The 56,220-nt window shown below is 63.6% G+C and carries 53 protein-coding genes and 1 riboswitch (2 of these 54 only partly in view); of the genes, 31 read left to right on the top strand and 22 right to left on the bottom strand.

The genetic code is table 11. The features are described from left to right. Nucleotides 1-803, bottom strand: the 5' portion of a protein-coding gene (locus tag AC3EML_RS23800; RefSeq protein ID WP_352521993.1) for an acetyltransferase domain-containing protein. It extends 208 nt beyond the left edge of the window; 803 of the gene's 1,011 nt are visible here — the first part of the coding sequence; its start codon is at nt 801-803; its stop codon lies off the left edge, out of view. A gap of 233 nt (nt 804-1,036) precedes the next feature. Between AC3EML_RS23800 and AC3EML_RS23795 the strand changes: the two genes are divergently transcribed. Next, nucleotides 1,037-2,236, top strand: a complete 1,200-nt coding sequence (locus tag AC3EML_RS23795) for an MFS transporter (protein WP_352521992.1) — start codon at nt 1,037-1,039, stop codon at nt 2,234-2,236. 7 nt (nt 2,237-2,243) lie between these two features. On the opposite strand, the gene AC3EML_RS23790 is transcribed toward AC3EML_RS23795, so the two are convergent. Next, complete coding sequence (locus AC3EML_RS23790; protein WP_352519648.1) at nt 2,244-3,419, bottom strand: aromatic ring-hydroxylating oxygenase subunit alpha; 1,176 nt, start codon at nt 3,417-3,419, stop codon at nt 2,244-2,246. A 134-nt stretch (nt 3,420-3,553) separates the two neighbouring features. Between AC3EML_RS23790 and AC3EML_RS23785 the strand changes: the two genes are divergently transcribed. From AC3EML_RS23785 to cobO, 5 genes are all read left to right on the top strand, one after another. Next, nucleotides 3,554-4,246: a gamma-glutamylcyclotransferase gene (locus tag AC3EML_RS23785; RefSeq protein WP_352521991.1), complete on the top strand. Its 693-nt coding sequence runs from the start codon at nt 3,554-3,556 to the stop codon at nt 4,244-4,246. Between the two features lie 67 nt (nt 4,247-4,313). Beyond that, nucleotides 4,314-4,508: riboswitch (cobalamin riboswitch) on the top strand. 36 nt (nt 4,509-4,544) lie between these two features. Next, nucleotides 4,545-4,724 carry a CbtB domain-containing protein gene (locus AC3EML_RS23780; protein WP_023670784.1) on the top strand — a complete coding sequence of 60 codons (180 nt, stop codon included), beginning with the start codon at nt 4,545-4,547 and terminating at the stop codon, nt 4,722-4,724. 15 nt (nt 4,725-4,739) lie between these two features. After that, complete coding sequence (locus tag AC3EML_RS23775; RefSeq protein ID WP_023670783.1) at nt 4,740-5,543, top strand: CbtA family protein; 804 nt, start codon at nt 4,740-4,742, stop codon at nt 5,541-5,543. After that, nucleotides 5,536-6,048, top strand: coding sequence for a bifunctional adenosylcobinamide kinase/adenosylcobinamide-phosphate guanylyltransferase (gene cobU / locus AC3EML_RS23770; RefSeq protein ID WP_023710812.1), 513 nt, complete (start codon nt 5,536-5,538; stop codon nt 6,046-6,048). The genes AC3EML_RS23775 and cobU overlap by 8 nt, the downstream gene beginning before the upstream one ends. Before the next feature lies 1 nt (nt 6,049). Continuing rightward, nucleotides 6,050-6,664: a cob(I)yrinic acid a,c-diamide adenosyltransferase gene (gene cobO, locus AC3EML_RS23765; RefSeq protein WP_023830515.1), complete on the top strand. Its 615-nt coding sequence runs from the start codon at nt 6,050-6,052 to the stop codon at nt 6,662-6,664. Between the two features lie 134 nt (nt 6,665-6,798). Here the strand turns inward: cobO and cbiB are convergent, their stop codons facing one another. Next, nucleotides 6,799-7,776: an adenosylcobinamide-phosphate synthase CbiB gene (gene cbiB, locus AC3EML_RS23760; protein ID WP_352497870.1), complete on the bottom strand. Its 978-nt coding sequence runs from the start codon at nt 7,774-7,776 to the stop codon at nt 6,799-6,801. Between cbiB and cobD the strand changes: the two genes are divergently transcribed. After that, nucleotides 7,775-8,830 (top strand): threonine-phosphate decarboxylase CobD, encoded by a 1,056-nt coding sequence (gene cobD, locus AC3EML_RS23755; RefSeq protein ID WP_023733790.1) that lies wholly within the window; start codon nt 7,775-7,777, stop codon nt 8,828-8,830. The genes cbiB and cobD overlap by 2 nt on opposite strands. Then, complete coding sequence (locus AC3EML_RS23750) at nt 8,827-9,336, top strand: tyrosine phosphatase family protein (RefSeq protein ID WP_023690280.1); 510 nt, start codon at nt 8,827-8,829, stop codon at nt 9,334-9,336. The genes cobD and AC3EML_RS23750 overlap by 4 nt, the downstream gene beginning before the upstream one ends. 9 nt (nt 9,337-9,345) lie before the next feature. Here the strand turns inward: AC3EML_RS23750 and AC3EML_RS23745 are convergent, their stop codons facing one another. Beyond that, nucleotides 9,346-10,149, bottom strand: a complete 804-nt coding sequence (locus AC3EML_RS23745; RefSeq protein WP_352520552.1) for a creatininase family protein — start codon at nt 10,147-10,149, stop codon at nt 9,346-9,348. 53 nt (nt 10,150-10,202) lie between these two features. Beyond that, nucleotides 10,203-10,586: a RidA family protein gene (locus AC3EML_RS23740; RefSeq protein ID WP_352520551.1), complete on the bottom strand. Its 384-nt coding sequence runs from the start codon at nt 10,584-10,586 to the stop codon at nt 10,203-10,205. Nucleotides 10,587-10,841: 255 nt separating this feature from the next. Between AC3EML_RS23740 and AC3EML_RS23735 the strand changes: the two genes are divergently transcribed. The 7 genes from AC3EML_RS23735 to AC3EML_RS23705 all read left to right on the top strand — a co-directional run bounded on the left by AC3EML_RS23735 (nt 10,842) and on the right by AC3EML_RS23705 (nt 17,859). After that, the gene (locus AC3EML_RS23735; protein ID WP_023670774.1) at nt 10,842-11,846 is read left to right on the top strand and encodes an ABC transporter substrate-binding protein; all 1,005 of its coding nucleotides are present in this window, start codon (nt 10,842-10,844) and stop codon (nt 11,844-11,846) included. A gap of 2 nt (nt 11,847-11,848) precedes the next feature. After that, entirely contained in the window at nt 11,849-12,673 is an 825-nt protein-coding gene (locus AC3EML_RS23730) for an ABC transporter ATP-binding protein (RefSeq protein WP_023706113.1), read from the top strand. After that, nucleotides 12,660-13,511: an ABC transporter permease gene (locus AC3EML_RS23725; protein WP_023670772.1), complete on the top strand. Its 852-nt coding sequence runs from the start codon at nt 12,660-12,662 to the stop codon at nt 13,509-13,511. Before AC3EML_RS23730 ends, AC3EML_RS23725 begins: the two co-directional genes overlap by 14 nt. Before the next feature lie 194 nt (nt 13,512-13,705). Continuing rightward, on the top strand, nt 13,706-15,007 hold the full coding sequence (locus tag AC3EML_RS23720; protein ID WP_352520550.1) for a cytosine deaminase: 1,302 nt from the start codon (nt 13,706-13,708) through the stop codon (nt 15,005-15,007). Beyond that, entirely contained in the window at nt 15,007-16,410 is a 1,404-nt protein-coding gene (locus AC3EML_RS23715; protein ID WP_352520571.1) for an FAD-binding oxidoreductase, read from the top strand. Before AC3EML_RS23720 ends, AC3EML_RS23715 begins: the two co-directional genes overlap by 1 nt. Before the next feature lie 286 nt (nt 16,411-16,696). Beyond that, nucleotides 16,697-17,278 carry an NAD(P)H-dependent oxidoreductase gene (locus tag AC3EML_RS23710; RefSeq protein WP_352446012.1) on the top strand — a complete coding sequence of 194 codons (582 nt, stop codon included), beginning with the start codon at nt 16,697-16,699 and terminating at the stop codon, nt 17,276-17,278. Then, nucleotides 17,278-17,859 (top strand): NAD(P)H-dependent oxidoreductase, encoded by a 582-nt coding sequence (locus tag AC3EML_RS23705; RefSeq protein ID WP_023688083.1) that lies wholly within the window; start codon nt 17,278-17,280, stop codon nt 17,857-17,859. The genes AC3EML_RS23710 and AC3EML_RS23705 overlap by 1 nt, the downstream gene beginning before the upstream one ends. Before the next feature lie 169 nt (nt 17,860-18,028). Here the strand turns inward: AC3EML_RS23705 and AC3EML_RS23700 are convergent, their stop codons facing one another. From AC3EML_RS23700 to AC3EML_RS23680, 5 genes are all read right to left on the bottom strand, one after another. After that, on the bottom strand, nt 18,029-20,476 hold the full coding sequence (locus tag AC3EML_RS23700) for a GcvT family protein (protein ID WP_352520549.1): 2,448 nt from the start codon (nt 20,474-20,476) through the stop codon (nt 18,029-18,031). After that, nucleotides 20,473-21,654, bottom strand: a complete 1,182-nt coding sequence (locus AC3EML_RS23695) for a pyridoxal phosphate-dependent aminotransferase (protein ID WP_023706109.1) — start codon at nt 21,652-21,654, stop codon at nt 20,473-20,475. The genes AC3EML_RS23700 and AC3EML_RS23695 overlap by 4 nt, the downstream gene beginning before the upstream one ends. Further along, on the bottom strand, nt 21,654-22,553 hold the full coding sequence (locus tag AC3EML_RS23690) for a homocysteine S-methyltransferase family protein (RefSeq protein WP_352520548.1): 900 nt from the start codon (nt 22,551-22,553) through the stop codon (nt 21,654-21,656). Before AC3EML_RS23690 ends, AC3EML_RS23695 begins: the two co-directional genes overlap by 1 nt. Next, nucleotides 22,550-25,003, bottom strand: a complete 2,454-nt coding sequence (locus AC3EML_RS23685; RefSeq protein WP_352520547.1) for a GcvT family protein — start codon at nt 25,001-25,003, stop codon at nt 22,550-22,552. The genes AC3EML_RS23690 and AC3EML_RS23685 overlap by 4 nt, the downstream gene beginning before the upstream one ends. 95 nt (nt 25,004-25,098) lie before the next feature. After that, entirely contained in the window at nt 25,099-25,641 is a 543-nt protein-coding gene (locus tag AC3EML_RS23680) for a helix-turn-helix domain-containing protein (RefSeq protein WP_352520570.1), read from the bottom strand. A gap of 283 nt (nt 25,642-25,924) precedes the next feature. Here AC3EML_RS23680 and AC3EML_RS23675 point away from each other — a divergent pair, with 283 nt between their 5' ends. Continuing rightward, nucleotides 25,925-26,629 carry a nitroreductase gene (locus AC3EML_RS23675; RefSeq protein ID WP_023698305.1) on the top strand — a complete coding sequence of 235 codons (705 nt, stop codon included), beginning with the start codon at nt 25,925-25,927 and terminating at the stop codon, nt 26,627-26,629. An 18-nt stretch (nt 26,630-26,647) separates the two neighbouring features. Here AC3EML_RS23675 and AC3EML_RS23670 read toward each other — a convergent pair whose 3' ends face one another. From AC3EML_RS23670 to AC3EML_RS23645, 6 genes are all read right to left on the bottom strand, one after another. After that, complete coding sequence (locus tag AC3EML_RS23670; RefSeq protein WP_352520546.1) at nt 26,648-27,433, bottom strand: MFS transporter; 786 nt, start codon at nt 27,431-27,433, stop codon at nt 26,648-26,650. Beyond that, the gene (locus AC3EML_RS23665; protein WP_352520545.1) at nt 27,363-28,091 is read right to left on the bottom strand and encodes an MFS transporter; all 729 of its coding nucleotides are present in this window, start codon (nt 28,089-28,091) and stop codon (nt 27,363-27,365) included. Before AC3EML_RS23665 ends, AC3EML_RS23670 begins: the two co-directional genes overlap by 71 nt. Before the next feature lie 153 nt (nt 28,092-28,244). Beyond that, nucleotides 28,245-28,862: a sarcosine oxidase subunit gamma gene (locus AC3EML_RS23660; RefSeq protein WP_352520544.1), complete on the bottom strand. Its 618-nt coding sequence runs from the start codon at nt 28,860-28,862 to the stop codon at nt 28,245-28,247. Continuing rightward, nucleotides 28,855-31,866 (bottom strand): sarcosine oxidase subunit alpha, encoded by a 3,012-nt coding sequence (locus tag AC3EML_RS23655; protein ID WP_352520543.1) that lies wholly within the window; start codon nt 31,864-31,866, stop codon nt 28,855-28,857. The genes AC3EML_RS23660 and AC3EML_RS23655 overlap by 8 nt, the downstream gene beginning before the upstream one ends. Then, a complete protein-coding gene (locus AC3EML_RS23650) occupies nt 31,863-32,159 on the bottom strand; it encodes a sarcosine oxidase subunit delta (protein WP_023670367.1) in 297 nt (98 codons plus the stop codon). The genes AC3EML_RS23655 and AC3EML_RS23650 overlap by 4 nt, the downstream gene beginning before the upstream one ends. Nucleotides 32,160-32,170: 11 nt before the next feature. Then, complete coding sequence (locus AC3EML_RS23645; protein ID WP_023670368.1) at nt 32,171-33,430, bottom strand: sarcosine oxidase subunit beta family protein; 1,260 nt, start codon at nt 33,428-33,430, stop codon at nt 32,171-32,173. A gap of 319 nt (nt 33,431-33,749) precedes the next feature. Between AC3EML_RS23645 and AC3EML_RS23640 the strand changes: the two genes are divergently transcribed. From AC3EML_RS23640 to AC3EML_RS23575, 14 genes are all read left to right on the top strand, one after another. Continuing rightward, the gene (locus tag AC3EML_RS23640) at nt 33,750-36,239 is read left to right on the top strand and encodes a mechanosensitive ion channel family protein (protein WP_352520542.1); all 2,490 of its coding nucleotides are present in this window, start codon (nt 33,750-33,752) and stop codon (nt 36,237-36,239) included. Nucleotides 36,240-36,384: 145 nt separating this feature from the next. Beyond that, nucleotides 36,385-36,648, top strand: coding sequence for a hypothetical protein (locus AC3EML_RS23635; RefSeq protein WP_023670370.1), 264 nt, complete (start codon nt 36,385-36,387; stop codon nt 36,646-36,648). A 205-nt stretch (nt 36,649-36,853) separates the two neighbouring features. After that, the gene (locus tag AC3EML_RS23630; protein WP_023699267.1) at nt 36,854-38,287 is read left to right on the top strand and encodes a UbiA family prenyltransferase; all 1,434 of its coding nucleotides are present in this window, start codon (nt 36,854-36,856) and stop codon (nt 38,285-38,287) included. A gap of 3 nt (nt 38,288-38,290) precedes the next feature. After that, nucleotides 38,291-39,643, top strand: coding sequence for an FAD-binding oxidoreductase (locus AC3EML_RS23625; protein WP_023733774.1), 1,353 nt, complete (start codon nt 38,291-38,293; stop codon nt 39,641-39,643). A gap of 124 nt (nt 39,644-39,767) precedes the next feature. Beyond that, nucleotides 39,768-40,211 (top strand): EamA family transporter, encoded by a 444-nt coding sequence (locus AC3EML_RS23620; RefSeq protein ID WP_023699265.1) that lies wholly within the window; start codon nt 39,768-39,770, stop codon nt 40,209-40,211. After that, nucleotides 40,208-41,215, top strand: coding sequence for an NAD-dependent epimerase/dehydratase family protein (locus AC3EML_RS23615; protein ID WP_023741596.1), 1,008 nt, complete (start codon nt 40,208-40,210; stop codon nt 41,213-41,215). The genes AC3EML_RS23620 and AC3EML_RS23615 overlap by 4 nt, the downstream gene beginning before the upstream one ends. A 67-nt stretch (nt 41,216-41,282) precedes the next feature. Next, complete coding sequence (locus AC3EML_RS23610) at nt 41,283-42,713, top strand: aspartate aminotransferase family protein (protein ID WP_352520569.1); 1,431 nt, start codon at nt 41,283-41,285, stop codon at nt 42,711-42,713. A 33-nt stretch (nt 42,714-42,746) separates the two neighbouring features. Next, nucleotides 42,747-43,982 carry a hypothetical protein gene (locus AC3EML_RS23605; protein ID WP_352520541.1) on the top strand — a complete coding sequence of 412 codons (1,236 nt, stop codon included), beginning with the start codon at nt 42,747-42,749 and terminating at the stop codon, nt 43,980-43,982. Next, on the top strand, nt 43,979-44,734 hold the full coding sequence (locus AC3EML_RS23600) for an FkbM family methyltransferase (protein ID WP_023741594.1): 756 nt from the start codon (nt 43,979-43,981) through the stop codon (nt 44,732-44,734). Before AC3EML_RS23605 ends, AC3EML_RS23600 begins: the two co-directional genes overlap by 4 nt. 154 nt (nt 44,735-44,888) lie before the next feature. Continuing rightward, complete coding sequence (locus AC3EML_RS23595) at nt 44,889-47,450, top strand: GcvT family protein (protein WP_352520540.1); 2,562 nt, start codon at nt 44,889-44,891, stop codon at nt 47,448-47,450. A gap of 90 nt (nt 47,451-47,540) precedes the next feature. Beyond that, nucleotides 47,541-48,386, top strand: a complete 846-nt coding sequence (locus AC3EML_RS23590; protein WP_023691008.1) for a DUF1194 domain-containing protein — start codon at nt 47,541-47,543, stop codon at nt 48,384-48,386. 99 nt (nt 48,387-48,485) lie between these two features. After that, complete coding sequence (locus tag AC3EML_RS23585; RefSeq protein ID WP_023670382.1) at nt 48,486-49,436, top strand: ABC transporter substrate-binding protein; 951 nt, start codon at nt 48,486-48,488, stop codon at nt 49,434-49,436. 105 nt (nt 49,437-49,541) lie between these two features. Next, nucleotides 49,542-50,315, top strand: a complete 774-nt coding sequence (locus AC3EML_RS23580; RefSeq protein WP_023670383.1) for an ABC transporter permease — start codon at nt 49,542-49,544, stop codon at nt 50,313-50,315. Beyond that, entirely contained in the window at nt 50,312-51,109 is a 798-nt protein-coding gene (locus tag AC3EML_RS23575; protein WP_352520539.1) for an ABC transporter ATP-binding protein, read from the top strand. Before AC3EML_RS23580 ends, AC3EML_RS23575 begins: the two co-directional genes overlap by 4 nt. A 12-nt stretch (nt 51,110-51,121) precedes the next feature. Here AC3EML_RS23575 and AC3EML_RS23570 read toward each other — a convergent pair whose 3' ends face one another. From AC3EML_RS23570 to AC3EML_RS23560, 3 genes are all read right to left on the bottom strand, one after another. Continuing rightward, a complete protein-coding gene (locus tag AC3EML_RS23570) occupies nt 51,122-52,060 on the bottom strand; it encodes a GlxA family transcriptional regulator (RefSeq protein WP_348524244.1) in 939 nt (312 codons plus the stop codon). 349 nt (nt 52,061-52,409) lie between these two features. Then, nucleotides 52,410-52,544, bottom strand: a complete 135-nt coding sequence (locus AC3EML_RS23565) for a hypothetical protein (RefSeq protein WP_023681787.1) — start codon at nt 52,542-52,544, stop codon at nt 52,410-52,412. Nucleotides 52,545-52,907: 363 nt separating this feature from the next. Continuing rightward, complete coding sequence (locus AC3EML_RS23560; protein WP_023681786.1) at nt 52,908-53,093, bottom strand: hypothetical protein; 186 nt, start codon at nt 53,091-53,093, stop codon at nt 52,908-52,910. 202 nt (nt 53,094-53,295) lie between these two features. Here AC3EML_RS23560 and AC3EML_RS23555 point away from each other — a divergent pair, with 202 nt between their 5' ends. Next, on the top strand, nt 53,296-54,195 hold the full coding sequence (locus AC3EML_RS23555) for a LysR substrate-binding domain-containing protein (RefSeq protein ID WP_023670389.1): 900 nt from the start codon (nt 53,296-53,298) through the stop codon (nt 54,193-54,195). Nucleotides 54,196-54,319: 124 nt separating this feature from the next. Here AC3EML_RS23555 and AC3EML_RS23550 read toward each other — a convergent pair whose 3' ends face one another. The 3 genes from AC3EML_RS23550 to AC3EML_RS23540 all read right to left on the bottom strand — a co-directional run. Further along, nucleotides 54,320-55,285, bottom strand: coding sequence for an alpha/beta hydrolase (locus tag AC3EML_RS23550; protein ID WP_352520538.1), 966 nt, complete (start codon nt 55,283-55,285; stop codon nt 54,320-54,322). A 250-nt stretch (nt 55,286-55,535) separates the two neighbouring features. Then, a complete protein-coding gene (locus tag AC3EML_RS23545) occupies nt 55,536-55,703 on the bottom strand; it encodes a hypothetical protein (protein WP_023670392.1) in 168 nt (55 codons plus the stop codon). Nucleotides 55,704-55,889: 186 nt separating this feature from the next. Then, on the bottom strand, nt 55,890-56,220 hold the final stretch of the coding sequence (locus AC3EML_RS23540) for an ASKHA domain-containing protein (RefSeq protein WP_352520537.1). 1,739 nt of this gene lie beyond the right edge of the window; 331 of the gene's 2,070 nt are visible here — the last part of the coding sequence; the start codon falls outside the window, past its right edge; its stop codon occupies nt 55,890-55,892.

Here is a 56,220-nt window from a genome sequence, read left to right as displayed (position 1 = left end):
CATTCCTTGAGGAAGACCACTTCCCGTGTCTCGACCGGCGCCGGCGCGATCTGCGAGAACAGCCAGACGCAGCCGAACAGCAGCGGCTGGTGAATCAGGTAGAAAGCCAGGCTGTGGCGGCCGATGAAGGTGAGCGGCCTGGTCCAGCTTCCCGATCCCAGCGTGGCCAGCCGCGCCAGCAGGCCGGTGGTGGACGCAAACTTTGCCGCGGCGATGCCGAGAAGCACGGCGCCGAACCAGGGAAACAGCGGCACGTAATCGTTGGAGCGCGGGTTGATCGCCGACAGGCCGACCCACCACAGCGCCGGATGATCGAAGGCTTCGGATCGGAAATAGATCGGCCCGGCGATCACCACCGCCGCCACGACAAGCGTCAGCAAGGACGGCAGCCGCAAGAACAAAAGGCCGAGCAGGCTGGCCAGCGCGATCTCGTGCAGGATGCCGAAGAAGATGAAGCTGTCCGGCGTGATGAAGTACGTGACCGCCGATATAGCGGCGGCCGCGACGGCGACCATGGCAAAGCGTTTCCAGAAGCCGGTCCAGCGGATCTGCCTGCCATGCGCGAGAAACAGGCTGACGCCGACCAGGAACAGGAAGGTCGAGGCGATGCAGCGCGCATAGATCTTCCACCAGCCGACGGCGGTGAGGCCGGGATCGGTGTAGTGGAAATTTTCGAGATCCCAGGTGAAGTGGTAGCTCGCCATGGCGATCAGCGCGATGCCGCGTACGACATCGATGGCGACGATGCGCTTCGGTTGATCTCGCTTCAGTTGATCTCCAGGGGGTGCGGTATGGATGCTCATGGTCTCGCGATCTGATTCAGCCCCAAAGACGACTATCACGGTTGCACCGGACAAAAGAAGGCCGCCCTCTACGCTCCGGGTCGCGCCGTGCGGCTGCATCGGGCGGCGCTTTAGGCCAGAGCCGGAAAGCCTTTGGCCGAATTCGCTTTTTGCCGGGAAGGGGTCGGTTTCCTGTTACCGGCGGAGGAAGCGCCAGCGCAGATTTGACGCCGCGAGTCTGATTTGGGGATCAAATGTCCACCCATGTGCGCCATCCGATCTGGCTTCCGGCCCTGCGTCCGGCGGATGCCCGCACCTTTGCCTCGCTCTATGCGGTCGAATCCTTCGCCCGCGCCACGGTATCGAGCGTCATCCCGATCCAGGCTTATGAGATTCTGCACAACGAGCAGATCGTCTCGATCCTCTACACCATCGTGGCGCTGCTCGGCCTGTCGATGACCTTGTTCATGCCGATGTTGATCCGCAGGTTTGCCCGGCGCTGGGTCTATACCGCCGGCGCCTGCCTGCTGGCGATAGGCTCTCTGTTCTTCGTCACCCACACGCTTGCCGGGCAACTGACAGGCATGCTGTGCCGCGTCATGGGGGCGAGCGCCCTGTCGATCACGCTCAACCTCTACATCATGGACCACATCCGCAAGACCGATTTCATGCAGGCCGAATCGCTGCGCATGGCGTGGTCGATGCTGGCCTGGACCGGCGGGCCGACACTCGGCATCTTCCTCTACACACGCTACGGCATCTATGCCGCGCATGGCGCGGTCGCGGTGTTTGCGTTGGCCTTGCTGGCGCTGTTCTGGACCTACAGGATGGGCGACAACCGGTCGATCCGGCCGGGCAAGACACGGCCGGCCAATCCGCTGGCCAATATCGGCCGCTTCGTAGCACAACCCAGGCTCAGGCTGGCCTGGCTGATCGCCTTCGGCCGCTCCTGCTTCTGGACGACGTTCTTCGTCTACGGGCCGCTGTTCATGGTGATTACCGGCGAGGGCAAGCTTGCCGGCGGCCTGCTGGTTTCGGCCGGCAATGCGCTGTTGTTCATGGCGATCTTCTGGGGCAAAGCGGGAAAACGCTTCGGCGGCCGGCGCACCATGACTTTCGCCTATTTCGCGATGTCGGCGACGCTGCTTGCGGCGGGCGCGGTCGGCACTACCGCGCCGCTGCTTACGGGCTTTTTCCTGCTCTGCGGCGCCTTCTTCACCATCGCGCTCGATGCACTGGGCTCGACCGCCTTCATGCGCTCGGTGCGGTCCTATGAGCGGGCGCAGATGGCCGCGGTCTACCGCACCTATCTCGACTTTTCCGAGCTGACGCCGCCGCTGGTCTATTCGGTGGTGCTGGCGTTTTTCGGCCTCGGCTCGGTGTTCGTGACGCTGGGCATTCTGGCCGCTGTTTGCGGCTTTATCACCTGGCGCTATCTGCCGAAGTCGCTTTAGTCGCCGATCAGGCGGTTGCCTCAAGCGCTGCATGCCGCTCGCGCACCCAGTTGTGGAAGCGGTGCAGATCGTACTCCTCCGGCATCAGCACGCCGGCCGCGTGACGCATGGAGCGCAGGCCTTTCTGGTTGATCTCGCAGATCGCGGCATCCTCCTCCAGCACCTGGGTGCCGAAGGCGACGACATTGTCGATGTCCGTCTCAGCCAGCGCCTCGGGCGCGAACAGCCATTCGGCGGTGAGTTCGGTCTGTTCGGGACCGAGCGGCATCAGTCGCACCGTCCTGACATAATCGACATGGCCGACGATGAACATCGAGGGCAGGCTGGTGGCATAGGTCTGTCCGGCCGCACGCTCGGCTGGCGTCAGGCCCGGGAAGACCGGGCCATGGGCATGTCCGTCGCGCGACCAGGTCTCGGCGCCGGCGCGCAGGCCACCCGAAAACTCGGGTGCGTCATTGTCGGCATGGCGGACCCAGTCGGGGTCGTCGTGCCGGCTCATCAGGCCGCGGCCGTATATCGGCACCAGCCGAGACAGGTCCTTGTGGACGCCTGGGCAATGCAGGCACTCGTTGAAGTTCTCCCAGAAGATTTTCCAGTTGCAGTTCATCACCTTGCGCAGGACATGGCCTGATACCAGCGTTTCCAGCGGCCAATTGGCGAGGTCGCCGGATGCGGGATCGAAGGAGGTCTCGGCGGAGCCGGCCGTCGCCTGCTGAAGGTTCACAAAGACAAAGCCGCGCCACACCGACAGCGCCACCCGGTAGAGCGGATGATCTGCCTTGTCGAAACCATCTGGCAGCGATTTCGAGGGAACGCGCACGAGATCGCCGCGCAGCGAGTAGGACCAGGCATGGTAGGGGCAAGTGATGAGCCGCACTTTCAGCCGGCCCTCGCTTTCCTGGCAAAGCTGCGAGCCGCGATGCCGGCAGGTGTTGTGGAAGGCGCGCAACTCGCCGGTGTCGTCGCGCAGCACGACGATTTCCTGCGTGCCGACGCGGAATGTCCTGAATGCCAAAGGCTGGGCAAGATCGGCCTCGCGGCAGACGAGCAGCCAGCTTTTGTACCAGATGGCCTCGAGATCGCGCTGGTAAGCCTCGCTATCCCAATAGGCCGATGACGGTAGCGTCGGTTCGGCCCGGCTCAGGCCGTTATAGGGGTCGCGCTCGCTCGGGTTGGGATGCATGGCTGGCTTCCTATGAAGCGTCAGCCGACACCCCGGCAAATCGTTTGTCAATCAGAGTGCCGCATTGCCGGTTGCAGGCGCGGCGCATAATCATGTCGTGGACATGGGACATTCGGAATTGGGGGGATTCGGACGTGGCCGCACGACAGATGTCGCTTACGCCGGAGCTGGTCGCGCGCTGCTGGCGCGAGAGCAGGGACCCCGGGCCTGATCCGGACGCGATGCATCTCGATGAAGCCGACTATGACGCGCTTCTGGATGAATTGCAGGTCGAACTCCCGGATAGCGAACCGCTATGGCTGTTCGGCTATGGATCGCTGATCTGGAAACCGGAAATAGATTATGTCGAGGACCGCGTTGCGCTGGCGCGCGGCTGGCATCGGTCCTTTTGCATGAACATGACGCGCTGGCGCGGCACCAAGGTCAGCCCCGGCCTGATGATGGCGCTGGACCGTGGCGGACAATGCAAGGGCGTCGCCTTTCGGCTGACCGACAATAACCGGCGCGAGCAGTTGGGCCGGCTTTTCCGGCGCGAAGTCACGCTGAAGCCGACAAGCTACCGGCCGCGCATGCTGAAGCTTGCAAGCGAGGCCGGACCGCTCAGGGCATTGGCCTTCGTGATCAACCGCAACGGCCTGACCTATTCCGGCCCGCTCGACGAAGGCAAGATCGTCGAAAGGCTGGCCACGTCCTGCGGGCACTGGGGATCGGGCGCCGACTATCTCTACAACACGGTGAAAAACCTTGAAGAGCGCGGCATTCACGATCGCCATCTGTGGCGGCTGCAGCGGCTGGTTGCCGAGCGGATCACCGCGTTGAACCCGTAACGCCGCATGGCGCATTCGCGCTGTTGGCCGGCGGAATTTGGTTTGCCGGATGCGGCCGTTTCAGCCTATAGTCATGCATGTCGTCGGTTCCGTTAGGGACCAAGAGGGAATGCGGTGAGGGCTGACTTGTTGCCCAATGCCGTGGCTGCCCCCGCAACTGTGTGCGGTAGTCCTCTCCAAGCCACTGAGGATTTTTCCTCGGGAAGGTGGGGAAGGGCGCTGATCCGCGAGCCAGGAGACCTGCCGGCGACAGGGAACTGACTTCGATGCCCTCGGGTGGAGGGCGAAAGGACAAGATATGAATACCGCTTCCGTCTCCCTCGGCGCATCCGTCTCCTCGCAGTCGCGCTTCATGCAGCTCGTGCTTAGCGCGTTTCTGGGCATTTTCGTCGTCGGCGTTGTCGGTTTCTCGCATATCGATGCGGTCCACAATGCGGCGCACGACTATCGCCATTCGATGGCGTTTCCCTGCCACTGACGAGGATCTGACATCATGAACCTGTTTCGCAACGTCGTGTTCATCGCGGCGATCGCAGGGCTCGTGGCGGGTGTCGCTCTCGCCTGCATGCAGGCCTACGCCACCGTGCCGCTGATCCTCAAGGCGGAGGTCTACGAAAAGGCTGGTGGCGGCCATGAGCATCAGCATGCCGCGGCGCCCGCCGCCAACGCTGCGGACACCGATGCCATGAGCACCGCCGCGCCGGCGGAAAATGCGGTGAGCAGCGCAGCACCGGCTGAAGCAGCCGCGCCGGCGGAGGACGAAGGCTGGGCGCCGGCCGACGGCTTCGAGCGTTTCGCCTTCAGTGTCGTCGCCAATATCGTCACCGGCATCGGCTTCGCGCTGGTCCTGGTGGCGGTTTCCGAGTTCGCCGGCGGCATCGGCAGCTGGCGCCAGGGCGTGTTCTGGGGCTTGGCCGGCTTTGCCGTGTTCACGCTGGCGCCGGGCCTCGGCCTGCCGCCGGAACTGCCGGCAATGCCGGCGGCCGATCTCATGCAGCGCCAGATCTGGTGGTGGGCAACGGTGATGACAACGGCGATCGGTCTTGCCCTTATCACCTTCCGCACGTCGGCGCCCCTGACCGTGCTCGCCGTCGTCCTGATCGTCGCCCCGCATATTGTCGGCGCGCCGCAGCCTGACAGTTTCGTAACGCCGATCCCGGAGGGCCTGCATCATCAGTTCGTGGTGGCGGTGACGCTGACCAATCTGGTGTTCTGGCTGGTGCTCGGCGCAGTTGTCGGTGTAGTGCGCGCGCGCTTCGCCGGCACCGCGACCAGCCTGCGCGACAGCTTTGCCTGATCGCAGTTTGACCTTCATCATCGGCGGTGCGCGCTCCGGCAAGAGCGCGCATGCCGAAACTTTGGCGACGGCGTTGCTGCCGCCATGGGCTTATATCGCCACCGCGCTAGCCTATGACGGCGAAATGCGCGAGCGCATCGCGCAGCACCGCTCGCGCCGTGGCGAGGGGTGGGCGACCATCGACGCCCCGCTTGATCTTGCCGGTGCGCTCGAGGCATTGCCGGACAACCAGCCGGTGCTTGTCGACTGCCTGACGCTGTGGCTGACCAATCATATGCTGGCCGATCATGATCTGGAGGGGGAGTGCCGGCGGCTGGCCGATGTGCTTTCGCGGCCGCGCGGACCGTGGTTCGTGGTCTCCAACGAAGTCGGACAAGGCATCGTGCCCGACAATGCGCTGGCACGCCGGTTCCGCGATGCCGCCGGCCGGCTCAACCAGCAGATCGCGGTCGTAGCTGATATGGTGCTTCTGATGGTGGCGGGGCTGCCGCTCAAGGTGAAATGAGATGACCGATATCGACACAAAAGACGAAGAGCGCCATCGCGCCAAGATGGCCAAGCGCAAGGCGGTGCAGGACGCCGAGGTCGCGGAAAAGACGGTCGAGAAGGGGCTGCTGATCGTCAACACCGGACCCGGCAAGGGCAAGACCACGGCTGCCTTCGGGCTGGCGCTGCGCATGCTCGGCTATGGCAAGCGCGTCGGAATCGTCCAGTTCATCAAGGGCAAATGGCACACCGGCGAGAAGGATGCCTTCGCGGCGTTTGGCGACCGCGTCGTCTGGCACACGATGGGCGAGGGTTTCACCTGGGAGACGCAGGATCTGAAGCGCGACATTAAGGCGGCCGAAGCCGCCTGGGCCAAGGCGCTGGAACTGATCGCCGATCCCTCGATCAGCCTCGTCGTGCTGGACGAACTGAACATCGCGCTGCGTTACGACTATCTCGATCTCTACAGAGTGGTGGCGGCGCTGAAAGCGCGGCGCGAAGGTCTGCATGTCGTCGTCACCGGCCGCAACGCCAAGCCGGCGCTGGTCGAGGCGGCGGATCTGGTGACGGAGATGGGCGTGACGAAGCATCATTTTTCGGCCGGCGTGAAGGCGCAGCAGGGGATCGAGTTTTGAGGGGTTTCGTGGGGAGGGTCGATCCGCGAAGCGGATCGGGGTGGGGGTTCTCGTAGGTCGCAGTCCCCCACCCCGGCGCTTCGCGCCGACCCTCCCCACAAGGGGGAGGGTAAAGGAAGGGCGACGGTAAGCTCTCAGAACGTCACCGCGATAAGCACAGCCGACAGCAACCCGAACAGCCCAATCAGCAGATAGTCCGCCACCTGGTACAATTTCAGCGCCTGCCTGATGTCCTGGCTTTCCGCCGCGCGCCTACCGCCTTCGCCCATATAGGCGTCCTCGACGATGACGCCGCCATAGCTGCGCGGGCCGGCGAGCGCCAGGCCGAGTGCGCCGGCCATTGCTGCTTCCGGCCAACCGGCATTGGGTGAGCGGTGCTTTTTGGCGTCGCGCCGCACTGCTTGCCAGGCGTTGCGGGGATCGGCGCCGTCAACGAGAAAGGCGGCGGCAACGATCAGCAACGCGGTCAGCCGGGACGCCGGCAGGTTGATCCAGTCGTCGAAGAGTGCCGCCGCGCGGCCGAAGGCCTCGTGGTGCGGGGTGCGGTGGCCGATCATCGAATCGGCGGTGTTGGCGGCCTTGTAGGCGACGCCGCCGGCCAGACCGCAGACACCTGTCCAGAAGGCGGGCGCAACGATGCCGTCGGAGAAATTCTCGGCCAGGCTTTCGATGGCGGCGCGGCTGACGCCGGCATGGTCGAGCTTCTCGGGATCGCGGCCGACGATGCGCGCAACCGCGATGCGGCCGAGCGCCAGCCCGCCGGTATCCAGCGAATCGGCCACCGCCTCGACATGTTCGGTAAGGCTCTTTTGCGACAGCAGCGACGAGGCCAGGATTGCCGTGATGATCATGCCGGCAGGAAAGAGCTGCCAGAGCAGGATTTGCACGATGAAGGCGATTGCCGCCGGCACCAGCACGATCACCAGCAGCGCCTGCACGCCGCGGCGGCGACGCAGCGCGTCGGAATCAGTGTCGCGGTTGAGCCTGTGGTCGAGAAAGGCTATCAGCCTGCCGAACCAGGTGACGGGATGGCCGACGGCACGGAACAGCCAGTCCGGGTAACCCAGGATGCGTTCGATGGCCAGCGACAGGAAAGCGATCAGGATCGACATGAAGCTTTCTGATGGAGCGATTACTGTGGTGGATCACGGTGGATCCCTTGGCCGGGCGAGGGCGCTCTTCCCTCACGCGCCACAACCTTTCGTCGATCTCTCGACAGGTATCAATCCGCACTCCTACCCGCTTTTCGAGCTGCCCGCCACCGCCCTGTCACGATTGCCGGAGGCCGCGCGCCTGCGTGAGCTGGCCAGGGTCGCGGCCGGCGCCTATGGCGCGCCTTCGGCCGAGAATGTGGCGGTCGCCCCGGGCACGCAGATCCTGCTGCCGCGCGTCGCCTCGCTGGTCAGCCCCGGCAAGGCGCTGGTGCTCGGGCCGACCTATGCCGAGCATGCCAGGGCCGCCGCGATTGCCGGCCATGCGGTGGCGGAAGTCGACGATTTCGAGGCGCTTGCCGGAGCCGAAATTGCGATCGTCGTCAATCCCAACAATCCCGACGGGCGAGTCGTGTCGCGGGAAAGGCTGCTTCGGCTTGCCGAGACATTGCGCGCCATAGGCGGTCTGCTGGTCGTCGACGAAGCCTTCATGGATGTCGGCCCGCACGCGGAAAGCCTGGCCGGCGATGTCGGGTGGGGCGGCATCGTCGTGCTGCGCTCGTTTGGCAAGTTCTTCGGTCTCGCCGGCCTGCGGCTCGGCTTCGCACTTTCCGATGCGGTGACGGTCGAAAGGCTTGAAACGCAATTCGGCCCTTGGGCGGTCGCCGGCCCAGCGCTCGAATACGGCATCCGCGCGCTTGCCGACAGCGGCTGGCAGGCCGACATGCGGCGGCGGCTGGCGCAGGATGCGGCGCGGCTCGATGCGCTGCTTTCGCGCTTTGGCGTTGCTGTCGCCGGCGGCACGACGCTGTTTCGCTATCTCCGGCTTGCCGATGCACCGGGGCTGTTTTCGACGCTCGGTGAGCGCGGCATATTGCTCAGGCATTTTTCCGAGCGTCCCCAGGTGCTCCGCGCGGGGCTGCCTGGAAGTCAGGAGGAATGGCAGCGGCTCGAATCGGCGCTTGCCGACTGGCACGCACGGCGCGACGATGGGTCGAAGGAGATCGCGCCATGATCCATATCTGTTCGCTGGCAAAGCTTGAGGAGACGGTGGCCAAAAGCGGCGCCGAGCGCGTGCTGTCGCTGCTCGCTGCCGGCACCGAGGTGACGCGGCCGGCCTCAATCGCGAGGGAAAACCACCTGCATCTGGTCATGCACGACATCGCGGTGGCGCAGGACGGCATGACCATGCCCGGCGAAGGCCATGTGCGCAATCTGCTCGATTTCGCCCGGAAATGGGACCGCGCCAAACCCATGGTCGTCCATTGCTATGCCGGCATCAGCCGCTCGACCGCCTCGGCCTATATCATTGCGGCGGCGCTCGCCCCGAAGCGCGACGAAGTCGAACTTGCGCAGACATTGCGGAAGCTTTCGCCCTCGGCGACACCCAATCCACGGTTGATCGCCGTCGCGGATGCTCTGCTCTCACGACAAGGCCGCATGATCGAAGCGATCGAGGCGATCGGACGCGGCGCCGATGCTTTTGAGGGTACGCCTTTCGTGTTGAAGATCGACGGCTAAGGCGGCCCGCTATGCCAGCCAGTCGGCAAGCTTCGCCTTGCGCACATCCTTCAACAGGGTGATGAAGCCGTCGGCCTGATGCTCCGCCGTCAGTCGGCCTTTCTCGGCCGCGGCAATGCTGGCATCGCCGACCACGCCGTTGGGGTTGAGATCCCCAGCGATCCAGGCGAAAGCGTGCGTTCCGGTGTGGCGCAGCAGCGCAAATTCGGTTTCGGCGCGGGCGACCTTGGAGGCGAAATTGTCGGCCTTGGCCATGTCGACTAACTCCGGGCGAAAATGCAGCATCAACGAGGTCTCGACGTCGCCGCCATGGATGCCATGGCGGTCTTCCAGCTCGGTGTACATGCCGGCGGGGCGGCCGAAGCGCTGCCAGCTGGTCTTCACCGCCAGCATCCTCTCACGCACGCGCAGCTCGCGCGTGACGATGCCCATGATCTCTTCATTGCCGCCATGCGAGTTGACGACGATCAGTTTCCTTACGCCTGCGCGGGCAACGGACAGGCCAAGCTCGGTCCAGGCATCGACCAGGGTGGCCGCCGGCAGGGTGAGCGTGCCCGGCGCCTGCAGATGCTCGTTCGACTTGCCGACCGTTTGGACCGGCAGGATGCGGATGTCGAGATCGCCGGGCAGGCGGGCGATGACCGTCTCCAGCATGCCGTTCATGATCGAGGTATCGGTTGATACAGGCAGATGCGGGCCGTGCTGCTCGATCGCCGCCACCGGCAGCACGGCAATCGTCGCCTCCGGATCGATCGCGGCGTATTCGGTGGTCCGGTAGTCGCCCCACCAAACGCGTCTGTTTGCAACGGTCATGTCATGCCTCTTGACTGTGAGGGAGACCTAGCGCGCCAAACGTCGCCTGTCGATCACCCAGCCGCAATCGCCTCGACCTCGACGTTGAACTCCGGCCGCGCAAAGCCTGACACGATCATCAGCGTCGAGGCGGGCGCGGGGCTGGCAAACAAGCGGTCGCGGACGTCCATATAGGGCCGCAGAAAGGCGCGGTCGGTGACGTAGGCGTTTATGCGCACGATGTCGCCTAGCCGCAGCCCGGCTTCAGCCAGAATCGCCGCTATGTTTTGAAAGCAGAGCTCGGCCTGCGCGCCGGCATCCTCGGGGATCTGGTCGTCCGCCGTGATGGCGACCTGACCGGAGCACAGAACCAGCCGCTTGCCTGGCGGCACCTCGACGCCGTGGCTATAGCGGGCGAAAGGCGACTTGATCGACTTCGGCGCGAGGTATCTGAACATGGCAATCTCCTGTCTGCGAGACCAGCCTAAGACGTGACCGATAGTACGTTCAAGATGTGGTGCATGGCACAAGGGCGATTGTGGACAGGCGTCCAAAAAATAGGCACGATGCCTCCCGCACAGCATGACCCGTCCGGTGTTGGCAGTGACTGCCGCGCAAGCAGGCGGCCCGGGCGGTGGCATGTGTCTTGCTTCTTGGATCAATGGTGTCGAGCCCGGCGCGTGACGCTCCGGAGCCAACAAAGGGTGGTGTCGATGTACGGAAAACAGAAGATTTCAGCGCTTGCGGTCGCGCTGCTTGGAGCCGGCACGTTCGGCGCGGCAGCAAACGAGAAGGTCACCTTCGGCACCAACTGGCTGGCCGAGCCCGAGCATGGCGGCTACTACCAGGCCGTCGCCGACGGCACCTACGCTGCATGTGGCCTCGACGTGACGATTTCGCAGGGAGGTCCGCAGGTCAGCGGGCGGCCGCTGCTGCTGGCCGGCAAGCTCGATTTCTACATGGGCGGCAATCTGCTGTCGGCCTTCGACGCCGTCCAGCAGGGCATCCCGATGCGCGTCGTCGCCGCCGATTTCCAGAAGGACCCTCAGGTCATCATGTCCCACCCGGGGCAGGGGCTGGACAAGTGGGAGGATTTGAAGAACGCCGACCAGTACATTCTCGGCGACGAGGGCGTCCAGACCTTCTTCCAGTGGATGGTCATCGAACTCGGTTTCGATGCCGCCAAGCGCGTGCCCTACACCTACAACACCGCTCCATTCCTGGCCAACAAGAAGTCGATCCAGCAGGGTTACGTCACCTCGGAGCCTTTTGCGGTCAAGAAGGAAGGCGGCTTCGTGCCCAACCAGTTCCTGCTCGCCGACTATGGCTGGGACACCTATTCGACGACGATCGAGGTGATGCAGGACACGATCGACAAGCGGCCGGAGGTGGTCCAGTGCTTCGTCGATGGCTCGGCCAAGGGCTGGTACAACTACCTCTACGGCGACAACAAGGCCGCCAACGAGATGATCAAGAAAGACAACCCCGACATGAGCGACGAGCAGATTGCCTTCTCGATCGAGCAGATGAAGAAGTTCGGCCTGGCCGATTCCGGCGACACCGAAAAGCTCGGCATCGGCGCCATGAACGAAGACCGGATCAAGAGCTTTTATGACAAGATGGTCAAGGCCAAGGTCACGCCCGAGGGCATCGACATCAAGAAGGCCTATACGCTGGCCTTCATCAACAAAGGTGTCGGAATCGAGCTGAAGAAGTAATCGTGAAGCTGGAAAAGATGGCGCAGGCGCCCATGACGGCATCGGGTGAAGGCCCGATGCTGCTGACGCTGCGCCATGTCGGCAAGGTGTTTTCCAATGGCGTGACTGCATTGAGCGACGTCGATCTCGCCATCCGCGAGGGCGATTTTGTCAGCCTGCTCGGGCCGTCCGGCTGCGGCAAGTCGACGGCGTTGAGGCTGATCGCGGGCCTGTCGACGCCGACATCCGGTCAACTCGACTGGGGCGGTTCGATCGACCGCGCCAATATCGGCTTCGTCTTCCAGGAACCGACGCTGCTGCCCTGGGCCGATGTCTTCGACAATGTCTGGTTGCCGCTCAGGCTGAAAGGCGTGTCGCGTGCCAAGGCGGCGCCGGTGGTGACGGAGATGCTGGAGCGGGTGCACCTGACCGGCTTCGAGAACGCCGTGCCGCGCGAGCTTTCCGGCGGGATGAAGATGCGCGTCTCGATCGCACGCGCCATGGTGACGAAGCCGCGCATTCTGCTGATGGACGAGCCGTTCGCCGCACTCGACGAGATCACCCGCTTCAAGCTCAACAACGACCTTCTGGAGCTGTGGCAGGACGAGCGCTTCACCGTCGTCTTCGTCACCCACAGCGTCTTCGAAAGCGTGTTCCTGTCCAACCGCGTCGTCGTCATGGCGGCGCGGCCGGGCCGCGTCCATGCCGAGCTTGCCATCGACGCCTCCTATCCGCGAGACGAGGTTTTCCGCACTTCGCCCGATTATGCCGCGCTCTGCCGCCAGGCCTCGGACATCCTGGTCAACGCCATCAACACATCAGCCGGACCGCACCATGACGGCCATTGACCAGAATGCCGCAACGCTCGACGCGGAAGAGGCGGGCCGCGTACGCCAGGAGCGGCTGGAGCGGATCGGCCGGTGGGTCTTGCCTTTGGCGATCATGATCCTGGCGATCTGGCTGTGGGACCGCATTTGCGTGTGGAACGCGATCCCGCAATATATTCTGCCGCGCCCCGGCGTGGTGCTGTGGACGCTCTATAGCGATGCCGGGCTCCTGTTCTCCGCGCTGCTGGTCACGTTGCGCATAACCTTTCTCAGCCTGCTGCTCGCGGTCGTCGGCGGCGTCGGACTGGCGGTGCTGTTTGCGCAATCGAAATGGGTGGAGATGTCGTTCTTTCCCTTCGCCATCGTGCTGCAGGTAACACCGATCGTGGCGGTCTTCCCGCTCATCAACATCTATGTGGACAACCAGACGGTGAAGCTTTTGCTTTGCGCCTGGATCGTCGCGTTCTTCCCGATCCTGTCCAACACCACGCTCGGCCTCAATTCGGTCGACCGCAATCTTCGCGACATGTTCAAGCTCAACGGCGCGACGCGCTGGCAGCAATTGCGCTATCTCAGACTGCCGGCGGCCATGCCGTATTTTCTAGGAGGCTTGAAGATCGCCGGCGGTCTGTCGCTGATCGGCGCCGTGGTGGCCGAGTTCGTCGCCGGCGCGCAGGGACAATCCTCAGGGCTCGCCTCGCGCATCATCGAGGCCGGCTACCGCCTCAACGCGCCAAGGCTTTTCGCGGCGCTGATCCTGATCTCGCTCACCGGCATATTGATCTTCCTGGTGCTGTCGCTGGTGTCGCATCTCATCCTGCGCCGCTGGCACGAGAGCGCGCTGAAGCAGGAGCGGTAGGGTGACGAGGTGAGCGAGACGTTGGCGCGAAGCACCCCCCTTTGGCCTGCCGGCCATCTCCCCCTCAAGAGTGGAGATTGGACGTCATCCGGGATTTCGCCAATTATCGACGTTGGAAGACGGGTGCTGCCGGCAAAGCTGCCAATCTCCCCCCTTGAGGGGGAGATGCCCGGCAGGGCAGAGGGGGGCGGTCCTTGATACCGACCTCTGGCTCGTACCATCTCACCAACGTCCGCCTTCACCGGTCGCTGACATCAGGTCTTGCCACCACTTACGATACTGACGGCTTCGCGCTGGCCGACATCGCCGTCGCCGACGGTAAGCTCTCCAGCATCGCCGCGCACAAGAAATCAAAAGCGCCAGCCACCGCCATCGACCTTGCCGGCCGCATCGTGCTGCCGTGCTTCGTCGACTGCCACACCCACATCGACAAGGGCCATATCTGGCCGCGCAAACCCAATCCCGACGGCAGTTTCATGGGCGCGCTCAATGCCACCGGCGCCGACCGTGCAGCGCGCTGGAGCGCCGAGGACGTGGCGCGGCGCATGGATTTCTCGCTGCGCTCGGCCTACGCGCACGGCACCAAGGCGCTGCGCACGCATCTCGACAGCGTGCCGCCACAGGAGGAAATCTCCTGGCCGGTGTTCGAGGCGATGCGGGAGAAATGGCGCGGCCGCATCGAATTGCAGGCAGCCTGCCTGCTCGGCATCGAAGGCGTGCGCGACAGAAAGTGGTTCGAGAGGCTGGCCAAGCGCGTGGCTGCGGCCAAGGGCGTGCTCGGCGTCGTCACCTATATGGTGCCGGATCTCGAAGAGCTTCTCGACAAGGTGTTCGCCGAGGCGAACAGGCACGGGCTCGATCTCGATTTCCACGCCGACGAGACCGACGACATCGCGGCGATATCGCTGAAGAAGATCGCCGAGGCGGCACTGTGGAACGGTTTTGAGGGCAACATGCTGGTGGGACATTGCTGCTCGCTGGCGCGCCAGCCGGATCTCGACGTGCTCGATACACTCGACAAGGTGGCCAAGGCGCGGCTGGCGGTGGTGTCGCTGCCAATGTGCAATCTCTATCTGCAGGACCGGCGTGCCGACCAGACCACGCCACGCTGGCGCGGCGTGACGCTGCTGCACGAGATGAAGGCGAGGGGCATCCCGGTCGCGGTCGCCTCCGACAACACCCGCGATCCGTTCTATGCCTATGGCGATCTCGACATGCTGGAGGTCTACCGCATGGCGACGCGCATCCTGCATTTCGATCATCCGGTCGGCGACTGGCCGCAGACGGTGGCGGCGACGCCGGCCAAGGTGATGCGGCTCGACGGTGTCGGGACACTGGCAGCAGGTGGCAGCGCCGATTTCATCGTCTTCAAAGGGCGGAGCTGGACGGAATTGCTGTCGCGGCCCGAATCGGATCGCATCGTCGTGCGCAACGGCCGAGCGATCGACAGGCAATTGCCCGACTATGCCGAGCTCGACGAACTGATGGTGGAATGATGGATGTTTCGGCGCTCAAACGCGATCTCGACGGGATAAAGCTCGACGACAATCCGGCCATCGTCCAGCAGAAGAGCCGCGACTTCTACTGGTACAGCCCGGTGCTGAAGCAGCAGCTCGACCACGTCACCGGCGACCTGATCGTGACGCCCAGGAACGAGGCCGAACTGATCCGCGTGCTTGCCGCTTGCCACCGTCATGGCGTTCCGGTGACGCCGCGCGGCAGCGGCACCGGCAATTACGGCCAGGCGATGCCGCTGTCGGGCGGCGTGGTTTTGAACCTCGCCGAGATGAACGAGATCAAGGCCATAGCGCCGGGCCGCGTCGTCACCGGGCCGGGCGCGATCCTCGCCGACATCGACAGAGCGACGCGCGCGCATTCCGGGCAGGAACTGCGGCTGTCGCCGTCGACCTACAACACCGCCTCGATCGGCGGCTTCATCGCCGGCGGCTCGGGCGGCGTTGGCTCGATCAATTTCGGCGGTCTGCGTGATTTCGGCAATGTGCTGCGGCTGCGCGTCGTCACCATGGAAACCGAACCGAAGGCGCTCGAACTCACCGGCGAGGATTTGCACAAAGTCACCCACGCCTATGGCACCAACGGCATCATCACCGAGGTCGAGATGCCGCTGACTGCAGCCTATGAATGGATCGACGTGATCGTCGGCTTCGACGCTTTCATGCCGGCAGCCCGCTACGGCAACGCGCTGGCACGCCAGGACGGCATCCTGACCAAGCTGATCACGCCGATCGCCGCGCCCGTGCCGCAGCTCTATTTCAAGCGCCACCAGAAGTTCTTCCGGGACGGGCAAAGCATCTGCGTCGTCATGGTTGCCCGGCATGGGCTAGACGCGTTCCTCGCCTTCACCCGCCGCGCCGGCGGCGAGGTCATCTTCAATGCCGCGACGGCCACGGACGAAGAGAAAAAGGGCCTGCCGCCGGGCTTCGAGCTGGCGTGGAACCACACCACGCTCAGGGCACTGCGGGTCGATCCCGCGATCACCTATCTGCAATCGCTCTATCCGTTTCCCAACCAGCTGGCGCTGGTGGAGAAGATGGACGCGATGTTTCCGAACGAGGTCTTTTCGCATCTCGAATTCGTGCGCCTCGACGGCAACATCACCTGCTTCGGCCTGCCGCTGGTGAAATTCACCACCGAGGCGCGGCTCAACGAAATCATCCGGCTGCATGAGGAGAACGGCTGCCCGATCTTCAACCCGCACCGCTACACGCTGGAAGAGGGCGGCATGAAGCAGACGGATGAAATCCAGCTCGCCTTCAAGCGCGAGACCGATCCGCAAGGCCTGCTCAATCCCGGCAAGATGATCGCCTGGGAAAATCCGGATTACGACTATCGCTCGGGCCGGACTTTTTTGTTCAAGGGTTTGCAGAAAGCAGAATGAGCAGAGGTTTGAGCTTGAGCACCCCCCTCTGTCCTGCCGGCACAGGCCCTACGCTGCCGCTTCGGGCGTTCGTCGTTTGGAAAGCCAAGCAATTGGCTTCCCATCGGCTTCGCCGACCACTTCTCACCCCCCGCAAGGGGGGAGATTGGCAGCCTGAACGCCGCGGCCAATCTGACACGCTGACAATTAGTGAAAGCGATGCGGCAGTCCGATCTCCCCCCTTGCGGGGGAGATGCCCGGCAGGGCAGAGGGGGGTGCCTCGCGCCCACCTCGCAAGTATTTCCCCATGAAAGTCCTCGTCCTCTACGCGCATCCGGTGGAGACCAGCTTCAATGCAGGCCTGCACCGCACCATCGTCGAGCGGCTGACGGCGGCCGGCCATGAGGTCGACGATTGCGATCTCTATGCCGAGGATTTCGACCCCAGGCTGACGCGCGGGGAGAGGCTGGATTATCACAACCAACGCAGCCCTGCGGACCCGGCCGCGCCCCATGTCGAGCGTTTGCTGCGGGCTGAGGCGCTGGTGCTGTCATATCCCGTCTGGAACTACGGCTTCCCGGCCATCCTGAAAGGCTTTTTCGACCGCGTGTTTCTGCCCGGCGTGTCGTTCAAATTGGTCGACGGCAAGGCGCGGCCTTCGCTCCACAACATCCGCAAGCTGACCGCCGTCACCACCTATGGCGGCAGCCGGTTCCGCGCCATGCTGATGGGCGATCCGCCGCGCAAATTGGTCAAGCGGATGCTGCGCGCGACGATCAGGCCCGGCGCCTCGGTGTCCTACCTCGCGCATTATTCGATGAACCTGTCGACCGAGAAGACCCGCGCGGCCTTCATGGCCAAGGTCGCGGCCGGGATGGATGAATTCTGATGCGCGTGCTGGTGGTCTATTGCCATCCGGTGCCCGAAAGCTTTTGCGCCGCCATCAGAGATGCCGCAGTCGATGTGCTGAAGGCACGCGGCTGGGAGGTGCGGCTGCTCGACCTCTATGCGGAGAAATTCGATCCGGTGATGGGCTGCGAAGAGCGACGCGCCTACAATGAGCGGGCGCCGGAGGATCCGGCCCTAAAACCGCATTTCGAGCATCTCGCCTGGGCTGAGGCGATCCTGTTCATCTATCCGACCTGGTGGTACGGGCTGCCGGCCATGCTGAAGGGCTGGCTCGATCGGGTCTGGGCGACCGGTGTCGCCTTCAAGCTGGGCAAGGGGCGCATCACGTCGCTGATGACACATGTCACCAGGGTCGGCGTCATCACCACCTGCGGCGCGCCGACCTGGTGGAGCGTCGTCGTCGGCCAGCCCGGCCGCAAGACCTTGCTGCGCGGTATGCGCGCGCTGTGCGCCCGCCGCTGCCGGACGTTTTTCCTGGCGCACTACCTGATGGACGCCTCCACGCCAAGGACGAGGGCGGCGTTTCTGGTGAAGGTGCTGGCGAAGCTGGAGCGGTTTTGAGCTTCTTCACCCTCCCCCTTGTGGGGAGGGTCGCGCAGCAAATGCCGCAAGGCGGCTTTTCCGAAGCGGGGTGGGGGGTCTCGTAGGGCGCACCCCCCCACCCGCTTCGGAAAAGCCGCTTCGCTCCGACTGCGAGCCGACCCTCCCCACAAGGTGGGGTAAAAAGGTGCTACATCCTCGTCCGTTCCGCCTTGGGATCGTACATCGGTTTCAGCGATGCTTCCGCCGGAAAGCGCTCGCCGGCGATCTCGATCTCATAGGACGAGGCCAGCACATCCGCCTCGCTCTCGCCCTGGCAGGGCACATAGCCCAGTCCGATCGCGCCGCCGAGATGGTGGCCGTAATTCCCCGATGTGATCGGGCCGACGATCTTGCCGTCGCGCAGGATCGCCTCGTTGTGGAAGAGCAGGGGTTCAGGGTCTTTCAAACGGAACTGCACCAGCCGGCGCGACAGGCCGGCTTCTTTTCTCTTCAGCACCGCATCGCGGCCGATGAACTCGCCCTTGGCGGTTTTGACCGCAAAGCCGAGGCCGGCCTCCAGCACATTGTCCTCGTCGGTGATGTCGTGGCCGAAATGCCGAAACGCCTTTTCGATGCGGCAGGAATCCAGCGTATGCAGGCCGCAAAGTTTCAGGCCGACATCGCCGCCGGCCTCGTCGATCGCCTCGAAGACATGAGCCGCCTGGTCGGTCGAGACATAAAGTTCCCAGCCGAGTTCGCCGACATAGGTGACGCGGTGGGCACGGGCGAGGCCCATGCCGATCTCGATCTCCTGGAAGGTGCCGAATGGATTGTTGTCGTTGGAGAAATCGTTGGGGCTGACTTTCTGGATCAGCTTTCGCGCATCCGGACCCATCAGGCAGAGCACGGCCTCAGCTGCCGTGACATCGGTGATGACTACGAATTCATCCCCGACATGCCGGCGCAGCCAGGCGAGGTCGCGTTGCAGCGTCGCGCCCGGCACGACGAGGAAGTAGGCGGTCTCAGATAGCCGCGACACCGTGAGGTCGCTTTCGATACCGCCGCGCTGGTTGAGCATCTGGGTGTAGACGATCTTGCCCGGCGCCACGTCCATATCGTTGGCGCACAGCCTTTGCAGGAAGGCACAGGCGTCGCGGCCTTCGACACGGATCTTGCCGAACGAGGTCATGTCGAACAGGCCGACCTTGTTGCGGACCGCCAGGTGCTCCTCGCGCTGGTTGTCGAACCAGTTCTGCCGCTTCCAGGAATAGCGGTATTCGCGCTCCTGTCCCTCTCGCGCAAACCAGTTGGCGCGCTCCCAGCCGGCGACTTCGCCGAAGACCGCGCCGCGCGCCTTCAGGTGTTCGTGCAGGGGCGAGCGCCTGACATTCCTGGACGTTGCCATCTGCCGGTAGGGGAAGTGATCCGCATAGAGCAGGCCGAGTGTTTCGGAGACACGCTCCTTGAGATACCTACGGTTCTTCTGGAATGGCTGGGCCCGGCGGATGTCGACTTCCCAGAGGTCGAAGGGCGCTTCGCCGTCATTGATCCACTGCGCCAGCGCCATGCCGGCGCCGCCGGACGAGACGATGCCGATGGAATTGTAGCCGGTCGCCATCCAGTAGCCCGACAGCTCCGGCGCTTCGCCGAGATAATAGCGGTCGTCGGGGGTAAAGCTTTCGGGGCCGTTGAAGAAGGTGTGAATGCCGGCGGTTGCCAGCATCGGCATGCGGTTGACGCCCATTTCGAGGATCGGCTCGAAATGCTCCATGTCCTCCGGCAACTGGTCGAAGCAGAAATCCTCGCGGATGCCGTCCATGCCCCAGGGCTTGGCCACAGGCTCGAAGGCGCCGAGCATCATCTTGCCGGCGTCTTCCTTGTAGTAGGCGCATTCATCGGGAACGCGCAGCACCGGTAGACGACCGAGCCCGGGGATCGGCTCGGTGACGAGATAAAAATGTTCGCAGGCATGCAGCGGGATGGTGACGCCGTTCTGGGCGCCGAGCTCGCGCGCCCACATGCCGGCGCAGTTGACGACGATGTCGGCCTCGATCGTTCCCTGGTCCTCGCCTTGCGCCCACGACACACCGGTGACGCGACCGGCCTTGGTATGGACCTTGGTGACCTTCACATTCTCGACGATGGCGGCGCCACGCTGGCGGGCACCCTTGGCCAGCGCCATGGCGATGTTGGCGGGATCGCACTGGCCGTCGAGCGGCAGATGCACGGCGCCGACCACGTCGGACACGTTGAGATGCGGGTACATCTCCTTGACTTCACCAGGCGAAATCTCGCGCACACCGACATCGAAGGCGCGGGCGAGCGAGGCCTGCCGGTAAATCTCGTGCTTGCGCTCCTCGGTCAGCGCCACGGTGATCGAGCCGACCTGGCGCATGCCGGTGCCGACTTCCGTTTCGGCTTCCAGCTTGACGTAGAGGTCGGCCGAATATTTGGCCAGCCGCGTCATGTTCTGCGAGCCGCGCAGCTGGCCGATCAGGCCGGCGGCGTGCCAGGTCGTACCCGAGGTCAGCTGCTTGCGTTCGAGCAGCACGATGTCGGTCCAGCCGAGCTTGGCCAGGTGGTAGGCGACCGAACAGCCGGAGACACCGCCGCCGATAATAACCGCGCGGGCCTTGGTGGGAATGCTTCTGGTCATGCGGCCTCGCGGCGATAGCCGGATGCGAAGCGGCGCAGGCGTTTTGCGGCTTCCTGAAGCACCGGCTCCGGTTGGCAGAGGCTGATGCGGATGTGGCCGGCAGCGGCCTTGCCGAAGCTGGAACCCGGCATGACGCCGACACTCTCCTGGTCGAGAAAGGCCCAGGCGAATTTCTCGTCGTCGGGCTCGACGGCGGAGATGTCGAGCATGACATACATGCCGCCCTCCGAGCCGTGCACGCTGATATTGTTCATGCCGCGCACGGCGTCGAGCAGGACGGTGCGGCGCGCCGCATAGCGCTCGGCGATTTCCTTGACGCCATAGCGGTTCTCCAGCGCCTCGGCGCAGGCGATCGAGATGAAGGCCGGCAGGCCGTAGGTCGTCACCAGATTGAGATTGGTCAACAGCGTGATCATCTGCGTCGGGCCGGTCAGCCAGCCCATGCGCCAGCCGGTCATGCCGTGGCTCTTGGACATCGAATTGATGACCAGCGTGCGCTCGGCCATGCCGGGCAGGCCGCGCGGCGAGATGTGCTCGCCGCCGCCGAGCGTCCAGTAGACCTCGTCCGACAGCAGCCAGAGATCGTGCTCGCGGCAGATCTCGGCCAGCTCTTCCAGACGCTCACGCGAATAGACGGCGCCGGTCGGGTTGTTCGGCGTGTTGATCAAAATGGCGCGCGTGTTGGGCTTGAGCGCCGCGCGGATCATCTCGGCGTGCGGCTGGAAACCGTCTTCGGCCGGTGTCTCGACGACGGTGAAGCTGGCGCCGGCGGCGCTGAACGTGTTGGGATAAGTCGCGTAGTAGGGCGCCACCACGATAGCGTGGTCGCCCTGGTCGAGAACGGCCTGCACGGCCGCGTAAAGGGCAGCCTGGCCGCCCGGCGTGGCGATGACTTGGTCAGGTGCCGTCTCGACCCCGGTGCAAGCGGTCGAGGCCGCCGCCATCGCCCTGCGCAGGCGCGGAACGCCGGGAAGCGGGGTGTAGTGGTGGTTGCTGCCGCGAACCGCCGTCACGCAGGCTTCGATCGTCTGGCTCGGCGTATCGAAATCATGGTCGCCGACCGACAGCATGATGATGTCCTGGCCGGCCTCCTTGCGGGCCCATGCCTCGGTGTGGACCTCCCAGCCATCTTTGCCCGAAGGCACGATGCCGGAAATGCGCGATGAGGGTCTGGGCATCAGGATACTCCCGAGATTTCGTGGCCGGCCTGTTCGAGCTGATCGCGCAACGCGGCGATGTGGGCAGGGCCGACTTCGCAGCAGCCGCCGACGATGGTGGCGCCAGCGGCGACCCAGCCGAGCGCCTGGTCGGCATAGGCATCCGGATCAAGGTCGTGGCGTGCGTGCAGCACTTCGACCGTTCCGCCATGCTTGAGCGCTTCGACAGAGGTGAAGCCATTGGCATAGGCGCCGACCGGGCCGCCGAGGGCAATCAATTCGGGCAGTGCCGCGGCGATAGTTTCTGGCCGGCAGCAATTCACCAGGCGCGCTGCAACCGTCAGGCCGTCGAGGGCGTCCGCCGCTGCCGCTATTGTTTCGCCGCTGCGCAGCCGCGCCGCGCCGTGATCGGCGAGCGTCCAAGATACCCAGACAGGTTTGCCGCTTTCCGACGCAGCGGTAACGGCCGCACGGCCTTCCTCGGCTGAGGCCATGGTCTCGCACAGGAACAGGTCGACGCCATCGGCCTGCTCTGCGACGATGCGGCGATAGATGTCCAGCGTCTCCTGGAACGATATGGTCAGCGCCGGCGCATAGCTGCCGAACAGCGGTGATAGGCAGCCGGCGATCGCTGCATCGCCTGCCTCGTCGCGTGCCTGTCTTGCCAATTCGATGCCGCGCTTCTGCAAAGGCTTGAAGAGGTCTTCTGCTCCTTCCCGCGCGAGCCGCTCCGGCGTTGCCGAATAGGTGTTGATGGTGATGACGCGAGCGCCGGCCCGGATGAATTCGGCATGCAGGTCACGCACCAGATCCGGCTCGTCGATCAGCACCCTGGCCGACCAGAGCGGCGTCGGCTCGGAGCGGCTGCGGCGGACCAGTTCCTGGCCCATGCCGCCATCGGTGAGAATGACTTTCTTCATGCTCTCAGTCTTTCGTTTTTCGGATCCCACAGCGGCTCGTCTTTCTGCACGACCGCCCTGAAACGATCGCCAAAAATTTCAATCTCGATCGCGGTATCGGGTTCAGCCAGGTCGGCGCGCAGCATGCCGAGCGCGATCGATTTGTCGATGCGATGCCCCCAGCCGCCGGACGTCGTCTCGCCGACGATCTTGCCGTCATGCCAGAGCGTCGACACGGACGGCGCGTCGCAATCGCCTGGGTTTTCGACCACCAGCGTGACGAAGCGCTTCTTCACGCCTTGCTGCTTTTCGTTCTGCAGGGCTGCCTTGCCGCGGAAGTCGGGCTTGTCCCATTTGACGAAGCGCTCGAGCCCGCCCTGCAGGACCGTATAGTCGGTCGACAGGTCGCCCTTCCAGGTCCGGTAGCCCTTTTCGAGGCGCAGCGAATCCAGCGCATACATGCCGAACGGTTTCAGACCGTGTTTTTGTCCCGCCGTCCAGACGGCGTCGAAGATGGCGGCGGTGTCTCCCACCTTGGTGTGGATTTCCCAGCCGAGTTCGCCGGCGAAGGATACCCGCACCAGCTTCGCCCAGCGGCCGGCGATGGTGGTTTCCTGATGCGTCAGCCAGGGCAGCGAGAGATCCGCGCCACAGACCTCGGCCAGGATCTTGCGCGAATTGGGGCCGGCGAGGATTTGCGTCGAATAGTCTTCGGTCCTGTCGGTGAGGGTGAAAGCTGCGTCCTTCGGCAGGCGCGACTTCAGCCATTCGAAATCGTGCCACTGCGCTACCGCCGCGGTGATCAGAGTCATCTGCTCTTCGCCATGGCGCACCACCGACATCTCGGTGACGATGCGGCCTTTGTCGTCGGCGAAATAGGCGAGGCCGATTCGGCCGGGCTTGGGCACCAGGCCGGTGACCTGCAGCGCCAGCCATTCGGCTGCACCAGGACCTTCGAGGTTGAAGCGCGAGAAGCCGGGCAGGTCCAGAATGCCGGCGGCGTCGCGCACCGCCAGGCATTCTTCGCGCACGCGGTGCTGCCACGGCCCGTCGCGGCGGAAGGTGAGTGTTGCTTCTTCCGACGTGTCGTCACCGGGTTGCGCATACCAGGTGGCACGCTCCCAGCCATTATAGGCGTCGAACTGGGCGCCGAGTGCCTTGATGCGATCGTGGATCGGCGACAGCTTGCGGTCGCGCCCGGCCGGCCAGGCATGGCGCGGAAACTGGATGGCGTATTCGTTGCCGTAGATCTCCATACCCTTGGCGACGCTATAGTCGGGGGCGGCCGCAAATGAGGTGAAGCGGCGCGGGTCGCAGGACCACATGTCCCATTCGGTCTGGCCTTGCGTCACCCATTCGGCCAGCACCTTGCCGGCACCGCCGCCCTGGGCGATGCCGAAGGTGAAGACACAGGCCTCGAACGCATTGGGAACGCCGGGCATCGGACCGATCAGCGGATTGCCGTCCGGCGCGTAGGGGATCGGCCCGTTGATCACCTTGGACAGGCCGGCAGTGCCCAGGATCGGCACGCGGGCTACGGCATCGGCAAGGTAGTGCTCGAGACGGTCGAGATCGTCGGGGAAGAGCTGGAAGGAAAAATCCTCCGGCATCGGGTCGTGGTGGGTTGCCCAATGCGCGCGGCAATTGCGCTCATAGGGGCCGAGATTCATGCCGTTCTTTTCCTGGCGCAGATAGTAGGAGGTGTCGACGTCGCGCAGCAGCGGCAGCTTCTTGCCCTGCTCCTTCGACCACGCCACCAGTTCGGGGATTTCCTCGAACAAGATGTACTGATGGCTCATCACCATCATCGGGACGTCGCGGCCGAACATTTTGCCGACTTCCGCGGCTCGGTAGCCGGCGGCGTTGACGACGATCTCGCAACGGATCTCGCCTTGCGGCGTCTCGACAACCCATTCGTCGTTCTCGCGGCGCACACCTGACACCGGACAGAAGCGGACGATTCTGGCGCCCATGTCGCGCGCACCCTTGGCCAGTGCCTGCGTCAGCTGCGCGGGGTCGATGTCGCCGTCGTTTGGATCGTAGAGCGCACCTTTGAGGTCATGCGTCTCGATGAAGGGATAGCGGCGCTTGACCTCATCAGGGCCGACAATGTCGATGTCCATGCCCTGGTAGCGGCCCATGCCCTTGGCGCGCTGGAACTCCTGCATGCGCTCCTTGGTGTGGGCGAGACGGAGCGAGCCGGTAACGTGGTAGTTCATGGGATAGTCGACCGCGTCGGCGAGACCGCGATAAAGCTCGGTCGAATAGCGCTGCATGTTCATCAGCGACCAGGACGACGAGAAGGTCGGCACATTGCCGGCGGCATGCCAGGTCGAGCCCGATGTCAGCTCGTTCTTTTCAAGCAGCACGCAGTCGGTCCAGCCCGCCTTGCACAGATGGTAGAGCGAAGAGGCGCCGACGACACCGCCTCCGATGATTACCACGCGCGCCGTGGTCGGCAAACCGGCCATATTCTTCTCCCAAACCTGAAGCGCGCTGCGCTTCTATCTTTTTGCTTGACGCATGTCGTTTCCCAAAACCGCTGCACACTTTGGGCGACATGCATTCAATAAACAGGCGGCGAAACCACCCAGATGATTACGGCCGGCTCGGTGCCGGGATTGCGCCAGCGGTATGGCTTGCGCTCGAAGCGGAAGGAATCCCCTTCGCCGAGCCGGTGCCAGACGCCTGCTATCTCGATCTCGAAAACGCCAGAGGCGATGTAGCCGGCTTCCTCGGTCGGCCGCAGCTGCTCGCTCTTCATCTCGGCGCCCGGCGCGAAGATCGAACGCACCATCTCGAAACTACCGCCGAGATCGGGCGACAGAAGCTCCTCCACCAGGCCGGATTCGCTTGTGCCAAGCGTGCGCCGGCTGCCGGCGCGCACGACAACGCCGCGCTCCTTTTCGATCGGCACGTCGTGGCTGAAGAACAGGCTGAGCGGCACGCCGAACAGATCGGCGAAGGCCCTGAGGTCGCCGAGCGAAGGAATCGACAGGCCGCGCTCGACCTGGCTGACCCAGCCGACAGAGCGGCCAAGCTTCAGCGCGATCTCAGCAAGCGTCAGCCCACGCGTCTTGCGGAGCGCACGGATGTCGCTCGCCAGCAGGCGCTCGTCGGGTCCCTGCAATGTTTTGGGGATAGCTGGGGGCAAAAACGCTCACTTGATGAAAATCTGGAAACGAATTTCATCAGAGCTCATGTCCGTGAAAAAATCAAGCGAATTTTCATGGGCACACAAGATTTGCTTGCGCGATTTTGGAGGTTCATGCAAAGGCTCTGGCACGAGCGGCGGGTGTGGGAATGCGGGTCGGCGACCAAGGATTGAAATCTGCGCAAGGTCTTCTCCGATAGCCGGTTCGGCTTTCGAAGTGTGCGCAAAGGGACGGCCCATGCTGGAAAAAAATGGCCTGGCAGCGCAAAACGCGGCTGTTGTCGACGAGGCGATCATCTCGCGCCGTTCAGTGCGCGCCTTCCTGCCCGACATGGTCGATGACGAGACGATCCGAGCCATTCTTGGCGTCGCCGCGCGCGCGCCTTCGGGCACCAATATGCAGCCCTGGCGGGTCTATGTCGTCAAGGGCGACGTCAAGCAGCAGATCACCGATGCCATCCTGAATTCCGGTATCCGCGCCGAAAAGGCCGATTGGGACGAGTATCGCTATTACCCCACCCAGTTCTTCGAGCCGTATCTCACCCGCCGCCGCGCCAACGGTTTCGGGCTCTATGGGGCACTCGGCATCGGCCGCCGCGAGGTCGACAAGATGCGCGCCCAGCACGACCGCAACTTCGTCTTCTTCGATGCGCCGGTCGGCATGATCTTCACCATCGACCGGCGGCTGAACCAGGGCTCGTGGATCGACTACGGCATGTTTCTGCAGAACATCATGGTGGCGGCGCGGGGCAGGGGCCTGCACACCTGCCCGCAGGCAGCCTTCGCGCCCTATCACCGGCAGATAAGGCCAGTGCTCAACATTCCCGACGAGGAGATCGTCGTCTGCGGCATGGCGCTCGGCCTCGAGGATACGTCGAAACCCGAAAACGATTTCCGCACCGACCGCGTGCCGCTGGAAGAGTGGGTGACGTTCAGCGGCTAGGCCTCGGCTACCGGGGCCTTATTCCACGTTCATCTGCGCGCCATGGCCGCTGACATGGGCACCGTCCTGCGGTGTCAGTCTGAGATAGGCGATCAGCGCGCACAACGTGATGACGCCCTCGACCACGAACAGGATGCGGAAATCGTTGGTCACCGCCGGCCTGCCGCCAGCCAGGAACGACAACAGCGCCGCCGCCAGGCCGACGCTGATCGCCACCCCCAACTGCCACAGTATGTAGTAGAGCGCGCTGAAGCGGGCGAGCTGGTCGGGCGCGATGTCGGAATAGGCGAGGTTGCCGGTCGACGCCCACTGCGCCGAGCGCAGGACACCGAAGGCAAAGATATAGGCAAGCACGATCCAGACCGGCGTGGTTGCCTCTATCAAGGCGAAGCCGGCTACCATGGCAGCAACGATCGGCGTGTTGACGACCAGCACGCGGCGAAAGCCGAAGCGGTTGAGCAGGCGCGGCATGAAGACACGCATGATCAGCGAGCCGATCGCGGCGACGAAGGTCAGCGACCCCGCCTGCACCGCGCTCATGCCGAAGCCGAGCTGGAACATCAGCGGCAAAAGGAAGACGACAGAGCTCAGGCCGATCGTGTCCAGTCCGCCGCCGGTGAGGAAGGAGATGCGAAAGGTGCGGATGCGCAGGAGCTTCAGGTCAAGCAAAGGGTTGCGGGCGCGCAGGCAGTAGAAGGAAGCAAGCGTCAGGATGATGATCGCCAGCGCCAGCTCAGCCGCAATCATGCTGCCGGCGGCGTCTTTGGCCGCAAGCGAATCCATGCCGAAGACCAGCAGGACCATGCCGCTGCCGACCAGCAGGAAAGCCCGGGAAATCGAACGGCGTGCGCACCGGTTTGGTAACAGTCGGAAACAGCGAGGCGGCAAGAACGGCCGCCGCCAGCGCGAACGGCACGTTGATGAAGAAGATCCAGCGCCAGGAGATATAAGTCGTCAGCGCGCCGCCGACCAGCGGGCCGACCAGCGGTCCGGACTGGCCGGCCAGCGAAATATACATGTTGATCGTCAGCGTGCGGCTGCGCGGGAAGGTCGACAGGATGACGACCTGGCCGAGCGTCCCCATCAAGGCGCCGCCGAAGCCTTGCAGCGCGCGGGCGCCGACCAGCGTCCAGATGTCGTTGGACAATCCGCACAGCGCCGATGACGCGGCGAACACCAGCAAGGCGAAGCAGTAAACGTTGCGCAAGCCGAAGCGGTCGGCGGCCCAGCCGCCGAGCGGCATCGAGATGATCAGGCTGGCGACATAGACGGTGATCAACAGGCCGAGCTGGCTCGGCGGCCGGCCGAGGCTGTCGCTGATGCCGGGCAGGGCGGTGACCACGACATTCTGGTCGAGGCTCGTCATGAACACACCGCAGGCGACCGTCAGCGGCAGCAGGAGCAAGGCTCTGGCCGACACATCGGCGCGATCCGTGGCGCCGGCGGATAGTTCTGCGGTCATGGGGATGTTCGAACCAAACGACGATGCCGACTCTGAGACGGGAGCTTTTTGATCCCCTGGGCCGGTTGGGCCACGTTCCCCACCATGGGCTTCCATTGGAGCATTCTCTAGCGGCAGAACCGGCTGGCCTTGAGGCCAGAACGGCTGTCGGCCCTACTGAACCTCGTAGCCGACCTCCTCGCTGGCATGGCAGAGCGCCTTCCAGAACGAGCGGGCGAAGGAGCGGAAGACATAGATGTCGAACTGGTCGGTGCCGGTGCGCTGGATCTGCGCAAAGACGTCGTGATGGGTGGTCGAACGGCCGGAGCCGATCGGGAAGGCGGGCAGCGCAAAGTCGATGGCGAAGAATTTCGCCAGCACCCATTCGGCCTTAGGGCCGGCGATGCGGATAGCGGTGCGGCCATGCGACAGGTCGGTGATCGTGCCGATTGCCGGGGTTACGTCCCCGGCAAAACGCGTCGCCAGGCCCTCGGCATCGTCGACGGCGGTGAATTTTCCAGGCGCGAAACCGAACGCGGCCTTGCCGTCCTTGGCAACGCCGCCGCCGGCGCCATCGGGCAAATCTAGGCCGGTGACCTTGCGGATCGCTTCGATCAGCTGCTTTTCCGCGCCCGGCCATGCAGCCAGCTGCAGAATCGAGCCTGGCCTGATTTCGGTCAGAATGACATCGACGCCATGCTCGAAGTTGCCGTGCGAACCCGGATGGAACACCGGCTCGAGCGGCGAGAGCCGCTCGGGTGGCTGGCGTTCACGTAATTGGCGCTCAGCCATGCATGCGGCTCCCGTCCGGGTCGTAGAAATGGTTGGAGACGATTTCGACCGGCCCGAACCGCTTGCGCAGCGGATCGGAGACGAATGCCCGGGTGCCATGGCGCGCCTTGCCGCCCTCGACCAAAGCCAGCGCGATGTGCTTGCCCAGCGCCGGCGAATAGCAGCAGGCGATGATGTGGCCGATGGAATCGTGCGGATTGGCTTCGTCCAGTTCCTCGACGAGGTGGGCTCCGCCATTGAACGGCCGATTGTCGAGCGAGACTAGGCCGACCAGCTGCAGCCGCTCGGGCGCGATCAGGCCTTCGCGGTCCATCATCGCCGAGCCGATGAACGGCTTCTTCTTCGACAGCATCCAGTCGAGATGCAGGTCGCGCGCCGTAGTGCGCCCGTCAATCTCCGCGCCGGTGACATGGCCCTTTTCGATGCGCATCGTGCCCAACGCCTCCAGCCCGTAGGTGACCAGGCCGAACGGCTTGCCGGCTTCGATAAGGGCTTCCCAGACATGGGTGCCGTAGCCGGCGCCGCAATAGACCTCGAAGGCCATTTCTCCGGAGAAGGACAGCCGGCAAATCATCACCGGCACGCCTGATATCTCGCCGCGCACGATGCCCATGAACGGCAGGGCTGTGTTGTCGACCGCGGTGCCGGTGACACAGGCGGCGAGGATGGCCCGCGCCTTCGGCCCGCCGATGGCCGCGCCCGCCCATTCGTCGGTTACCGAGGTGACGTGCACTTTGAGCTCCGGCCAGATGACGTCGAGGAAATATTCCAGATGCTGCATCACCTTGCCGGCGTTGGCCGTGGTGGTGGTCATCAGGAAGTCCCGTTCGCCGAGCCGCCATGTGGTGCCGTCGTCGAAGGCCAGCCCATCCTCGCGCAGCATCAGCCCGTAACGGGCCTTGCCGACGGGGAGGGTAGAAAACATGTTGGTGTAGACGCGGTCGAGGAATTCACCGGCATCCGGTCCCTGCACGGCGATCTTGCCCAGCGTCGAGACGTCGACAATGCCGGCACTTTGGCGCGTCGCCCTGGCTTCACGGACATAGGCCTGCTCGACCGTCTCCCCGGCAAGGCCGTAGATCATTGGTCGATACCAGAGGCCAGCGGAATACATCGTCGCGCCATTGGCGAGGTGCCAGTCATGCATCGGCGTCAGCCGCTCCGGCTTCAGATCGCCGAAACGCTCGGCAGCGAGCGAGCCAATCGACACCGCGGAGTAGGGCGGGCGGAAGCGGGTCGTGCCGACTTCGGGGATCGGCTTGCCCAACGCCTCGGCCATGATGGCGAGACCCGGAACGTTGGAGTTCTTGCCCTGGTCGGTCGCCATGCCGAGCGTGGTGTAGCGCTTCAGGTGCTCGACCGAGACGAAGCCTTCGCGATGCGCCAGCCGCACGTCTTCGGCGGTGACATCATGCTGGAAGTCGACGAAGCTTTTGCCTTTCGCCTTGATCTCGAACACCGGAGCCGGATCTGGGTTTCCCGGGGCTGCTTCGACATCCGGCAAGGCTGCCGGCGCAGCCGCTCCGCCCGCTGCGGACAAGCCGGCTGCGCGGCCCTCAGTGATTGCTTCGATGGTCGAGAAGCTTCCGTTGAAAGCACCCGCACCAATCCATTGCTGATTTGGCCAGCGCTGTTGCGTTTGCTTTGGCGGCAGGAAGGCCTGGCGGGCAGGATTCCACTCGGCTCTCGCGCCAGCCTGGCTGGCGAGGTGGATGGTCGGCGACCAGCCGCCCGACATCAGCAGGCTATCGGCGTGGATGCTGCGGGCGTCACCGCTGAGCGCGCCCGAGGTCATGTCGAAGCGCTGCACCTTGAGGCCGGAGAGCGCCTTGCCGCCTTCGGTGGCGACCACGGCATGGCCGGAGAGGATTTCGGCTTCGGCCTCGGTGGCGAGGCTGCGCATTTCGGCCGAAAGCTCGGGGCGCACATCGACGATGGCGACAATAGCCGCCCCGGCCTTCCTCAGCGCCAGCGCCGAGCGATAGGCGCTGTCATTGTTGGTGAACAGCGCGATCCTGTCGCCGGGCAGCACGCCATAATCATTGGCGTAGCGCTCGGCGGCATGCGCCAGCATGACGCCCGGCCGGTCATTGCCGGGGAACACAAGCGGCCGCTCGAAAGAGCCGGTGGCCAGCACCACCGTCTTGGCGCGGATCGCCCAGTAGCGATGGCGCGGCTCGCCCTTGCCGGGCGTTTCCTTGTGGTCGGTGACGCGCTCGAGCGCGGCTAGCGTGTTGCCGTCGTAATAGCCCCACACCGTGGTGCGCGGCAGCAGGCGGACCGTGTCATGGCCTTCGAGCTGGCTGACGGCGCGCGCCGCCCAGTCGGCGGCCGGCGCGCCGTCGATGGCCTCGCCGGACCAGTTGGCCGAGCCGCCGAAACGCGGCTCGAGTTCGGCCAGGATGACGCGCGCGCCCTGGTCGGCAGCGGCCTTGGCGGCTGACAGGCCGGCCGGGCCGGAGCCGACCACCAGCACGTCGCAAAACGCGTTCATACGCTCGTAGCGCGAGGTGTCGGCGGCAATACCGGCGCGGCCCAGGCCGGCGGCGCGGCGGATGAAATGCTCGCAGAACATCCAGAAGCGGGTGCCTTTCAAGGGGCCGAAGACAGGGCCCATGAAGGTCTTGTAGTAGAAGCCGGCGGCCAGGATCTTGCCGCCGAGCTGGTTGACGGCGTTGATGTCCCAGGCGAGCGAGGGAAAGCGGTTCTGGCTGACGGCCACCAGCCCGTCATAGATCTCGACCATGGTTGCGGCGATGTTGGGCTCGCGCACTTCGCCGCGCAGCACCGTCACCAGCGCGTTCGGTTCCTCGACGCCGGCCGAGAGCAGGCCGCGCGGGCGGTGGTATTTGAACGAGCGGCCGAAAAGCGTCACGCCGTTGGCAAGCAGCGCCGAGGCCAGCGTGTCGCCGGCATGGCCGGTGTAGGGCGTGCCGTCGAAGGTGAAGCGGATGGTGCGCAGCCGGTCGACGCGGCCGCCGGTCTCGGTGCGGCGCGGGCTCACGACTTGCCTCCGGCTTTGTGCCGGGCGGCGGCATTGTGGTCGCCGCGGGCGAAACCGGTGCTGGAAATCTCATGCGTGACCGTGTTGCGCACCATCCTCAGATGGGTGCGGCAGCCGCCGGAATGCTGCCAGATCTCATTGTGGTCGCCGGCCGGGTTCAGCCGATCGTAGACATAGGCGTTCCAGGCGTCGAGGTCCTGCGAGTTGGGCTGCGGGCGCTCGCGGTTGCCGTCGCCCTGATAGGTGAACTCGATGACGTCGCGCGGGCCGCAATAGGGACAAGTGATAAGCATTTGTTTGAACCCTAATGCAGCCGGGGCGTTGCGCCCTGGCCCTTGTCGTCAATCACTAGGCCGCGATAAAAACGGTCGAGCGTGAACGGCGCGTTGAACGCGTGCGGTTCGTCTTTGGCGATGGTGTATGCGAAGCACCAGCCCGAGGCCGGCGTCGCCTTGAAGCCCCCATAGCACCAGCCGCAGTTGAGATACATGCCGGGCAGCGGGCCGGTGGTGATGATCGGCGAACCGTCCATTGACATGTCGCAGACGCCGCCCCAGGAGCGCAGCATGCGTACACGCGCAAGGCCGGGAAACAGCGCCAGCATCTCGCTCATGACCTCGTCGACGATGGGCAGGTTGCCGCGCTGGGCGTAGCTGTTGTAGCCGTCGATGTCACCGCCGTAGACGAGCCCGCCCTTGTCGGACTGCGACATGTAGAAATGACCCATGCCGAAGGTCAGCACCGTGTCGACGAAAGGTTTCAGCGATTCGGTGACGAAGGCCTGCAGCACATGGCTCTCGATCGGCATCCTGTCGATGCCGGCAAGCTGCATCACCCGTCCGGTGCTGCCGGCAACGGCCACGGCGACTTTCTTGCCGCGGATCTCTCCGCGCGTCGTCTGCACGCCGGTGATGCGGTCGCCGTCGCGCAGGAAGCCGGTGACCTCGCAATTCTCGACGATGTCGACGCCGCGTCGGTCGGCGCCGCGGGCATAGCCCCAGGCAACCGCATCGTGACGGGCGGTGCCGGCGCGCGGCTGCATCAGGCCGCCGACGATGGGAAAGCGCGCGGAGGCCGACATGTCCAGCGCCGGGACCAGGCGCGCGATCTCGGCGGTGCTCATCAGCTCGGCATCGACGCCGAGATGGCGCATGGCGTTGCCGCGCCTTGCCAGGTCGTCGAACTGGCCCGGCGTGTGAGCCAGATTCAGGCAGCCGCGCTGCGAGAACATGACGTTGTAGTTGAGGTCGTGCGAAAGGTTCTCCCACATCTTCATCGAATGTTCGTAGAAGCGGGTGTTGGACGGCAAAAGGTAGTTGGAGCGCACCGCCGTGGTGTTACGGCCGACATTGCCGGAACCCAGCCAGCCCTTTTCCAGCACCGCGACATTGGTGATGCCGTGCTCCTTGGCCAGATAGTACGCCGTCGACAGGCCGTGGCCGCCGCCACCGATGATGATGACGTCATAGGAAGCCTTGGGGTCGGGCTTGCGCCAAGCCGGCTTCCAGTCCTTGTTTCCCTTGAGCGCGTTCGTGAGAAGCGAAAGGGCTGAATATTCCGCCATTCTTCATGTCATCCCTAGAGCATGATGCCGAAAAGTGTGAAGCGGTTTTCGGACGACATCATGCTCTATATCTTTGATTTTTAGAGCCGGATGATTTCATGTCCAACAGACCTGAAGCCATCCGGCTCGGGTGCGATGCGGCAGACTATAGAGCAGGCGGCGTGCGCAAAGCCAAGATTGCGCCATGGCTTTTCGACTGGCCGACTCCCGCAAGGCGCCCAACTGTCATGACTTCGCCACGACTTGCCCCACGGGATGAGCGTCTCTATCAAGGACCGCTTTAGAAGCGGCCTTTGCCGCCCTTTGAGTCGCCACCATCATGTCTTTTCGCTTCTTTCGCCTGATCTTGGTCCTCGCGCTCGTTGCCTTGGCGCCGCATTCGTTCGGCGCGATGGCGCAGGGGCTTGGCCAGGCGCCTGCCGGGCTGGTCGCCGACCAGCAGAAAATCCTGCAGGGTTTGACGACGAAAACCGACGCTCTGGAGAAGAAGGTCCAGGAGGACGGCGTCGACGACACCACCCTTGTCGAGATCCGCCTGCAGTTGGAAGAGCTGTCGCGCGCTGCGCTGAACAGCGCGCTGGCGTTTCGTTCGCGGCTGGGAGAGATCAATTCGAGGCTCGAGCAGCTTGGCGCCCCGCCGGCTGCCGGACAGCCCCCTGAACCGGACATCGTGACCGGCGAGCGCCAGGCGCTGGCGTCGGAAAAGGCGGAGATCAACGCCGTCATCGCCGGGGCGCAGAACCTGTCGATTCGCATCAATTCGCTGATCGAGAAGATCGGTAATATGCGCAGCGAGCTGTTTCGCAGCGGCCTAACCAAGCGCTATGTGCTGTCCGATGCACTGAGCCCCCAGGTGTTTTCCGACGCAAGGGACGAATACGCCAACTTCTACAGGGCGGTGTCATCGTGGCTGAGCTTTGCCTTCAAGTTCAAGTTCCAGGCGATGCTCGCGGCGACCCTCATGGCGCTTGCTTTGGCGGTGGTGCTTCTGGTCGGTGGGCGCCGCCTGTTTGGGCGCATCTTCGAGCCCGACGCGTCGGTTGAAGATCCGACATATCTCAGTCGCCTGTCGGTGGCGTTCTGGTCGACTTTGCTGCCGACGCTGGCGGTCAGCGCCTTCCTCGCCTCGACGGTGTTCCTGTACAACTACTACAATGTGCTGCGCGGCGACATAGGCGTTTTCCTCAACGCGCTGGCAGCCGTCATCGCCATAGTGTTCTGTGTCAACCGCCTGACCAATGCGGCTCTGTCGCCCAGCATGCCGAACTGGCGCCTGATCCAGGTCGAGACCGGCCCGGCGCGTTGGCTGGTGCGGCTGACGACGGCCATGGCAGTCGTCATCGGCATCAACAATTTCCTGTCGATCGTCAACGACAAGATGGGCTCGCCCCTGTCGCTGACGGTGGCCAGGAGTTTTGTCGCCACCGTCATCGTGGGCGTCATCCTGATCCTTATGGCGCTGCTGAAGCCTTACAAGGACGCCGACGGGCGCTGGCGCCCCTGGCCGGCCTGGCTGCGCTACACCTGTGTCGCGCTCGGCCTGTTCACGATTGCGGCGGCACTGTTCGGCTATATCGGTCTTGCCATCTTCGTCTCGTTGCAGGTCGTGGTCACCGGCACCATCCTGCTCACCGCCTATATCGGCTTCCTGTCGGCGCGCGAGATCGGCGAGGAGGGTGGTTTCGCCGGCACGTCCATCGGGCGCTGGCTGAAGACCAATTCCAGCTATGAGGACACCGCGCTCGACCAACTCGGCCTCGTCGTCAGCGTCGCCATCAACCTGATGATCGTGCTGGTGTTCCTGCCGCTGATCCTGTTGATGTGGGGCTTCCAGCCCGGCGATATCCAGGCCTGGGGCTATAAATTGGCGACAGGCGTCACCGTCGGTTCGGTGACGATTTCGGTCACCGGCATCCTCACCGGCATCGTCGTCTTCATCATCGGCTATTTCCTGACCCGCTGGTTCCAGGGCTGGCTCGACGGCTCGGTAATGGCGCGCGGCAAGGTCGATACCGGCGTGCGCAACTCGATCCGGCTGGCGGTCGGCTATGCCGGCGTCGCGCTCGCTGGGCTCGTCGGCATCTCGGCGGCGGGCATCGATCTCTCCAATTTGGCGCTTGTTGCCGGCGCACTTTCGCTGGGTATCGGCTTTGGCCTGCAGAATGTCGTGTCCAACTTCGTGTCCGGCCTGATCCTGCTCGCCGAGCGGCCGTTCAAGGTCGGCGACTGGATCGTCGCCGGCGACACATCAGGCACGGTCAAGAAGATCAGCGTGCGCGCCACCGAAATCGAGACCTTCCAGCGGCAATCGGTGATCCTGCCCAATTCGAATCTCATCAACAACGCCGTCGGCAACTGGACGCACCGCAACAAGCTCGGACGTGTGGAGATCAAGGTCGGGGTCGCCTATGGCAGCGACGTCAAGCGGGTACACGCGGTCCTGCTTGAGATTGCGCGCGGCCATGCGCTGGTGCTGAAGAACCCGGAACCCTTCGTGCTGTTCACCAATTTCGGGCCGGCAGCACTCGAGTTCGAGATCCGCGTGTTCCTGGCCGATGTGCTGAACGGCGCCATCGTTCAGAACGATATTCGCTTTGCCGTTCTCGATGCTTTTGACGCCGAGCACATAGAAATCCCCTCGACGCCGCGCGCCGAGGTCAAGGTCAAGAAGACCGACGCATGGCCGATCGACGACGACAAGATCGAGGTCGAGTTCGCCGAGAAGGAGCAGGCGGAGGCCAGAGCCGCCGCCGAGGCGAAGCGGCTGGCCAAAACTGGTCGCAAGGCCCGCAAACCCGATCCCAGCTAAGGCCCCAAGCTCCTCCCAAACCAATTGCGGCATGAATGCGGCATTCAGTTGCGGTTCAGCTTGCATCTCATATAAGCTCACATGCAAAGGCGAGAATGCCTTGCGAAATGCAACAGAGGCGGTGTGGAAACACCGATATTGCAAAATGTGGAAGTCGCTCGTCGTCGCCATCGCTCTTACCGCAGCGAGTGGCTCGGCCTTTGCCGCCAGCGCGGTCAACAAGGATGCTGAGACCCGTACGCTGATCGTGACGGAAGGCGGCGGCAAGACGGAGCTGGCGCTGGCCGCCGGCGAAACCGTGGAATTCTGCCCGAACGGCTGTTTCGTCACCTTGCCCAATGGTGACCTCGAGGCCCTGACCGGCTCGGAAACGGTCGAAATCTCGGGTGGCGTTGCCCGCATCAAGTAAAGTCGGCAGGCAAATGTAGTAGAGGCCGGGCAATGCCCGGCCTTTTATTGTCCGCGATAGCGATTGCTTAACAATGACGCGGGAAATATCATGGCGCCTACCGGCTGCAACCGTGCGTTTTAACGTTCACTACGCCGTTCCGCCGCTATACCGGTGCGAAGACGCCGAAGCACGGCGCAACGGCTATGAATAGGGCAGAACGGATATGGATGCGCGGTCGGACAAGAACGCAATCCCGCTTGCGGTCGACCTCGACGGCACGCTGATTGCGACCGATCTTCTTTGGGAAGGCCTGTTCATCCTGCTCAAGAAGAATCCGCTCTATGTTTTCCTGGTTCCATTCTGGCTGGCCGCCGGCCCGGCGCGGCTGAAACAAGCGATTGCCGACCGCATCGACATCGATCCGGCCTCGCTGCCCTATCGCGAAGCGCTGCTGCAGCGGCTGCGCGCCGATCATCGCGACGGACGCAAGATCGTGCTGGCGACCGGTACGCCACGCAAGTTCGCCGAGACGATCGCCGCGCATCTGGGCGTCTTCGACTATGTGCTGGCGACCGACGGTCCCCACAACATGACCTCGGGCCGCAAGCGCGACGCGCTCATCGCCGCCTATGGCGACGGCGGTTTCGACTATGCCGGCAACAGCCGGCACGACCTCAAGGTTTTCGGAGCCGCACGCAACGCCATCGTCGTGGCGCCCGACCGCCATGCGAAGCGCTGGCAGGCCGCGCATAGCGCCGAAAGGATGCCGGCGCCGAAAAGGACATTGAAGACATTCGTCAAGATGCTGCGGGTGCATCAGTGGCTGAAGAATTCGCTGATCGCGGTGCCGATGGTGCTGTCGCATGAATACTTCAACATCAACATGATCTGGCAATGCCTGCTGGCGTTCGTCTCCTTCAGCGCCGTGGCTTCCGCCATCTACATTCTCAACGATTTCTTCGACCTTGCGCTCGACCGCAAGCATCCGACCAAACGCAACCGGCCTTTCGCCAGCGGCGCTTTGTCGATCCCGTTCGGTCTCGGCGCGATGGCGGTGCTGCTGGCGATCGGCATTGCCGCCGGGCTTCTGTTGCCGATCGAGTTCCTGGGCGTGCTCGCCGGCTATCTGGTGGTGACCACAGCCTATTCGCTGTCGTTCAAGCGCATGCTCCTGGCCGACGTACTGACGCTGGCCGGGCTCTACACGGTGCGTGTGCTGGCAGGTGCTGCGGCGACCGGGGTCGAAGTCTCGTTCTGGCTGCTCGCCTTCTCGATTTTCTTCTTCCTGTCGCTGGCGCTGGTGAAGCGCTATGTCGAACTGCGCACCACAGCCATTCCGGTGGGCGAGCGCATTGCCGGTCGCGGCTACCGCATCGAAGATCAGGAGATCGTCGCCCAGGCAGGAATGGCGTCGGCCTTCTCCTCGGCGCTGGTGCTGGCGCTCTACATGGACAGCGTCGCGGTACGCGAACTCTATCCGCATCCCTGGCTGGTCTGGCCGCTGGCGCCGATCGTGCTGTATTTGACCATGCGGGTCTGGATCCTGGCGCGCCGCAACGAGATGAATGACGATCCGGTCATCTTCATCATTCGCGACTGGCGAAGCCAGATCGTCGTGGTGATCGGCGCCGCCCTTCTGGTCGCGGGAGGCTGGTAGGGCATGGCCGGCGAACGGTACCGGAGTTTTGGCCTCGCCACGCCGGCCGCAAAGCGAGCCATCGCGGCCGACGATGCCATCGCGCTGATGCGAAGCGGCAAGGCGACAAAGAACGCTCTGCTCGCCTATGGCAATGGCCGCTCCTACGGTGATTCCTGCCAGAACGAGCCAGGTGCGGTCGTGGACATGCGGCCGCTGAACCGCATCGGCGCCTTCAATGCCGAGACCGGCCTGCTCGAGGCGGAGGCCGGCGTGTTCCTCTCCGATATCATTGCGCACACTGCACCTTACGGTTTCTTTCCCACGGTGGTCCCAGGCACCCAGTTCGTCACCCTTGGCGGCGCGATCGCCAATGACGTCCATGGCAAGAACCATCACCGGCGCGGCACTTTCGGCTGCCATGTCGAGTCTCTCACCCTGCTGCGCTCGGACGGGCGGACCTACACCTGCTCGGCAACCGACAATGCAAGGCTGTTTGCGGCGACGATCGGCGGCATGGGGCTGACCGGCCTGATCCTGTCGGCCTCGATCCGGCTGATGCGGGTGCATTCGCTCGATATCGCCGAGAAGGTAACGCGGTTTGCCGATCTCGGCGAATTCTTCGAACTGGCCGAGGCCGCCGACCAGGCCAATGAATATGCCGTCGCCTGGATCGACCAGCTTGCCGGCGGCCATGGCCGCGGGCGCGGCCTGTTGTTGACAGGCAATCATGCCGAGTATGGCTCGCATGCGGCGTCTCGCGCCGGCTCCCGTTTTTCAGTGCCGTTCCAGCCGCCGTTCAATGTGCTCAACCGGCCGTTCCTCACCGCCTTCAACGCCGCCTATCGGTGGAAGAAGGGGCGCTCGCCGGGGCCGAGCCAAACCGGCTACCAGGGCTTTTTCTTTCCGCTTGATGGTGTCGGCGACTGGAATCGGCTGTATGGCCCGAAAGGTCTCTACCAGCACCAGAGCGTGGTGCCGGAAAATGTCGCGCGTCAGACCATGCCGGCGCTGCTCGAGGCGGCGCGACGGGCCGGGCAGGGCTCTTTCCTCACCGTGTTGAAGCGCTTCGGCTCGATCCGCTCGCCGGGGCTGCTGTCCTTTCCGCGGCCAGGCTTCACGTTGACGCTGGATTTCCCCAATCGCGGCGACCGGACGCTGGCCCTGCTCAGCGAACTCGACCGCATCACGGTCGCGGCCGGCGGCGCGGTCAACCCGTACAAGGATGCGCGCATGGGCGCTGATACTTTCGCGGCCTCCTTCCCGAATTGGCAGCGCCTTGAAGCGCTGCGCGACCCGGCGTTCGTGTCCAGTTTCTGGCTGCGGACGGCGAAAAAGCTCAACGTCCGGCCAGGGCGTGTCGAGGCAGCTGAATAGATACAATCCGAATAAGTCCTGGTGAATAGATCGTAAGTTCCGTGGTTTACTCAAAGCATTGTCGTGACTTCATGAAATGTTTGCAGGTTCGTAATAGGACCGTTGCGAGTGGCGGGTGCAAAATATGAAATACATCGTCTTCATTCTGTTCACGGTCATGACCAATGCCGCCGCGCAGCTGATGCTGAAGCAAGGCATGATGTCGCTCGGTCCCATTTCGTTCGAGGGCACCAATCCGCTGTTGAAGCTGTTGCAGGTCGTTTTCAGCCCATGGGTGTTTCTCGGCCTGTGCACCTTCGTCATCTCGATGGCTTCGCATCTCTATGTGCTGTCCAAGGTCGAGCTCAGCTTTGCGTATCCGTTCCTCAGCCTTGCCTATGTCGCGGTTGCGATCTTCGCCTATTTCATCTTCCGCGAGGACCTCAATGCCTGGCGCATTGCCGGCATCGCCTTCATCTGCGTCGGCACCGTGCTGATCGCGCAAAGCGGTCGAGACTTGGGCGGGCGCGGGCATGACGACCAAACCGCTTCCATCATCCCCGACAAGACCAGCGAGATCGTTCGATGAGACATGTTATTTTCGGCGGCGACGGCTTCGTCGGCCGTCATCTTGCCCCGAAGCTTGTGGCCGATGGTGAAGAGGTTGTCGTTGCCGACATCGTCAAGAGCGACCTGACGCACTATCGCAACGTTCGCTTCGTCACCTGCGATGTCACGGATACGGCCTCGGTGGCCAACATCGGATTGAAGGCCGACGACATGGTCTACAACCTGTCGGCCAAAATGCTGTCGCCGATCCAGGTGCGGGCCAAGCGTCACGACTTCTTCTTTCCGGTGAATTTCCACGGCACCGAACACATCATGCAGGCGATGGACAAGGCCGGCGCGTCCAAGCTCGTCCACTACACCACCGACATGATCTACGGCCACACGGTCACCCAGCCGATGACCGAGGAGCACCCGGTCGCGCCGCTCGGCGAATATGGCTGGTCGAAGCAGAAGACCGAGGAGCTCGCCGCTCAATGGCGCAAGCGCGGCATGTCGATCTCGCTGTTTCGCCCGCGTCTCATCATCGGTCCCGGCCGGCTCGGGATCCTGGAAAAGCTGTTCAAACTGATCGACTGGAATTTTCCTGTGCCGATGATCGGCTCGGGCAAGAACCCCTATCAGTTCATCTCGGTGTTCGATTGCGCGGAAGCTGCCCGCGCGGCCTGGAAGGCAGGCGTGCCCAACCAGGCCTATAATCTGGGCTCCCTCAATCCGCCGCCGGTGAAGAAATTGCTGGGCGACCTGATCAAGCATGCTGGCTCGAAGTCGCTGCTGATCCCGACGCCGGGCTGGGCGGTCAAGCGCACCCTCGACCTGCTCGATCTCATGAACATGCCGATCATGGATCCCGAACAATATCTGATCGCCGATGAGGAGTGCGTGCTCGACGTATCCAAGGCCGAGCGCCAGCTCGGCTGGGTGCCGCAATATCGCGACGAGGGCATGCTGATCGCCGCCTACAGCGAATACCGCGCCAAGAAAGACGGGCTTGCCGTCACCGCAAATCATGTCCCCGCCGAATAGGTGGGACGACCAGGAGAACTCCGAAATGACCGTCATGGCCAAGCCTGAGCAGACGAACGCGCGCACCATGGTCGGCGCGCCGGCGTTGTCGCCTACCGCCATCGCCAAGCCCGACCTGATCAGCGTCGAGCAGGCGAAGGCGATGGATGTTGCGCGCATGACCGACTTGTTCAAGGCGCATCTCAATCCGGGCCAGCTGCATTTCATGAAGCTGCTCGGCTTCCACAAGATCAAGATCGAGCGTGCCGAAGGCATGTTCTACATCGACCAGAACGGCCGCAAGATTCTCGACTTCTTCGGCGGCTTCGGTTCGCTGGCCTTCGGCCACAACCATCCGCGCATCCTGGAGGCCCGGCGCAAATTCCAGGAGGAGAAGCGCCAGGAAATCGCCATCGCCTTCATGTCGCAATATGCATCGGCCCTTGCGCACAACATCGCCAAATGCTCGCCCGGCGATCTCGACATGGTGTTTCTGGGCTCGTCGGGTTCGGAAGCGATGGAAGCGGCGGTGAAGCTCGCCGAGCGCGCCGCCGGGCCGAAGAGGCCAAAAATCGTCTACGCCGAGAATTCCTTCCACGGCAAGACCAAGGGCGTGCTCGGCATTACCGATGGCCAGCTCTACCGCGCGGACTTCAAGATGGCTGAGAACACCGTTCGCATTCCGTTCGCCGATATCGAAGCGGTCGAGCGGCTGTTCCGCTCCGACCCGGAGGTCGGCGTCATAGTGCTTGAGACAATCCAGGGCGGCGGCGGCATCATCCAGGCAGAGGCGCAATACTGGCAGAAATTGCGCGCGCTCTGCGACCAGTATGGCGTGCTGTGGGTGGCGGACGAAGTGCAGTGCGGCTATGGCCGTTCGGGACGCTTCTATGCCTTCGAGCATTATGGCGTCGTGCCCGATGTGACGGCGCTGGCGAAATCGCTCGGCGCCGGCAAGGCGGCGGTCGGCGCGATGGTCGCCCGGCGCGAGGTCTATATGAAGGCCTATGGCACGCCGAAGACGGCGATGATCCATGCCATGGCCACCTTTGGCGGCATGGGCGAGGCCTGCGTCACCGCGATCGAGGGCATCAACGTGCTCTATGATGAGGGGCTGATCGACAACGCCGCCACTACCGGCGACTATCTGCTGCAGCGCCTGCAGGCGCTGAAGGAGAAGTACCCGAAGATCATCAAGGATGTGCGCGGCAAAGGCTTTATGGTCGGGCTCGAGTTCCACGACTTCTCGCAGACCTTGCCGATGGTGCTACGTCCGATCGTCAGCGTCCTCGACGACAAGCTGAAGGGCTCGCTGTCGGGCTTCGTCGGCGCGCTGTTGCTGCGCGACTATGACGTGCTCGTCGCCTTCACCGAATACAACCGCAACGTCATCCGTCTCGAGCCGCCGCTGATCTGCCAGCGCGAGCATGTCGACCATTTCGTCGATGCCTTCGATAGCCTGCTGTCGCGCGGCATCGTGGGGATCGTGAAGGATTTCGTCAAAAGCCAAGTCCGTTAAAGAAGTCCGTTGAGCGAAGTCCCGAGTCCGACAATGCTGAGCAAGTCTCCCGCCCCGCAAAACACACTCGACCGGCTGACCGCGGCCGCTCTGGCGTGGGGCGAGGGGACTTATGCGCGATGGGCCGCGCCAATCGGCGCGATCGCGTTTTCGCTCTATATCCTGCTGACAGCGTTTACCGCCTGGACGATGCCCGATGCCAATTGGGACATGCTGCCTTATCTCGCAATCGCCGAGGAGGGCGCTTACCCAGATGCGCAGGCGCTGCATGACTATGCCTACACGACGGTCCAGGCCGGCGTTTCGGCCGCCGATTACAAGGCGCTGACAGACGATGGCGGCGGCTTCCGCAGCCATATGGCGCAAAATGCCGCCGACTTCCACTCGCTGCTTGGCATGTACCGGATCAAGTTCCTCTATGCCGAGATGCTGTCGACGATGAGTTCGGTGATGTCGCCGGTCGAGGCGATGCGGGTGCTGCAGGTGGTCTCGGTGCTGCTGTTCGGGATGATCACGCTGCTGTGGCTGCGAACCGAAGGTGCGCTGGCGCTGGCGCCGGTGGCCGGCGCGGTACTGATCATGGCCGATTTCGGCGACGCGGCGCGCGCCTCGACTCCGGATCTGATGTGCTCGGCCCTGTTCCTCGGCGGGCTGTTTGCTTATGTGCGCGGCCGCGAGGCAGCGACCGCTTTCCTGCTTTTCATGGCCTTCATGGCGCGGCCGGACAACATCGTGTTCCTGGCCATTTTCGCCGTGCTGCTGCTGGTCTTCCGGCAGCGGGCGTGGGGCGCGCTGGCCGGCTTTGCCGCGTCCTTCGTCGCCTATTTCGCGATTTCGCACTGGGCCCAACATCCCGGCTGGTGGCCGCATCTGTGGTTCTCCAGCATCGAGCAGCACTACAATATGGATGGCTTCGAGCCGCCGTTCTCGGTTGGCGCCTATCTCAAGGCGTTTGCCGCATCCTTCATTCGCGCCATCAGCATCAACAGCTGGGTCGGGGTCTCGGTTCTGGCGCTGGCCGCGTGGTTTGCGCTCGGCCGCGCCGGCTTCCGGCTCGATCGTCGCGCCGGCATCCTGCTTGCAGCACTGGTGCTTGGCGTGCTGGCGAAATTCACCGTCTTTCCGATCCACGACACCCGCATCTACTTCCCGAACCTTCTGCCGCCCTACCTTTTGCTCGTCGGCCCGATCATGGCGCTGTGGGCGTCGGCAAGCCTGAATGGAAGGCGGCCCATCGCCTTGCAGGCCATACCTGGAGATAAGCCATGAGTTCCATTTCCGGCCTGGCGCGCATCGCCCTTTCGCTCGGCCTGCCCGCTGGTCTGCTGGATCGCGGGCCGGCGTTGCGCGGCACGAAATTCCTGGCCAAGGCTGCACTGAAGGCGCGGTTCAGCAGCGGGCAACCCTTCCAGATGGTCAATGTCGGCGCTTGCGACGGCGCGCTGTTCGACGACGTCACGCCGTGGCTGCACCGCATTCCGCGGGCGCGGGCCGTGCTGGTCGAGCCGATCCCGCACAATCAGAAGCGGTTGCGCGCCAACTATCCCGACACGGAACGCTTCGTCATCGAGCCGGTCGCGGTGACAAAAATCAAAGGCACGATCACCGTCCACACTTTCGATGCCGCGGCACTCGAGGCCGGCACGCTGCCGATCGAGTTCATCGGCTGCTCGTCGGTCACCGACACCAATCTGATGTCGGGCAAGAATGCCTGGGGCGAGGCCGACGTAAATTTCAACAAGTTCGCGCCGCACCTGAGGGATATCGAGGTGCCGTCGGACACGCTGCAGACGCTGCTCGACCGCAACGGCATCACGCATATCGACGCCTTCCTGGTCGATTGCGAAGGCGCCGACTGGATCGTCTTCGAACAGCTCGATCTCAAGCGCTATCGTCCGGGCATGATCAAGGTCGAGGTCGGCGCGCTGCCGGCCGCCGAAATCGGCCAGGTCGTGGTCAAGCTGAAGACATCAGGCTATCAGGTCGGCTTCCAGGCCGAGGACATCTGGGCCTTCGCCTGAGATAGATCGCCACTGGCGGCACGCCGGCGCGCCGGGTCGCGTCGCATCCGCGACGTGTCGCAAACAGGCGGTAGCTGCATCCACGTCCTCTGCATATTGTGCGCCATTCGAACGGGCGCGGACGCGTCGCTTTATCCCCTTGGAGTCGCGGGCAATGGCAGAGTTTCCGAAACAGGCGAAGGTCGTCATCGTCGGCCTGGGTGGCATTGTCGGCGCGTCGATCGCGCATCATCTGATCGAGCGCGGCTGGACCGACATTGTCGGCATCGACAAGTCGGGCATCCCGACCGATATCGGCTCGACCGCGCATGCCTCGGACTTCTGCTACACCACGAGCCATGATTTCCTGTCGTGCTGGACGACGCTCTACTCGATCGATTTCTACGAAAAGATGGGCCATTACGCCCGCATCGGCGGTCTCGAAGTGGCGCGCGTCGGCGACGACAGCCGCATGGACGAGATCAAGCGCAAGATCGCCTCGGCCAAATCCTTCGGCACCCGCGCCCGGCTGATCGAACCGGCCGAGATCAAGGAAAAATTCCCGCTGATCGAAGAGTCCATGGTGCAGGGCGGCCTGTGGGATCCGGACGCCGGCCTGGTCATCCCGCGCTCGCAGACTGTCGCCGGCAAGCTGGTCGACCAGGCGGAAGCGTCGGGCAAGTTGAAGTCCTTCGCCAACACGCCGGCCAAATCTCTCATCGTCGAGGAGGGCCGCATCAAGGGCGTCGTCACCGACCGCGGCACGATCATGGCCGATTATGTCATCGTCTGCGCCGGCATCTGGGGCCGGCTGATCGCCGAGATGGTCGGCGAAGACCTGCCGGTCATGCCGATCGACCATCCGCTGACGTTCTTCGGGCCTTACAATCAATTCGCCGGCACCGGCAAGGAGATCGGCTGGCCGCTGCTGCGCGACCAGGGTAATTCGGCCTATATGCGCGACACCGGCGACCCCAGGACCGCCGAAGGCGGCCAGATCGAATGGGGTTACTACGAAGAGACCAATCCGCGTCTTTGCCATCCGCGCGATTTGCTGGAAAAGGATCAGGCGCGGCTGTCGCCGTCGCAGCGCGATCTCGACATGGAGCAGATCCTGGCGCCGCTGGAGCGCGCCATGGAACTGACGCCGATCCTGGGCGAACTCGGCTACAACGAAAGCCATTCCTTCAACGGCCTGTTGCAGGTGACCGCCGATGGCGGCCCGTCCATGGGCGAGAGCCAGAAGGTGAGGGGCCTCTGGTACGCCGTCGCCATCTGGGTCAAGGACGGCCCCGGCATGGGCAAGCTGATCGCCGACTGGATGACGGACGGCCGCACGGAAATCGACCATCACGCCATCGACTATGCGCGCTTCTATCCGCACCAGACGAAAGAGCAGTTCATCTGGGATCGCTGCACCGAGACGGCGATGAAGGTCTACAATCCGGCGGTGCATCCGCGCGAGCCGTTCTCCAAAGGCCGCAACATCCGCCGCTCGCCGTTCTGGGAGCGCGAGAAGGAGCTTGGCGGTTACTTCATGGAGCTGGGCGGTTGGGAGCGCGCGCATGGCTATGCCGCCAACGAGCATCTGCTGGAGAAGTATGGCAACCGGGTTCCCATACGTGAGAACGAGTGGGACAATCGCCATTTCTGGCGGGTGTCCAATGCCGAGCACCTGGCGATGAGCGAGGATTGCGGCATCGTCAACCTCTCGCATTTCTCGATGTACGACATCGAAGGGCCGGATCATGTCGCGCTGCTGGAGTGGCTGTGCGCGGCCAAGATCGGTGGCGACAACAACATCGGCAAGGGTATCTACACCCACTTCCTCGACGAGGAAGGCATGGTGCGCGCCGACTTCACCGTCATCCGCATGGCCGACCGCTGCCGTCTGATCGACGGTGCCGACGCCGGCCCGCGCGACTTCCGCTACATGCAGCGCACCGCGCAGGACAAAGGCTTTGACGTCACCATCACCGACGTGACGGAAAAATATGTCACCATCGGCATCTGGGGACCGAACGCCCGCACGACACTGCGGAAAGTGGTCGAAAATCCGGATGGTCTCTCGCTCGAGAACTTCCCGTTCGCGGCGATCAAGCCGGTCAGGATCGGCGGCAAGGACGTCACCGCCTTCCGCATCTCTTATGTCGGCGAGCAGGGCTGGGAACTGCATATGCGTTACGAAGACGGCCTGGCCGTTTGGGACGCGCTGCGCTCGACCGGGGTCATGCCGTTCGGCGTCGAGACCTATGCCAACACCCGGCGCATGGAAAAGAGCCTGCGCCTGCAGAACGCCGACCTGTTGACCGAGTACAATCTGCTCGAGGCCGACCTTGCCCGACCGAAGGTCAAGGAGAACGATTTCTGCGGCAAGGCAAAACATGTCGAATACCGCGCCCGCGAGCACCAGCCGGCGATCCTGTGCACGCTGGTGATGACGGAAAACGTCGATTCGAAGGGTGTTGCCCGCTATCCCGTCGGCATCATGCCGGTGATGGATCCGAAGACCGGCGAGACGCTGGTCGACGAACTCGGCCGCCGCTCCTTCACCACATCGATGGCCTACGGCCCGACCATCGGCAAGAACATCGGCCTCGCCTATCTGCCCTGGGCCCATGCCCAGGAGGGCCGCAAGTTTGCCATCGAATATTTCGGCGAGACCTACCCGGTCGAGGTGGCTGCCGTCGGCTACAAGCCGCTCTACGATCCAGAGAATCTGAAGCCGAGGAGTTGAGCTTCATCGGTTCCAACCAACATATCGAAAAGCCGGCACCTCGCCGGGCTTTTTGCTTTGTCAGCAGCCGGTTTTCGCTTACCTTCGGGTATGTCTGCTTTTTCTTGCGCACGACATTTCCTTTCAGGCAGCGCCGCGCTGGCGCTGGGGCTCTGGCTGGTGCCGCCGGTTCAAGCCGCCGAGCCGGTCGACGTCGAGCTGGTGCTGGCCGTCGACGTGTCGCTGTCGATGTCGCCGGGCGAACTTGAAATCCAGCGTCACGGCTATGCTGCTGCGCTGACGCACGACAATGTTCTGCAGGCCATCGCCGATGGCGCCTACGGCAAGGTCGCCGTCACCTATGTCGAATGGGCGGGAGCGACCACGCAGCAGGTCGTCGTGCCGTGGACGGTGATCGCCAGCCGGGCCGATGCCGAGCGGGTGGCCGCGCAGCTTTCCGCCCATCCGCCGGCCAGCGCCCGGCGCACCTCGATTTCTGGCGCGCTGGAATTCGGCAGCGATCTGTTCGCCGAAAGCGGTTTTCAGGGGACAAAGCGCGTCATCGATATTTCCGGCGACGGGCCCAACAACCAGGGCGCGCCCGTCGACATCACCCGCGACGCGGTGGTCAAGCAAGGCATCATCATCAACGGCCTGCCGCTGATGACGCGCGGCGGGTTCGGCGGCGCCTATGACGTCAACAATCTCGACCGCTACTACAGCGACTGCGTCATCGGCGGTCCCGGATCCTTCATGATCCCGGTCAATGACTGGACGCAGTTTCCCGAAGCCATCCGCCGCAAGCTGGTGCTGGAGCTGGCCGGCGCCGCTTCGCCGCAACGGGCGCGCGAGGAGGCCGGGCATCCGCCGGTGGTGCTGGCGCAGGACCGGCCGACCGACTGCCAGGTCGGCGAAAAGATGTGGCGCGACCGCAGCTGGATGTTCGATGCCCGTTAGCGTTCGCATCATCACGCTGCCGTGAAGGGCCGGTTTCATTGACAAGCCCATGGGCGTCTGTGACACAATTCGGCATCCGAAAAAACAAGGGGAACCGACATGAACAAGACCATCGTCGCTGCCGCGGTATTGGCGCTTGCGGCTGCAATATCCGTGCCGGCCGAGGCTGCCACATCGGTCACCATCGGCATCAGCGGATGGACCGGCTTTGCGCCGCTGACGCTCGCCAAGCAGGCCGGCATCTTCGAGAAGCATGGCCTCGACGTGACCCTGAAGAAGGTGCCGCAGGCCAGCCGGCCGCTCGCCATCGCCAGCGGCGATCTGCAATGCGCCGCCACCACGGTCGAGACCTGGCTGGTGTGGAACGCCAGCGGCGTCACCACCAAGCAGATCTTCCAGCTCGACAAATCCTATGGCGCCGACGGCATTGTCGTGCGCAACGACATCAAGACCGTCGCCGACCTCAAGGGCAAGAATGTCGCGTCCTCGGCGCCGGGCACGTCGCCCTATTTCATGCTGGCCTGGGTGCTGAACAAGAACGGCCTGTCGACCAAGGATGTGACCGTCGTCAACCTGGAACCGGATGCGGCGGCGCAAGCCTTCCTCGCCGGCCAGAACGATGCGGCGGTCACCTATGAGCCATTCATCTCGGCGGTGCGCGACAAGTCCGATCAGGGCCACATATTAGCGACCACGCTCGACTATCCGATGGTGCTCGACACGGTCGGCTGCACGCCTGAATTCCTCACCGCCAATCCAGACGCTGCCAAGGCGCTGGCCGACAGCTATTTCGAAGCGCTCGACCTGATCAAGAGCGATCCGCAGAGATCCTACGAGATCATGGGCGCCGACGTGAAGCAGTCTGCTAAAGAATTCGAGGATTCGGCGAAATACCTGAAATGGGCCGACAAGGCGGAGAACAAGCAGTTTTTCACCAAGGAATTCCAGGACTTTTCCAAGACCGCCGGCGAGCTTCTGCTGCAGATGGGGTTGATCAAGGAAGCGCCAGATGTTGCAGCGCTTGCCGATACCAGCGCGGTGGCGAACTGATAGTCGGGCCTTTGACCATCAAGCGGCGGTGCCAGCGCGCCGCCGCTTTCTACCGGGCAACGCGATTGAGCATGGGGACGATTTGACGATGCGGACGATCTGAAGATGCGCCCCTTGCATCCGGTGTCGCCGGGCATTCGAACCGTGCTTGGTATTTCCTTCTTCGTGCTGTTCGTCGCCTTCTGGGCGTGGATCACGCTTGGCGGCCACGTCAACCGCATCTTCCTCGCCGACCCGCTGTCGATGCTGCGGGATGGTTGGCGGCTGCTGGTCGAGGACCGCTTCTGGCTCGACATATTGATCACCATCTGGCGGGTCTTCGGCGGGTTCCTGCTGGCGTCGATCGTCGCCGTGCCGATCGGCATCGCCATGGGCGCCTGGAAGCCAATAGAGGCGTTTCTGGAACCGTTCGTCTCCTTCGCCCGCTACCTCCCGGCTTCGGCCTTCATTCCGCTGCTCATCCTGTGGGCCGGCATTGGCGAGCTGGAAAAGCTGCTGGTCATCTTCGTCGGCTCGGTGTTCCAGATCATCCTGATCGTCGCGGTCAAGGTCGGCTCGACGCGGCGCGACCTGGTCGAGGCGGCATATACGCTGGGCTCGACCAACAATGGCATCGTCAAACGGGTCATCATGCCGGCCAATGCGCCCGAGATTGCCGAGACGCTGCGGCTGGTGCTCGGCTGGGCCTGGACCTATGTTATCGTCGCCGAGCTGATCGGTTCGTCCTCAGGCATCGGCTACATGATCATCAACAGCCAGTCGCGGCTGGCGACAGGGCAGATCATCTTCGGCATCATCGTCATCGGGCTGATCGGACTGTTGTCCGACTTCGCCTTCAAGGCGTTCAATCGCTGGCTCTTTCCCTGGAGCCTGGCATGAGCAAGTTGCTTATCGAAGGCGTCTCGCGAACCTTCGCCGGCGTGCGCGGCGGGCAGCCGGTCAAGGCGCTGATGCCGGTCGACCTTGCGGTCGCGGCCAACGACTTCATCACCATTCTGGGGCCGTCCGGCTGCGGGAAGTCGACGCTGCTCAGGATCGTTGCCGGCCTGGAAGCGCCGAGCGAAGGCCGTGTGCTGCTTGACGGCAAGGCGGTGACGCGGCCGGGACCGGATCGCGGCATGGTGTTCCAGTCCTACACGCTGTTTCCGTGGCTGACGGTGGCGCAGAATATCGCCTTCGGCCTGCGCGAACGTGGCATGGCCGAAAAGGAGCGAGACGGGATCGTCGCTTCCTATGTCGACCTCGTCGGGCTGAAGGGCTTCGAGAACCATTGGCCAAAGCAGCTGTCCGGCGGCATGCAGCAGCGCACGGCGATCGCCCGGGCGCTGGCCAACGACCCCGAAATCCTGTTGCTGGACGAGCCGTTCGGTGCGCTCGACAACCAGACGCGCGGACTGATGCAGGAACTGCTGCTCGGCATCTGGGAGCGGCGCAAGAAGACGGTGCTGTTCGTCACCCACGACATCGAGGAGGCGATCTTCATGGCTTCGCGGGTAATCGTGATGAGCGCGCGGCCAGGCCGCATCAAGTCGGATGTCGCCATCGACCTGCCGCATCCGCGTCACTATACGCTGAAGACCAGCCCGGAGTTCTCGGCGCTCAAGGCGCGGCTGACCGAGGATATCCGCGTCGAGGCGATGCGCACGGTACAGGCGCAGCCCGCCGAAGCCTGAGTGCGTTTCGGATCAGGCCGCCAGCAATTGCTTGCGGTCGACGCGCTCCTGCTGCGGCGAGCGGGCGTAGAGCTCACGGTAGCATTTGGAGAAATGCGACGCCGAGACGAAGCCGCAGGCGACCGCCACTTCGACCACCGGCATCGACGACTGGATCAAAAGGTGTCGCGCGCGGTCGAGGCGGATTTCCAGGTAGTAGCGGGCAGGGGACCTGCCCATCTCGGTGCGGAACAGCCGCTCGATCTGGCGGCGCGACAGGTCGACATGGTCGGCGATTTCGATCAGCGACAGCGGCTCGGAGAGGTTGCCTTCCATCAGTTCGATGATGGTCAGCACCTTGGAATTCTGCACGCCGAGTCGGGCGCGCAGCGGCAGGCGCTGGCGGTCGGTGGGGCTGCGCACGCGGTCGGTCAACACCTGCTCGCACACGCGGTTGACCAGATTGTCGTCGAAATCGTCGCCGATCAGCTTGAGCATCATGTCGAGGGCGGCGGTGCCGCCGGCGCAGGTGTAGATGTTCTGGTCGATCTCGAAGAGGTCGGCAAAGACGTTGGCCTTGGGAAAGGCCTCGGAAAAGCCCGGCAGGTTTTCCCAATGGATGGCGCAGCGCTTGTTGGAGAGCAGGCCGGCGGCGGCAAGGATATGCGCGCCGGTGCACAGGCCGCCGACCGCGACGCCTCTGTTGTATTCCTCGCGCAGCCAGGCGAAGGCCGACCTATTCTGGTAGCGCTCGACATTCATGCCGCTGCAGACGATGGCCATGTTCGGCCGATCCGGCCCGGCCATTTTCTTGCGCTCTTCCTCGAGCGAGGTGTTGACGGCGCATTCGACGCCGTTGGAGGCGCGCACCGGCTTGCCGTCGATGCTGGCGAGGCGCCAGCGATAGGCCTCATAGCCGAGCATGCGGTTGGCCGAGCGCAGCGGGTCGAGCGCCGTCGCAAAGGCGATCATGGTGAAGTCCGGGACAAGGAAGAATACAAACGATCGCTTGATCGGATGCTTTACGGCGTTCAAGGGAACCTCACGCGGCCATGGCGCGAACAGGATGTCGCGAACAGCACAGCGACATCAGGAAAAACCATTCCTGTCAATTGGCTAGGCGGCTAAGCGGAAACTATATTTGCGACATGGGTCGCAAATGAGCAATCGTCCGGGATGACAGGCACGGGCTGCCGACGGATTGGGCATGGTGGCGGCGGCATAGGTGCCAAAAACGAGAAACGCCGCTTCGGTCAAGCCGAAGCGGCGCTGTTATCGACTATCGGCAGCGGCAGGGAAGCGCTGAGCGCTAGCCGTTATCTCAGGCAACGAAACCGAGGCGCACCGCATTCATGGCACCGGTCTGGCCGGGCATGGTATTGGCAAGGCGCTGGCGCTCGAGAGCGGTCGTCAGGTTCATTTCGCGGCGGGCAAAGAGGCGGGCAAAAAGCTTCATCATCATCTCCTATCGGTTGCTCAGACGGGTCGCCTTCGCTTGATGGAGTGGGGCAGCTCGTTTGCTGACGGTGATATAGGCCTGCGTGAGCAGAAACTAAATCGCAAATGCGAAGCGCTTGAATGGAAATGCGACATCGATTGCGACATTATTGGGCATGGTGCCCAAAATTTACGATTACTTACAGTGTGTTACCGGCGACATTGAGGCGCCATGCAAGTGACGCATATGCGCCATGCAGCGTTGACACGGCTCTGAAAATCATTTGAGTGCAAATAAGTTGGAGAAAGCCTGCAGGGCGAATAGAGAAGGCCTGCCGGGCTGGTCTGCGCGGCAGGCCTTCAGCACAAGGTACACAATGGTTTACTTTGCTCCAGCCCAGGATCCGACGCCGTGGCGTGCACCGGTCTTGGTGTCCGCAGCTTCAGGCCAGCCGATATCCTTCTGCAGTTCGATCGGCAGCGAGCGGATCGCACGTTCGGTCTGGAAGCGGGCGCGGGCCGCGCTCAATTCGGTCGCAAGCCGACCGATGGATGACAGGATAGACATTTCATTCTCCTTTGGTTGTGGCACGTCCCGCATGAACGCGTTCCGTCGCCTGGATATTCCGCATCGAGTGCAATTCCGTGCCAGGAGCGTTGGGGCCATGGCACGTCCTGCCTTCGATGGAGTTGACTATCCTCCCAATCTGATGTTCAATCAAACGAAATGGAATGATGCTTCACATCAGAAAAATTGAAGGTAGATCCCGATGAACGCCCCACTCAATCATCCGCTGCCGCTGCTCGATCTCGACGTTTTGCGCACCTTCGTGGCCATTGCCGAGACCGGCAGTTTCACCACGGCGGCCAATGCGGTGTTCCGCACCCCGTCGGCGGTCTCCATGCAGATCAAGAAGCTCGAGGACATTCTCGGGCGCTCTGTCTTCGCGCGGGATGCGCGCTCGGTGACGCTGACCACGGATGGCGAGATGCTGCTCGGTTATGCCCGCCGGCTGTTGTCGATCAACCGCGAGGTGGTGTCGAAGTTCATCATCCCCGAGATCGTCGGCGTGGTGCGGCTCGGCTCGCCGGACGACTATGGCGAGCGCGTGTTGCCGCATGTGCTGAAGCGTTTCGCGCAGTCGCATCCGTCGATTGCCGTCGACGTCACCATCGACCAGAGCAGCAATCTGCGCCGCCGCATGGACGACCGGGCGCTCGACATCACGCTGCTGACCAATTCCTACAAGACCAGCGCACTCGGCGCCGAGGTGCTGCTCACCGAGCCGATCGTCTGGGCCGGCGCCAAGGGCGGCAGCGCGCATCTGCGCGAGCCTTTGCCGGTGTCGCTGTGGGAAGAGGGCTGCGCCTGGCGGGCCGGCGCGCTCGATGCGCTGAGCCGTGAAGGCCGCAATTACCGCATCGCCTATATGAGCGCCCACACGGCAGGCCAGCGCGCCGCCATCATGTCCGACCTCGCGGTTGCACCGTTGCCGAAGTCGTTCCTGGGCAACGACATGGTCGAGCTCTGCCCGAAGGACGGCATGCCCGATATTGGCACCTACAATCTGGCGATGGTGGTGTCGCCGGACGCCAGCGCGCCGGTCAAGGCCGTCGCCGACCATATCCGCGCGACGTTCGAGCTTTTCCGCGAAACCGGCAAGTTCTAGAGCGGTTCACCGTTTCACGGAAACGCGAGCCGCTTTAACTCCTTGTTTTGACGCAATTCCCAAGGGAAAGCGCTACGCGCTTTTCCCGGGAAAACCGTTTTACACTTTTCCTGGAATTGCTCTGCTATTCCGCTGCTTGGGCGGGGCGCGCCGCGAGAGCGGGTCGCGCCGTGCGCCGCGCAGTTGCGCGCCGCTTGGTGGGCTCACCTTCAAGGAAGGTGACGATGCTGTCCCTGGCGCGACGCGCCTCCGGCATCTCGATCAGCGGCCAGACGTGGAACATGCCTTCCTCGTAGACGACCTCGACGTCGACGCCGGCAGCGCGCGCCTTTTTGGCGAAGATCAGATTGTCGGGGCTGAGCAGGTCGTGCGAGCCGGTCAGAAGCAGGGTCTTCGGCAGCACCGAGAGGTCGCCATAGAGCGGGCTGATGTGCCAGTCGCTGCGATCGATGCCGGCACTGTACATGCGGATCGCTTCCAGCCCGCCGGAAATGCCGAGCCACGGATCGTTGCGTTCCGCCTCGAACACTTCGGGGTTGGACAGCGACATGTCGAGGCCGGGTGAAATCAGCACGTGGCGCGACGGCAAGGGCAGGCCTTCCTCAGCCGCCATCATGGTCAGCACGACGGCCATGTTGCCGCCCGCGGAATCGCCCATGAAGACGATGTCTTCAGCGTCGGTCTCATCCAGCATCTGCCGGTAGACGTCGCCGACCATGCCGAACATGGCGTGGAAATCATGCTCCGGCGCGATGGGATAGATCGGCACGGTGATGCCGAAACCCAAGCGCTCGGCCATCTCGGCGATCAACCCCCAATGATAGGATGTGATCTGGAAGACATAGGCGCCGCCATGCATGTAGAGGATGCGCCTGCGTTCGCCCGCCTTCGGCGCGATCTCGTAGACGGGAAAGCCATCGACGCTGCGCTCGGCGATATCGAGCCGCTCCCGCAGCAATGCCGGGGGATGATGATCCTCGGTCTTGCGGGCATAGGCGATCCAGCGCTGCAGGTTTTCCGGGCTGGCAAATGCCTTCTTGCGGCTGTGCCGGAGGATGAAGGAAACGAGGTGGCTTTTGAAACTGGGCATTCGAATACACAAGCTCGGCAGCAGCCGACTAAGAGAATTCCCCACTATCTCGAAGATCGTACCTCCAGCCGAAATGTCAAGATTCTGGCCCAAGCCAACACGGTTGTTTGGTCAGCCACGTCCGCGGCTCTGGGCAGCGCGGCTCAGCGCCGGGGCAGCAGCGCGGCGCGAAGCTTGATGTCGGTCGCAGCCGGGACCACGCGGCGGTCCCGGCGATTGGTCAGCAATTTGCACTTGTCGGCGAAGGTCATCAGCGGCCCGAGCCCAGGATCAGGCGCGACAGGTTGGTCTGGGCGTCGATGCGCGACGACACGGGCCAGCCGATGTCCTTCTGGATTTCGGGTGGCAGGTTGTTCATGGCGCGCACGGCCTGTGCATTCTTCATGGCCGCACGAAAACGGCCGAGGGTCTCGAACATCTCTATTCTCCTTTGGAGCGTTGTGGCGGCGGAATAGTCCGGTCCGCCATTCGATGTCCGTTAAATGCTTCACGTCTGTATCGGACGGATTGCGCCAAAACAGCGTTTCGGTTTCCAGATCGGTGCGATCTGGAAACATTTGCATACAAATGAAATTGGGCGAATTGGCGGCCTTCGTAAGGCGGCTTATTCCCGGCTGCGCCTGGCGGCATGGCCTTCGCGCGAACGCCGGCGCGGGGCGGAGTCGCCGGCGACGCCATCCTCGCTGACGGTCTTGCGTGGCGGCAATTTCACCGCCGCCGACAGTTTCGGGAACGGATCGACCTTGTTGGGAAGCGCCATCGCGTAGACGAAATGCTCCTGGAACTTCGGCTCCAGTGCGGTCTCGATCTTCTCGATGTGGCTGACGGTATCCTCGATTTCGCGGCGATAGCCGCGATTGAGCAGGGCCATGCGCGCACCGGCGCCGGCGGCGTTGCCGACGGCCGAGACCTTGTCGAGGTCGCAATCCGGGATC

It is taken from the genome of Mesorhizobium sp. P170090 (assembly GCF_057786115.1).
Note: the sequence above shows the minus strand (reverse complement) of the source record. Positions and strands in the feature narration are given on the sequence as shown.

Excerpts from the sequence above, each read along its gene's own strand:
- AC3EML_RS23795 (WP_352521992.1), top strand. The coding sequence starts at position 1,037 with ATGTCCACCCATGTGCGCCATCCGATCTGGCTTCCGGCCCTGCGTCCG.
- AC3EML_RS23790 (WP_352519648.1), bottom strand. The coding sequence starts at position 3,419 with ATGCATCCCAACCCGAGCGAGCGCGACCCCTATAACGGCCTGAGCCGG.
- AC3EML_RS23780 (WP_023670784.1), top strand. The coding sequence starts at position 4,545 with ATGAATACCGCTTCCGTCTCCCTCGGCGCATCCGTCTCCTCGCAGTCG.
- AC3EML_RS23775 (WP_023670783.1), top strand. The coding sequence starts at position 4,740 with ATGAACCTGTTTCGCAACGTCGTGTTCATCGCGGCGATCGCAGGGCTC.
- cobO (WP_023830515.1), top strand. The coding sequence starts at position 6,050 with ATGACCGATATCGACACAAAAGACGAAGAGCGCCATCGCGCCAAGATG.
- cobD (WP_023733790.1), top strand. The coding sequence starts at position 7,775 with ATGAAGCTTTCTGATGGAGCGATTACTGTGGTGGATCACGGTGGATCC.
- cbiB (WP_352497870.1), bottom strand. The coding sequence starts at position 7,776 with ATGTCGATCCTGATCGCTTTCCTGTCGCTGGCCATCGAACGCATCCTG.
- AC3EML_RS23750 (WP_023690280.1), top strand. The coding sequence starts at position 8,827 with ATGATCCATATCTGTTCGCTGGCAAAGCTTGAGGAGACGGTGGCCAAA.
- AC3EML_RS23745 (WP_352520552.1), bottom strand. The coding sequence starts at position 10,149 with ATGACCGTTGCAAACAGACGCGTTTGGTGGGGCGACTACCGGACCACC.
- AC3EML_RS23740 (WP_352520551.1), bottom strand. The coding sequence starts at position 10,586 with ATGTTCAGATACCTCGCGCCGAAGTCGATCAAGTCGCCTTTCGCCCGC.
- AC3EML_RS23735 (WP_023670774.1), top strand. The coding sequence starts at position 10,842 with ATGTACGGAAAACAGAAGATTTCAGCGCTTGCGGTCGCGCTGCTTGGA.
- AC3EML_RS23725 (WP_023670772.1), top strand. The coding sequence starts at position 12,660 with ATGACGGCCATTGACCAGAATGCCGCAACGCTCGACGCGGAAGAGGCG.
- AC3EML_RS23715 (WP_352520571.1), top strand. The coding sequence starts at position 15,007 with ATGGATGTTTCGGCGCTCAAACGCGATCTCGACGGGATAAAGCTCGAC.
- AC3EML_RS23710 (WP_352446012.1), top strand. The coding sequence starts at position 16,697 with ATGAAAGTCCTCGTCCTCTACGCGCATCCGGTGGAGACCAGCTTCAAT.
- AC3EML_RS23705 (WP_023688083.1), top strand. The coding sequence starts at position 17,278 with ATGCGCGTGCTGGTGGTCTATTGCCATCCGGTGCCCGAAAGCTTTTGC.
- AC3EML_RS23700 (WP_352520549.1), bottom strand. The coding sequence starts at position 20,476 with ATGACCAGAAGCATTCCCACCAAGGCCCGCGCGGTTATTATCGGCGGC.
- AC3EML_RS23695 (WP_023706109.1), bottom strand. The coding sequence starts at position 21,654 with ATGCCCAGACCCTCATCGCGCATTTCCGGCATCGTGCCTTCGGGCAAA.
- AC3EML_RS23690 (WP_352520548.1), bottom strand. The coding sequence starts at position 22,553 with ATGAAGAAAGTCATTCTCACCGATGGCGGCATGGGCCAGGAACTGGTC.
- AC3EML_RS23685 (WP_352520547.1), bottom strand. The coding sequence starts at position 25,003 with ATGGCCGGTTTGCCGACCACGGCGCGCGTGGTAATCATCGGAGGCGGT.
- AC3EML_RS23675 (WP_023698305.1), top strand. The coding sequence starts at position 25,925 with ATGCTGGAAAAAAATGGCCTGGCAGCGCAAAACGCGGCTGTTGTCGAC.
- AC3EML_RS23670 (WP_352520546.1), bottom strand. The coding sequence starts at position 27,433 with ATGGTCCTGCTGGTCTTCGGCATGGATTCGCTTGCGGCCAAAGACGCC.
- AC3EML_RS23665 (WP_352520545.1), bottom strand. The coding sequence starts at position 28,091 with ATGACCGCAGAACTATCCGCCGGCGCCACGGATCGCGCCGATGTGTCG.
- AC3EML_RS23660 (WP_352520544.1), bottom strand. The coding sequence starts at position 28,862 with ATGGCTGAGCGCCAATTACGTGAACGCCAGCCACCCGAGCGGCTCTCG.
- AC3EML_RS23650 (WP_023670367.1), bottom strand. The coding sequence starts at position 32,159 with ATGCTTATCACTTGTCCCTATTGCGGCCCGCGCGACGTCATCGAGTTC.
- AC3EML_RS23645 (WP_023670368.1), bottom strand. The coding sequence starts at position 33,430 with ATGGCGGAATATTCAGCCCTTTCGCTTCTCACGAACGCGCTCAAGGGA.
- AC3EML_RS23640 (WP_352520542.1), top strand. The coding sequence starts at position 33,750 with ATGTCTTTTCGCTTCTTTCGCCTGATCTTGGTCCTCGCGCTCGTTGCC.
- AC3EML_RS23635 (WP_023670370.1), top strand. The coding sequence starts at position 36,385 with ATGTGGAAGTCGCTCGTCGTCGCCATCGCTCTTACCGCAGCGAGTGGC.
- AC3EML_RS23630 (WP_023699267.1), top strand. The coding sequence starts at position 36,854 with ATGGATGCGCGGTCGGACAAGAACGCAATCCCGCTTGCGGTCGACCTC.
- AC3EML_RS23625 (WP_023733774.1), top strand. The coding sequence starts at position 38,291 with ATGGCCGGCGAACGGTACCGGAGTTTTGGCCTCGCCACGCCGGCCGCA.
- AC3EML_RS23620 (WP_023699265.1), top strand. The coding sequence starts at position 39,768 with ATGAAATACATCGTCTTCATTCTGTTCACGGTCATGACCAATGCCGCC.
- AC3EML_RS23615 (WP_023741596.1), top strand. The coding sequence starts at position 40,208 with ATGAGACATGTTATTTTCGGCGGCGACGGCTTCGTCGGCCGTCATCTT.
- AC3EML_RS23610 (WP_352520569.1), top strand. The coding sequence starts at position 41,283 with ATGGTCGGCGCGCCGGCGTTGTCGCCTACCGCCATCGCCAAGCCCGAC.
- AC3EML_RS23605 (WP_352520541.1), top strand. The coding sequence starts at position 42,747 with ATGCTGAGCAAGTCTCCCGCCCCGCAAAACACACTCGACCGGCTGACC.
- AC3EML_RS23600 (WP_023741594.1), top strand. The coding sequence starts at position 43,979 with ATGAGTTCCATTTCCGGCCTGGCGCGCATCGCCCTTTCGCTCGGCCTG.
- AC3EML_RS23595 (WP_352520540.1), top strand. The coding sequence starts at position 44,889 with ATGGCAGAGTTTCCGAAACAGGCGAAGGTCGTCATCGTCGGCCTGGGT.
- AC3EML_RS23590 (WP_023691008.1), top strand. The coding sequence starts at position 47,541 with ATGTCTGCTTTTTCTTGCGCACGACATTTCCTTTCAGGCAGCGCCGCG.
- AC3EML_RS23585 (WP_023670382.1), top strand. The coding sequence starts at position 48,486 with ATGAACAAGACCATCGTCGCTGCCGCGGTATTGGCGCTTGCGGCTGCA.
- AC3EML_RS23580 (WP_023670383.1), top strand. The coding sequence starts at position 49,542 with ATGCGCCCCTTGCATCCGGTGTCGCCGGGCATTCGAACCGTGCTTGGT.
- AC3EML_RS23575 (WP_352520539.1), top strand. The coding sequence starts at position 50,312 with ATGAGCAAGTTGCTTATCGAAGGCGTCTCGCGAACCTTCGCCGGCGTG.
- AC3EML_RS23570 (WP_348524244.1), bottom strand. The coding sequence starts at position 52,060 with ATGATCGCCTTTGCGACGGCGCTCGACCCGCTGCGCTCGGCCAACCGC.
- AC3EML_RS23565 (WP_023681787.1), bottom strand. The coding sequence starts at position 52,544 with ATGAAGCTTTTTGCCCGCCTCTTTGCCCGCCGCGAAATGAACCTGACG.
- AC3EML_RS23560 (WP_023681786.1), bottom strand. The coding sequence starts at position 53,093 with ATGTCTATCCTGTCATCCATCGGTCGGCTTGCGACCGAATTGAGCGCG.
- AC3EML_RS23555 (WP_023670389.1), top strand. The coding sequence starts at position 53,296 with ATGAACGCCCCACTCAATCATCCGCTGCCGCTGCTCGATCTCGACGTT.
- AC3EML_RS23550 (WP_352520538.1), bottom strand. The coding sequence starts at position 55,285 with ATGCCCAGTTTCAAAAGCCACCTCGTTTCCTTCATCCTCCGGCACAGC.
- AC3EML_RS23545 (WP_023670392.1), bottom strand. The coding sequence starts at position 55,703 with ATGTTCGAGACCCTCGGCCGTTTTCGTGCGGCCATGAAGAATGCACAG.